The organism is Pseudoalteromonas xiamenensis (assembly GCF_030994125.1).
GTDB classification, from domain to species: Bacteria; Pseudomonadota; Gammaproteobacteria; order Enterobacterales; family Alteromonadaceae; genus Pseudoalteromonas; species Pseudoalteromonas xiamenensis_B.
This window is the reverse complement of record NZ_CP099917.1, coordinates 3,479,045-3,536,715: the sequence shown is the minus strand read 5'-3', so window position 1 is coordinate 3,536,715 and position 57,671 is coordinate 3,479,045. Positions and strand designations below refer to the sequence as shown.

General features: G+C 42.8%; 47 protein-coding genes, 2 tRNA genes and 1 pseudogene (2 of these 50 running past the window's edge). 21 read left to right on the top strand and 29 right to left on the bottom strand.

The features are described from left to right. The 3 genes in view from NI389_RS16510 to NI389_RS21150 are tightly spaced (at most 2 nt apart) and all read right to left on the bottom strand, a layout consistent with a single transcriptional unit that may run on beyond the window. Positions 1-3,278, bottom strand: partial view of a translocation/assembly module TamB domain-containing protein gene (locus NI389_RS16510; RefSeq protein WP_308360919.1) — the 5' portion only. Its footprint begins 418 nt before the window's first position; 3,278 of the gene's 3,696 nt are visible here — the first part of the coding sequence; it begins with the start codon at positions 3,276-3,278; its stop codon lies beyond the left edge, outside the window. Positions 3,279-3,280: 2 nt separating this feature from the next. Further along, positions 3,281-4,102, bottom strand: coding sequence for an autotransporter assembly complex protein TamA (locus tag NI389_RS16505; RefSeq protein WP_372588606.1), 822 nt, complete (start codon positions 4,100-4,102; stop codon positions 3,281-3,283). After that, positions 4,000-4,998, bottom strand: a complete 999-nt coding sequence (locus NI389_RS21150; protein ID WP_372588605.1) for an autotransporter assembly complex protein TamA — start codon at positions 4,996-4,998, stop codon at positions 4,000-4,002. Before NI389_RS21150 ends, NI389_RS16505 begins: the two co-directional genes overlap by 103 nt. A gap of 147 nt (positions 4,999-5,145) precedes the next feature. Between NI389_RS21150 and NI389_RS16495 the strand changes: the two genes are divergently transcribed. Continuing rightward, entirely contained in the window at positions 5,146-5,472 is a 327-nt protein-coding gene (locus tag NI389_RS16495) for a ribonuclease E inhibitor RraB (RefSeq protein ID WP_208843009.1), read from the top strand. Here the strand turns inward: NI389_RS16495 and NI389_RS16490 are convergent. The 3 genes from NI389_RS16490 to pyrC form a co-directional block, all read right to left on the bottom strand. Next, positions 5,469-7,211, bottom strand: a complete 1,743-nt coding sequence (locus tag NI389_RS16490; RefSeq protein WP_308360918.1) for a DEAD/DEAH box helicase — start codon at positions 7,209-7,211, stop codon at positions 5,469-5,471. The two genes, NI389_RS16495 and NI389_RS16490, sit on opposite strands and share 4 nt — an antisense overlap. A 59-nt stretch (positions 7,212-7,270) precedes the next feature. Beyond that, entirely contained in the window at positions 7,271-7,576 is a 306-nt protein-coding gene (locus tag NI389_RS16485) for an H-NS histone family protein (RefSeq protein ID WP_308360917.1), read from the bottom strand. 340 nt (positions 7,577-7,916) lie between these two features. Beyond that, the gene (gene pyrC, locus NI389_RS16480; protein ID WP_308360916.1) at positions 7,917-8,957 is read right to left on the bottom strand and encodes a dihydroorotase; all 1,041 of its coding nucleotides are present in this window, start codon (positions 8,955-8,957) and stop codon (positions 7,917-7,919) included. 186 nt (positions 8,958-9,143) lie between these two features. Here pyrC and NI389_RS16475 point away from each other — a divergent pair. Next, positions 9,144-11,583: pseudogene (locus NI389_RS16475) on the top strand (bifunctional diguanylate cyclase/phosphodiesterase). Between the two features lie 88 nt (positions 11,584-11,671). On the opposite strand, the gene metE reads toward NI389_RS16475, so the two are convergent. Further along, a complete protein-coding gene (gene metE / locus NI389_RS16470) occupies positions 11,672-13,957 on the bottom strand; it encodes a 5-methyltetrahydropteroyltriglutamate--homocysteine S-methyltransferase (protein WP_308360915.1) in 2,286 nt (761 codons plus the stop codon). 290 nt (positions 13,958-14,247) lie between these two features. Here metE and NI389_RS16465 point away from each other — a divergent pair, with 290 nt between their 5' ends. The 3 genes from NI389_RS16465 to NI389_RS16455 all read left to right on the top strand — a co-directional run bounded on the left by NI389_RS16465 (position 14,248) and on the right by NI389_RS16455 (position 16,468). Then, the gene (locus tag NI389_RS16465; RefSeq protein WP_308360914.1) at positions 14,248-15,135 is read left to right on the top strand and encodes a LysR substrate-binding domain-containing protein; all 888 of its coding nucleotides are present in this window, start codon (positions 14,248-14,250) and stop codon (positions 15,133-15,135) included. 52 nt (positions 15,136-15,187) lie between these two features. After that, a complete protein-coding gene (locus NI389_RS16460) occupies positions 15,188-15,952 on the top strand; it encodes a YdcF family protein (RefSeq protein ID WP_308360913.1) in 765 nt (254 codons plus the stop codon). Between the two features lie 147 nt (positions 15,953-16,099). Continuing rightward, the gene (locus tag NI389_RS16455; protein ID WP_308360912.1) at positions 16,100-16,468 is read left to right on the top strand and encodes a hypothetical protein; all 369 of its coding nucleotides are present in this window, start codon (positions 16,100-16,102) and stop codon (positions 16,466-16,468) included. A gap of 125 nt (positions 16,469-16,593) precedes the next feature. Here the strand turns inward: NI389_RS16455 and NI389_RS16450 are convergent, their stop codons facing one another. Continuing rightward, entirely contained in the window at positions 16,594-19,773 is a 3,180-nt protein-coding gene (locus NI389_RS16450; RefSeq protein WP_308360911.1) for an amidohydrolase family protein, read from the bottom strand. A gap of 91 nt (positions 19,774-19,864) precedes the next feature. Continuing rightward, positions 19,865-20,704: a M90 family metallopeptidase gene (locus tag NI389_RS16445; RefSeq protein ID WP_308360910.1), complete on the bottom strand. Its 840-nt coding sequence runs from the start codon at positions 20,702-20,704 to the stop codon at positions 19,865-19,867. Between the two features lie 150 nt (positions 20,705-20,854). On the opposite strand from NI389_RS16445, the gene NI389_RS16440 reads away from it, so the two are divergent. Then, positions 20,855-23,185 (top strand): DEAD/DEAH box helicase, encoded by a 2,331-nt coding sequence (locus NI389_RS16440; RefSeq protein WP_308360909.1) that lies wholly within the window; start codon positions 20,855-20,857, stop codon positions 23,183-23,185. Positions 23,186-23,246: 61 nt separating this feature from the next. On the opposite strand, the gene NI389_RS16435 is transcribed toward NI389_RS16440, so the two are convergent. Both NI389_RS16435 and bamC read right to left on the bottom strand, forming a co-directional pair. Further along, the gene (locus NI389_RS16435) at positions 23,247-24,614 is read right to left on the bottom strand and encodes a YjiH family protein (RefSeq protein WP_308360908.1); all 1,368 of its coding nucleotides are present in this window, start codon (positions 24,612-24,614) and stop codon (positions 23,247-23,249) included. A gap of 71 nt (positions 24,615-24,685) precedes the next feature. Beyond that, positions 24,686-25,747 (bottom strand): outer membrane protein assembly factor BamC, encoded by a 1,062-nt coding sequence (gene bamC, locus NI389_RS16430; protein WP_308360907.1) that lies wholly within the window; start codon positions 25,745-25,747, stop codon positions 24,686-24,688. Positions 25,748-26,086: 339 nt separating this feature from the next. Between bamC and NI389_RS16425 the strand changes: the two genes are divergently transcribed. Both NI389_RS16425 and bcp read left to right on the top strand, forming a co-directional pair. Next, positions 26,087-26,620 (top strand): glycine cleavage system protein R, encoded by a 534-nt coding sequence (locus NI389_RS16425; protein WP_208843000.1) that lies wholly within the window; start codon positions 26,087-26,089, stop codon positions 26,618-26,620. A gap of 9 nt (positions 26,621-26,629) precedes the next feature. Continuing rightward, a complete protein-coding gene (gene bcp, locus NI389_RS16420) occupies positions 26,630-27,097 on the top strand; it encodes a thioredoxin-dependent thiol peroxidase (protein WP_308360906.1) in 468 nt (155 codons plus the stop codon). 31 nt (positions 27,098-27,128) lie between these two features. On the opposite strand, the gene queE is transcribed toward bcp, so the two are convergent. Beyond that, on the bottom strand, positions 27,129-27,794 hold the full coding sequence (gene queE, locus NI389_RS16415; RefSeq protein WP_308360905.1) for a 7-carboxy-7-deazaguanine synthase QueE: 666 nt from the start codon (positions 27,792-27,794) through the stop codon (positions 27,129-27,131). A gap of 126 nt (positions 27,795-27,920) precedes the next feature. Here queE and queC point away from each other — a divergent pair, with 126 nt between their 5' ends. Both queC and NI389_RS16405 read left to right on the top strand, forming a co-directional pair. Continuing rightward, the gene (queC, locus tag NI389_RS16410) at positions 27,921-28,583 is read left to right on the top strand and encodes a 7-cyano-7-deazaguanine synthase QueC (RefSeq protein ID WP_308360904.1); all 663 of its coding nucleotides are present in this window, start codon (positions 27,921-27,923) and stop codon (positions 28,581-28,583) included. A gap of 204 nt (positions 28,584-28,787) precedes the next feature. Beyond that, positions 28,788-29,018: a hypothetical protein gene (locus tag NI389_RS16405; protein ID WP_308360903.1), complete on the top strand. Its 231-nt coding sequence runs from the start codon at positions 28,788-28,790 to the stop codon at positions 29,016-29,018. A gap of 13 nt (positions 29,019-29,031) precedes the next feature. Here the strand turns inward: NI389_RS16405 and NI389_RS16400 are convergent, their stop codons facing one another. From NI389_RS16400 to rlmE, 11 genes are all read right to left on the bottom strand, one after another. Beyond that, entirely contained in the window at positions 29,032-29,979 is a 948-nt protein-coding gene (locus NI389_RS16400; protein ID WP_308360902.1) for an ATP-grasp domain-containing protein, read from the bottom strand. Positions 29,980-30,251: 272 nt separating this feature from the next. Beyond that, a complete protein-coding gene (locus tag NI389_RS16395; RefSeq protein WP_308360901.1) occupies positions 30,252-32,105 on the bottom strand; it encodes a UvrD-helicase domain-containing protein in 1,854 nt (617 codons plus the stop codon). Positions 32,106-32,380: 275 nt separating this feature from the next. Continuing rightward, entirely contained in the window at positions 32,381-34,618 is a 2,238-nt protein-coding gene (locus tag NI389_RS16390; RefSeq protein ID WP_308360900.1) for a TonB-dependent receptor, read from the bottom strand. A gap of 234 nt (positions 34,619-34,852) precedes the next feature. Beyond that, positions 34,853-34,937, bottom strand: a tRNA-Leu gene (locus tag NI389_RS16385). Between the two features lie 19 nt (positions 34,938-34,956). Continuing rightward, positions 34,957-35,041, bottom strand: a tRNA-Leu gene (locus NI389_RS16380). A 30-nt stretch (positions 35,042-35,071) separates the two neighbouring features. Beyond that, positions 35,072-35,419: a preprotein translocase subunit SecG gene (gene secG / locus NI389_RS16375; protein WP_308360899.1), complete on the bottom strand. Its 348-nt coding sequence runs from the start codon at positions 35,417-35,419 to the stop codon at positions 35,072-35,074. Beyond that, positions 35,420-36,169 carry a triose-phosphate isomerase gene (gene tpiA / locus NI389_RS16370; protein ID WP_308360898.1) on the bottom strand — a complete coding sequence of 250 codons (750 nt, stop codon included), beginning with the start codon at positions 36,167-36,169 and terminating at the stop codon, positions 35,420-35,422. 78 nt (positions 36,170-36,247) lie between these two features. Further along, positions 36,248-37,588 (bottom strand): phosphoglucosamine mutase, encoded by a 1,341-nt coding sequence (glmM, locus tag NI389_RS16365; protein ID WP_308360897.1) that lies wholly within the window; start codon positions 37,586-37,588, stop codon positions 36,248-36,250. Next, positions 37,581-38,429 (bottom strand): dihydropteroate synthase, encoded by an 849-nt coding sequence (folP, locus tag NI389_RS16360; RefSeq protein WP_308360896.1) that lies wholly within the window; start codon positions 38,427-38,429, stop codon positions 37,581-37,583. Before folP ends, glmM begins: the two co-directional genes overlap by 8 nt. Positions 38,430-38,688: 259 nt before the next feature. Further along, the gene (ftsH, locus tag NI389_RS16355) at positions 38,689-40,602 is read right to left on the bottom strand and encodes an ATP-dependent zinc metalloprotease FtsH (protein ID WP_308360895.1); all 1,914 of its coding nucleotides are present in this window, start codon (positions 40,600-40,602) and stop codon (positions 38,689-38,691) included. Between the two features lie 68 nt (positions 40,603-40,670). After that, positions 40,671-41,300, bottom strand: coding sequence for a 23S rRNA (uridine(2552)-2'-O)-methyltransferase RlmE (rlmE, locus tag NI389_RS16350; protein ID WP_308360894.1), 630 nt, complete (start codon positions 41,298-41,300; stop codon positions 40,671-40,673). 87 nt (positions 41,301-41,387) lie between these two features. Here rlmE and yhbY point away from each other — a divergent pair, with 87 nt between their 5' ends. Further along, entirely contained in the window at positions 41,388-41,681 is a 294-nt protein-coding gene (gene yhbY, locus NI389_RS16345) for a ribosome assembly RNA-binding protein YhbY (RefSeq protein ID WP_208842988.1), read from the top strand. Here the strand turns inward: yhbY and NI389_RS16340 are convergent. Further along, on the bottom strand, positions 41,678-42,847 hold the full coding sequence (locus NI389_RS16340) for a serine hydrolase domain-containing protein (RefSeq protein WP_308360893.1): 1,170 nt from the start codon (positions 42,845-42,847) through the stop codon (positions 41,678-41,680). The genes yhbY and NI389_RS16340 overlap by 4 nt on opposite strands. A 95-nt stretch (positions 42,848-42,942) precedes the next feature. Here NI389_RS16340 and NI389_RS16335 point away from each other — a divergent pair, with 95 nt between their 5' ends. From NI389_RS16335 to NI389_RS16310, 6 genes are all read left to right on the top strand, one after another. Further along, positions 42,943-43,746 carry a hypothetical protein gene (locus NI389_RS16335; RefSeq protein ID WP_308360892.1) on the top strand — a complete coding sequence of 268 codons (804 nt, stop codon included), beginning with the start codon at positions 42,943-42,945 and terminating at the stop codon, positions 43,744-43,746. A gap of 217 nt (positions 43,747-43,963) precedes the next feature. Further along, a complete protein-coding gene (locus NI389_RS16330) occupies positions 43,964-44,761 on the top strand; it encodes a MipA/OmpV family protein (protein ID WP_308360891.1) in 798 nt (265 codons plus the stop codon). Continuing rightward, on the top strand, positions 44,751-45,158 hold the full coding sequence (locus NI389_RS16325) for a DUF3019 domain-containing protein (protein ID WP_308360890.1): 408 nt from the start codon (positions 44,751-44,753) through the stop codon (positions 45,156-45,158). Before NI389_RS16330 ends, NI389_RS16325 begins: the two co-directional genes overlap by 11 nt. Further along, the gene (locus tag NI389_RS16320) at positions 45,158-45,862 is read left to right on the top strand and encodes a response regulator (RefSeq protein WP_308362579.1); all 705 of its coding nucleotides are present in this window, start codon (positions 45,158-45,160) and stop codon (positions 45,860-45,862) included. Before NI389_RS16325 ends, NI389_RS16320 begins: the two co-directional genes overlap by 1 nt. A 17-nt stretch (positions 45,863-45,879) precedes the next feature. Next, positions 45,880-47,181, top strand: a complete 1,302-nt coding sequence (locus NI389_RS16315; RefSeq protein WP_308360889.1) for an ATP-binding protein — start codon at positions 45,880-45,882, stop codon at positions 47,179-47,181. 205 nt (positions 47,182-47,386) lie between these two features. Beyond that, the gene (locus tag NI389_RS16310) at positions 47,387-48,727 is read left to right on the top strand and encodes a sodium-dependent transporter (RefSeq protein ID WP_308360888.1); all 1,341 of its coding nucleotides are present in this window, start codon (positions 47,387-47,389) and stop codon (positions 48,725-48,727) included. Here NI389_RS16310 and NI389_RS16305 read toward each other — a convergent pair. Beyond that, positions 48,714-49,163 carry a GNAT family N-acetyltransferase gene (locus NI389_RS16305; protein ID WP_308360887.1) on the bottom strand — a complete coding sequence of 150 codons (450 nt, stop codon included), beginning with the start codon at positions 49,161-49,163 and terminating at the stop codon, positions 48,714-48,716. The two genes, NI389_RS16310 and NI389_RS16305, sit on opposite strands and share 14 nt — an antisense overlap. 44 nt (positions 49,164-49,207) lie before the next feature. Next, on the bottom strand, positions 49,208-49,951 hold the full coding sequence (locus tag NI389_RS16300; RefSeq protein WP_308360886.1) for a sporulation protein: 744 nt from the start codon (positions 49,949-49,951) through the stop codon (positions 49,208-49,210). Between the two features lie 193 nt (positions 49,952-50,144). On the opposite strand from NI389_RS16300, the gene NI389_RS16295 reads away from it, so the two are divergent. Further along, entirely contained in the window at positions 50,145-51,716 is a 1,572-nt protein-coding gene (locus NI389_RS16295) for a cation:proton antiporter domain-containing protein (RefSeq protein ID WP_308360885.1), read from the top strand. 284 nt (positions 51,717-52,000) lie between these two features. Continuing rightward, positions 52,001-52,285, top strand: coding sequence for a hypothetical protein (locus tag NI389_RS16290; RefSeq protein ID WP_208842978.1), 285 nt, complete (start codon positions 52,001-52,003; stop codon positions 52,283-52,285). Between the two features lie 28 nt (positions 52,286-52,313). On the opposite strand, the gene NI389_RS16285 is transcribed toward NI389_RS16290, so the two are convergent. The 3 genes from NI389_RS16285 to ilvY form a co-directional block, all read right to left on the bottom strand. Further along, the gene (locus NI389_RS16285; RefSeq protein WP_308360884.1) at positions 52,314-52,493 is read right to left on the bottom strand and encodes a hypothetical protein; all 180 of its coding nucleotides are present in this window, start codon (positions 52,491-52,493) and stop codon (positions 52,314-52,316) included. 108 nt (positions 52,494-52,601) lie between these two features. After that, entirely contained in the window at positions 52,602-53,285 is a 684-nt protein-coding gene (locus NI389_RS16280; RefSeq protein ID WP_308360883.1) for a response regulator transcription factor, read from the bottom strand. Positions 53,286-53,345: 60 nt separating this feature from the next. Further along, positions 53,346-54,230: an HTH-type transcriptional activator IlvY gene (ilvY, locus tag NI389_RS16275; protein WP_308360882.1), complete on the bottom strand. Its 885-nt coding sequence runs from the start codon at positions 54,228-54,230 to the stop codon at positions 53,346-53,348. A 114-nt stretch (positions 54,231-54,344) separates the two neighbouring features. Here ilvY and ilvC point away from each other — a divergent pair, with 114 nt between their 5' ends. Next, the gene (ilvC, locus tag NI389_RS16270; protein ID WP_308360881.1) at positions 54,345-55,817 is read left to right on the top strand and encodes a ketol-acid reductoisomerase; all 1,473 of its coding nucleotides are present in this window, start codon (positions 54,345-54,347) and stop codon (positions 55,815-55,817) included. Positions 55,818-55,965: 148 nt separating this feature from the next. Beyond that, positions 55,966-57,671 carry the 5' portion of a methyl-accepting chemotaxis protein gene (locus tag NI389_RS16265; RefSeq protein WP_308360880.1) on the top strand. The gene runs 202 nt beyond the window's last position, so the window shows 1,706 of its 1,908 coding nt (coding positions 1-1,706); the start codon lies at positions 55,966-55,968; the stop codon falls past the right edge of the window.

The window sequence follows — 57,671 nt, the reverse complement described above, 5'->3', positions numbered from 1 at the left end:
CCTGTTAACTGTACGCCCGCGATAACACCATCTTGGGTAGTTTGTGGATTACGTATGGCATTTACGTGAAGGAAAGGTTTATCTAATGCGCCACTAAACCCAACTTGGCCTTTGCTGATAATTAAGTCTTGTCCAAACGCACGAAATTGACCTTGCACCAAAGACAACTCTCCACTCCCCACCAGAGGTGTGTCGTTTTGTTTATTGATTAACAAACTCCCATTTAAGTAACTTTTTAGACCAAAAGAATCGATTTTCACATCATCCACGACGGCTACTTGCAGTGAAATATCATATTTCACTGGTAGAGATTCGGTTTCCAATTCGGCTTCATCTACGAAGACTTGATCCGATGAAACGGCAATCGCGTCTTCTGGTAACGACTTTATGGCAATTCGCCCGTAGGGGACTGTCACGTTGCCCTGCAGGGTCGCTTGATCGCCAGTCCAATCTAGACGAACATCCGTATCCACTTTAAATTCGACTCCTTCTTGTGGACGTAACCAAAAAGACTTGCCGTTTACCCGCATGGCCAGGTTCAATGTATCCTGCCAATTCACATCACCATCGAGATTAAGCGTTCCAGCTTCCAAATCTTTAAGTGCACCATGCACTTGCATCGATTGCCCATTAAGATTAATTGCAAGTTCTGAGTCATTTAGTTTTACAGGGCTTCGCTCATTTTGTGCAGCAAGGCCAGTAACACGCAAATCACCAAAGAACTGTGGAGACTCCATCTCTCCTTGTACTTTTACATCACCCGATAAATCACCTTGTAATTTAAATTCACGATTTAGAAGCTGGGTAAGCATTGGGTCTAGGTAGCCTAAATTGATGCCGTTAAGTACAAGCTCCGCATTAAGCGATGGTTTAGTTTGCCCAAGCTGGGTTTCAATATTTGCGAAAACATGACCTAAAGGACTCAGCTTATTTTGCAGTTGCACATTTATTTTCGCGCCGCTGCCTTTTACATCTAAATCAATCGTACCGAAATCAACCGCATTTAAAATGCCTTCTTGTGACACCAATACCGTTGTGTTCTCACTCGTTAAAGTAGCTAACAATGACGTTTCTTGATTGCCTTTCGCCTGATAGCTTGCCTTGCCCGACAAATGCCCCAGGATATTAATATCCTTAGGCATGAAGTCCTTCACTATGGCTAAATTGATGTCATCCAACTTTACATTTGCATTAAACAACTGTGCTGCACTGTCGCGCTTTGAATCCAAGCAGAAAGTATCTTTCTCTGATTTAAAGCACAGAGGTGATACGGTGAAATCCCCTTCTTTTGCAACCATCAGATTCGCCGTTTCGCTCTGAATAAAATTGTGCCCATTTAGTTTTAATACGGATTGACTCAGTTTGGCACTCCAACGATTTGATAGGTATTTACCTGCGATACTTGAATTAAGCCCGCCCAACTCAGTTTGCACCTTAATATCAATGTTATGTTCCTTTAAGGTGCCTAGTGCATGAGCTGTGACTGAATCAATCTTAATGTCTTGAACCACGCCATTATGTGTTTCAAATCGCACATTCAACGCCTCTTTGCCTTTCTCATTAAAATCAACAAAGGCAACAACATCATTGAGTTCAAAATCAGGTGAAGACATCTGTGTAAAGGTGGCGTCTAGAAAAAGACGAGGTAAAACACGTGTCCCATTTACTTTTAATGACCCTTTTCCTATCAACGTATAAGGCAGAGCGGTAGTCGGGCTTAAATCGATATCCCAATCACCCTTAATGTCTAATTTATCCGCCACTAAACCAGATAAAGCTACTTTGCTCTGACCCAATGTTGCATCTAGCGAGCGAATATTAACATCGAAGTTTTCGTTTACTGACGCACTCAACTTCGCATCCAATGGCAACCCTTCCGCATTACCTTCTGTCGAAAAATCGTTGACATTAATTGAGTAACCTTTGTCAGAGGTAATAAGTTGAAACGCCATATGTCCCGACAAATCAGTTTGATAGGGCACAAATTTAGCAACTCTTAGGTTTTGCCATTGTATACCGCCCTCAAGACTTAGGCCTTTATCGACCCCCAAACTAAAGTTAACCTTTGCATTCACGAAATCACTTACAATCACCGTTTCGGCTGACGAGAACTGAGTAAGTGAACCTGAAAAAGCCGTTTGCAAAGACAAATCACCGAGCTTTTCATGCACCGCTGACAAATTTGCATTGCCTTGATAGCCGTCAACTTTGCCTTCCAATTCGACCGTTCCCGTTAGCGAACTCAGCTCTGGCAGCGTGATAAAAGGCAGATCCTGCCAAGTACCAAAGTTTAGCTTCGCTTGAAATGGCCAATTGTCTTCAAGCGGGTTAACACGGGCATGCAGCATTCCCTGATGGTTTGCTTCGCTGGTTAAAGATAGATTTACGGCGTTCCAAGGGCCCTGAAGGTCAGCTGTAAGGGTGTGACCGTTTCCTTTTATCTGTGTATGGAAGTCCACCATAGATAATGAACCAGATCCACTCATCGAGATTGAGGCATCATCAATACTCAACGAGGCATTTTTGACACTCGCAACGTTGTCCTTAAGTGCAATATTCGCCTTTACAGAACGGATAACGAGCGGAGAGACTTCGCCATTTTCACTGTTCGACGTTACACGGATCTGTTCGACAGAGGCTGTGGATAAGAAAACATCAAATGCAATAGGCAGCGATGAGGGTAGCTCTAATTTAGGCACTTTTATGAACCTTGTTTGTTCAGGCTCGTCGGGCTTTTTATTTTGTTGTAGTGCAATGTCCGCAATGTTAATACGTTTAATATTTACTTCTGATTGCTTTATGCTTGCTTCAAACTCGGTGTGCTTGATCTGCAACTCGTTGTTTTGGTCAGCATAATTGAACTTTTCCACCAAAACATTCAAATCGAGAAAAACATTTGGCAATGTAATGACCGATGCAGATTCGTTTAGGCTATTTTCACTTGATTGAGCTGCTTGGCTGTTGCGAATAGTTACGCTGCCTTCACCTAACTTAGCTCGGATTTTCCAGTTAACTATTCCACGTGGTGAAAGATCGATAGCAAGATCCGTAAGTTCAAGATCTAGCTCTTCGCTGTGATAGGAAAGAGCAAAAGGTTCATCGTCATAGAAACGGCTTTCTAATTGAGAAATTGTGATGCCAGATACGGTGTGATTGACGACCCAAGCTATTGCTTTGTTGCCAGGAATTGTAAATACAATACAAAATAAGATTGTCGCTATTGCGACGAAACTATACCCAAATAAAGTAAATAACTTTTTTAACTGCCTATTTTTCATAGTTATATTTCAGGCCCTAAAACAATGCTAATCCGAGGACTGCTTTTATCACTATTAAGTGGCCATGCTAAATCGAATCGAACAGGGCCTATTGGCGTCAAATAACGTACCCCAAATCCTGCGCCAACAGATACTTCTTCACTAAAATCATTCGTTGCAGTCCCGGCATCCACAAAAAGCGCCGCTCGCCATTTTTCTGCGAATTGATATTGGTACTCCATTGCCCCTGTCACCATGTAGCGACCACCGGTTTTAACATCGTCTTCAGTGGGCGATATGGTTTGATAATCGAACCCGCGGATACTTTGATCGCCCCCTGCGTAAAAACGCAAAGAATATGGGATATCTGTAATGTCTGGGCTAATAATGGCCCCTAAATCAATCCGAGTATAAAGATAGTGTCGTTCATAGCTGCGCAGCCACGCATTTTTCCATTGCACTCGAAACATGTTACTGGAAGAGGCCAATTTTTGACTCGCGCCTTCAATTGCAACCAATCGCTCTTCGCCCCACGTAGGTAACGTGCCACCACGTTTTTGCTTCTTCGCCCAGCTAATACCAGGAATTGTCATGTGCGTCGTTCGAGACACGCCTTCCAAACGATAGTTTTCTTTTTCACGGCGAACAAATGCGGTTCTGACCCAATTAGATGAAGTCAACCACTGACGTTGTAGCTGGACCGTAAGAACCTCACTGAAATTGTCCTCAACCAGCTCATCTTCTAGTTTATAACCGGTGTTAATACGCCACACATCTGCAACTGGGTCATCCACAGGTATTGTATAACTTGCTGTAACATCTCGTTGTTTTTGAGAAACAGACAAATTGGTATCAACATAATGTCCGTCATCAGAGATCCACGGCTTACTCCACTTGAATCGTATTTTTGCACCAAGATCTGTACTGAATCCCCCCCAATTTCATAGCTATTAGCAGGTTTATCTACGACTTCTACTTGAACATCTATTTTGCCATTTTTACGATTGTTTAAAAGTGGGTATACCCTGACGGAATTGAAATAGGGTGTTTGATTAAGTGACAAGCTGTATTGCGATAACTTAGCTGAAAGGTACGGCTGCCCAATGGAAAAAGGAGCTAAACTCAACACAAATGTCTCTGCTTGAGTCGATTTAGAGACAATAACTTGGCCAAATTGATAACGTTCACCAGTCTCCACGTGCAACACAGCCGATGCCTTAGCTTCCTTTTTAGAAACTCTTAATTGACTCTTTACCCATCTAAAATCAAAAAAGCCCATTTCAAGCAAGGCATCTTCTATCTGTTTTTTACTTGCATCAAACGTTTGATGTGATACTGCTTCACCTTGTTTTAACGGCAGACTCTCAAGAAGCTTATTCAACAGTGGATCCTGTTTGCCTGCCCCTGACAGAGTTATCGATACTTTGCTCCAATGGAGCTGCTTATTCAGAGATACTTGAACTATCAAAGCCGTACCTTCATTTGCCCACTGTAATTGCACATCCGGTTCATAATAGCCAAACACACTTAACGCGAGTTCTGCTTGAGAGATGACATAATCAGCACTAATTTGCTCAATGCCTTTGTTTAAAAGCGGGTTGAGATACATGCGAATGTTTTTAGTGATTGGGTCAGGAAGGTTTGGTACTTCGATGGATTTTAGACTGACAACTTCATTTGCACGCAAAGGAGAAACAAAAACGACGCACAGTAGCGAAAGCAAAATGAAAAACGAGCGCAAAAGACCATTCCGTTGAGTGAGTTTTGTGCATACTAACATATTTAAAATTAACGCCACATAGACGTATAACTTAAATTTCAAGCTTACCCTTTTTATTTATCTGTAAATCACGGACAATAGCGACAATTCGAACACAGAGTTATACAAATGCAATATCCTAATGACGAAAATGGTCAGTTACTCGCCGAAATGGCTGAAGCTGGCATTGATTTGACGACACTTTTACCAGTCGATTTCTTTATCTTATTCGAGCAGAAGCCAAGCGCTGAGTCGTTTATTAAAGCAATGAATGAAGACGAACTGGCGCCAAAAATGGAATTGCAAAAATGCCCTGATACGGGAGTTTGGGAAGTAAAAACAACGGTAACAATGGTACCTGAACATCAACTACTTAGCCAAACAGAACAATACTTGGAAAGCATTGCAGATCAGCACGATGGCTATGGTGATGGTTGGGGAATTCTTGCCGACTAAAGTGAGTTGGCCCTTCTATAACGACCTTGGTAGTCAAACAGCTTATCTGTCACCTGCCAACCAAAACGTTTGTGCTTGTGTGCAATCACAAAATCCGGAGCGACAAGTAGTCGCTCTGCTGTAATTACGTCCTCTACGCTTTCTAACACACTATCTGGTTTTTTCGTTTGTAAACGCTTCAAATAGTCGAGCTGAAAACACAGCTTACTCGCCGATTTAGAAAAGTCATAACGTTCAGTGAGCTCAGCGCCTTCTTCATCGTGATAAATGACTTTAAACCGCTGCCCACTTTCTTTCTCGATTGAAAGACCCTGACAACGTATCACCATCGCATTTTTTAAATTCAATGCTTCGCGCAGTTTGTCATCCGGATCAACCAATACCAAGGCACATTGGTGGCAGCGCTTCGCGGCAATGTCATTTTCTGCACCACAACCATTACACGTTTTGAATCGAAATCGGAAATCACATTGCACTGAAGTTTCATCATCTTCTAGCAATCCCTGGCAACGACGTCCAAAATGTTCCGTTACTTTACCATCAGCACCTACCCTACCCCAGAACGTGTTTGCAAACCCACATCCCGGACAAAGTACTTGCACAGGCTCAGTGTCTGGAGCTGGCTTTGGTGACCCAACTTCAGGATAAAAAAGGTTAAATCGATTCCCTGCATAGTCAATCAATAAGCAATCCTGTTTATCTGGAAATAAACGAAGTCCCCTCCCCGCTATTTGTTGATATAGGCTTATCGATTCCGTCGGTCGTAAAATAGCAATAACGTCCACGTGTGGAGCGTCAAATCCGGTTGTTAATACAGAAACATTTACTAAATATTTAATTTTTTGCGTTTTAAATGCATCGATGAAACTTGCTCTTTCAATCTTAGCTGTCTCTCCAGTGATAAGTGCCGTTTGCTCGCTCGGTAAATAACCCGTAATTTCTCTAGCGTGCTCTACTGTTGCGGCAAATATCATTACACCTCGCCGCATTTCGCTTAATTGAACGATATCCTGAACAATAGAAAATGTGGCTCGTGTTTGCTGCTCCAATAAACGGTTCAACTCAACATCACTATAACTGCCTTGAGGACTTGGTTGAATTGATGAAAAATCATAATGTTCTATAGCGGGGTTAATGGATTCTGGTGGGCACAAATAGCCTGACTTGATCATATAATTGAGCGGTAGTTCAAATATACATTTACTAAATACTGCATTTTTTTCACCACGCACAAACCCATGGTAATGCTCGTAGTAAATCCAACCTGTGCCTAGGCGATACGGGGTTGCGGTTAGTCCCAAAATCTTCAAATTTGCGTTATTTTTTTGCAGTTGCTTGATCACTTGCCAATACTGACTTGTGTCATTTTCACTAATGCGGTGGCATTCATCTACTATAATTAGTGAATAATATTCGTTTAATTGCGCTAGATTACGCGCCAAAGATTGAATACTTGCAAATGTTACTTGTTCCGATAACGACTTTTCGCCAAGTCCTGCTGAAAATATACTGGCTTTTAATCCGAAACTTTCGTATTTGTCTGCATTTTGTTCAACAAGCTCTTTGACGTGAGCGAGTACTAAGATTTTATGTTTCGCTAGTCTTGCGAGTTCTGCGATAACAAGACTTTTCCCGGCCCCAGTTGGCAGCACGATGACGGCAGGATTAGAGGTCTTGCGAAAATGTTGAAGGGTTCGTTCAACCGCTTCCTGTTGATAAGGACGAAGAGAATACTGCATAAACAAAAATAAAAAAGCGCATGCTAATTAGATTAGCATGCGCTTTTTTAAAACTTAAATTAAATTAGATGTTCTTCTAATTTTACGCCTTGGAAAGCTTTAGGTGTTTTACCGCGTCCAGTCCACTCATGAACTTGACCGTCAACTTCTATACGGTATTTAGGTTCAACTTTTGAGCGTTTGTCTTGAGCGACTGAGCCAACTAGGTCATCTAACGTTAGTCCTTTTTCTTTTAACATTGCCAAAACTTCCTCTTTGGCTTTTTCTTGTTCGCGTTGTGAGTCGATAGCTTCACTGATCAACTCTAAAGCTTTATTTAAATCTGCGAAACTTGCTGATTTGATAAAGGATTTAATTTCACGCATTTGCATCTCTCTTTGTTAAAAACAGGACCTTATATAGGCACTAATAAATTACTCTACTAAATATAAATAAAATTCTGTTTATACGCAAATTATTTAAAGAAAATGGTAAATTAATAGAGAATCAATTTTAAAAATGAATGTATTTCATATTTCTCGATTGTCAAAGTGAGGATACTGAATTTCTAAACACCGTAAGATTTCCCGTATGTAATATTAACGCATAAAAGTCACATTCATTGAGAAAATGTGATTATTGTTTCCATACCAAATGTGACGTGAACCAGAATTCAAATGCCTTTCCTAATTATAAAAAAATAAAGCACCCGAAGGTGCTTTTATTCTATTTTACCGTCCAATGTATTTGGTCACCGGCTTTAATCGGTACGACATTGCTATCCCCCAGAGGATAAGACTCTGGTACATCCCAGCTCTCACGTTCCAACGTGATAAAATCTGAATTTCTTGGTAAACCATAGAAATCCGGACCGAAGAAACTAGCAAACCCTTCAAGCTTGTCTAACGCGTTTGCTTCCTCAAACGCTTCAGCATACAGTTCGATAGCCGCATGAGCTGTATAAGCGCCTGCGCAACCACATGCCGCTTCTTTCTTATCTTTAGCATGCGGAGCCGAATCGGTACCCAAGAAAAACTTTTTATTACCGCTTGTCGCCGCTGCAATAAGCGCTTGCTGATGAAGATTGCGTTTTAAAATCGGTAAACAATAAAAGTGTGGGCGAATGCCACCAGCCAACATATGGTTTCGATTGTACAACAGGTGGTGTGCCGTAATTGTAGCCGCCACGTTATCTGACGCAGCTTCGACAAACTCGACGGCATCTTTGGTTGTGATGTGTTCCAATACAATCTTTAAAGTAGGGAATGCATGGACTACTTTTGCCAATTTCGTTTCCAAAAACACTTTTTCTCTATCAAAAATGTCTATGCTGGAATCCGTTACTTCGCCATGCACTAAAAGTAGCATGCCTACTTCTTGCATCGCTTCCAAAACAGGATAAATGTTTTCAATATCAGTAACGCCAGAATCTGAATTGGTTGTTGCACCTGCTGGATACAATTTGGCAGCGACGATATGTCCAGTTGCTTTCGCTTTTTTAATTTCTTCTGGAGATGTTTTGTCCGTTAGATAAAGTACCATGAGAGGGTCAAATGAACCGGTTTCTCTCGCGGCTATAATACGTTCACGGTACGCCAACGCCGTAGCAGTATCTGTTGCTGGAGGGACAAGATTGGGCATGATAATCGCACGGCCCATATAACGACCGGCATCTCGTACTGTGTCTTTTAACACCGCGCCATCGCGCAAGTGAATATGCCAATCATCCGGTCTGGTAATCGTAATTCGCTCTGTTTTATTCGTCATTGCCTTTTTCCAACGGTGAGTTTGCACGATCATAGGCAGTTGCCACTGAGGTGTAAAGCCCAACACGGGGAAATGACAACGCTAGCATGAAATTTACACATTTTTTTACGTGGAAAACTAGAGAATATTTGTCATTTTAGTGACAAGTAAGTTAACTTATCGTCTCACTCTATCTTCGGTGTTGTTATGTTTTCTGAAAAAAAAATAAAACTAGAATCGAAAACGGAACAGCTTGCTATCATCAATCAGTTTTCATCGAGTTTATTGCACATCACGCAACTGGATGAACTCTTTGATTACGTTACACGCGAAGTCGTTAGCAAACTCGGTTTCGTTGACTGCGTTATTTACTTAACCGATAAATCGGGCTCTATGCTGCAGGAAGTCGCGTCGATGGGCGTTGGATATACCATGCCAAACGACACATCGATGCATTTAAGCGATAACGATGCGACACGTGCACTTAGCGATACACCCTATCAAATCGAAGTGACTCAAATCCCAATTTCTGAAGGGATAACAGGGTTTGTTGCGACTAGCCAACAACCTTTTGTCAGCGGTGATGTGTCTCAAGAAGCCCGCTATGTCGCAGATTCTCGCCCGGCGCTTTCGGGAACTATGTGTCCCTCTCGTTTACGAATCAGAAACCCTAGGAGTAATCGATTGCGAACACCCTGAGCGAGACTATTTTACCGAAGCACACATTCAAATTTTATCGACCGTCGCGCACTTACTCAGCGCTAAAATCTATCAACTGCGTACCTTTGCAAACCTTCAAGCAACGGTAAAGCAGCTAAACGAAGCGCAATTAATAGAACAGTCTCTATTGAAAATTGCCAATGTTACCTATGGCTCGCGTAAGCTCGACCAATTCTATGATGATATTTATCAAGTAATAAGCGCGTTACTGCCCGCCGATAACTTTTTTATCGGCCTATACGACACCACGCAAGATGCCTTAGAAATCGATTTTCTTGTCGAAGCTGGCATCAAATGCGACGCACATCACCGAGTGTCTAAGGATCAACTAAAAAACACAGCGTCGTATTATTTGTTAACAAAGGGGCAATCCCTGCTTTGCAGCGAGGCACAATTTCATGCACACATCGAAGCTGGTGACTTTACACTCGTTGGACGAGCGCCCAAGTCGTGGCTTGGTGTCCCTTTTCAGGTTAATGATAATGTTAAAGGTGTCATCGTTATACAGAGTTATCACAGTGAATCGACCTATGACGAACATCATCAAAGCATACTGACCTACATCAGCCGACAAGTCGCGATGGCAATTGACCGTCAGCTCTCTAGACGCGCTTTGGAGCATCGAGCATTGCATGATGAACTCACCGGGCTTGCCAATCGTTATCTACTAATCGAGCACATGAAACACGCTATTTTATGTCTCGACAGGAAAGCATCTGAGCAACTTCATGCATTACTTTATCTGGATTTTGATCGCTTTAAGAGTATCAATGACTCTTTGGGTCATGATGTCGGCGATCGTTTTTTAGTCGCGATATGTGGCTTAATTAAGTCGTGCATTCGTAAAACCGATACCTTTGCGCGCCTTGGTGGTGATGAATTTGCGATTTTTATGGAAAACGTAAACAGTAAACAACAAGTGGCCATCGCGATTGAACGGATAATATTGGCGCTTTCTAAACCAATACAAATTGAGAGTCATGTGTTGCAGGCGTCCACGAGCATTGGTGTTGCGTTTACGAATAATGTCGATGACAAAGCCCTCGAGTTACTGCAACAAGCTGACGCTGCAATGTACGAAGCAAAAAGTAGTGGTCGAGGCCAAATTCGTTACTTCAATAACGCCATGCGTAAGAAGCTCAAACGTCAAGCGGACATTGAAAATGACCTTCAAACAGGCATTAAAAATCAAGAGTTTGAATTATATTACCAACCAATTTTCAGCCTCAACAATCCTAAAGTAATGAGTTTTGAAGCCCTCGTACGTTGGCATCATCCAAGAAATGGACTTGTGTCACCGATGGAATTTATTCCTGTGGCAGAACAAACTGGTCAGATCATGGAGCTTGATTTGCATCTTTTGCGCCTAGCCGCCAAGCAGCTTTACGCATGGCAATGTGAAGGCATGCTGACTCGAGTAACGGTAAATGTCTCATCTCGTCACTTTGCCAGTCTCGACTTTGTAAAATACATTCACCAACTTTACGAAGATTACGACTTGAAAGCGGGCAGCCTTAGTTTAGAGATCACCGAGTCTGGCCTTATTGAAAACCTGAGTTTAGCCACGAAAATTATCAAAGGTTTAGAACCTATGGGGGTGAAGCTTTACCTCGACGATTTTGGTACAGGTTATTCAGCGCTTGGGTATTTACACCAGTTACCGATCCACGTTATTAAAATCGATAAGAGCTTTGTCGACCAATTAACCAATCGAGCAAATCCGTTGGTCGATGCGATTCTATCGCTTGCACGATCACTTGATTTAGACGTGGTAGCGGAAGGTATCGAAAATCCGAAACAGTGGGCGCTGTTAAAGCGTAAAGGCTGCCAATTTGGTCAAGGTTACCTCGTCTCAAAGCCGCTACCAAAAGAAGACGCGTATCGTTTTTATCAAGAGTACGAACATCAAGAAGAGGCACACCTTTAGTATTTGTTCCAAGCTCGCAATACTAGGCTACTTGTCACACTGTCCCCATTCGTGCAGTGTGGCTGTTCACAACGTCTTATGCGCTTTGCTAACGTGGCGTCTTACTAAACTCCTCGCGCAATGCCTTCGCTGCGTTAACCATATTCCTGAGAGCTTCGCGGGTTTCGTGCCACGCTCGCGTTTTTAAACCGCAATCCGGATTCACCCATAAACGCTCTACAGGTATTTTTTGAGCCGCTTTTTTCAGTAGTGATTTAATCCATTCAACTTCTGGAATATTGGGAGAATGAATGTCATAAACACCGGGACCAATGTCGTTTGGATAGTCAAATGATTCAAATGCGCTAAGTAACTCCATATTTGAACGAGATGTCTCTATAGTAATCACATCCGCGTCCATATCAGCAATTGCTTCTATAACGTCATTAAATTCCGCATAGCACATATGGGTATGGATTTGAGTTTGGTCTTTAACCCCACTCGCACTTACTCTAAAAGCATATGCAGCCCAGTCTAAATAATGTGACCATTGTGATCGTTTTAGTGGCATACCTTCTCGAAATGCAGGTTCATCAATTTGGATAATATCAATACCCGCATTTTCCAAATCCAACACTTCCTCTCTTATCGCCAAACCAATTTGCTTCGCTATCGTAGATTTATCTAGGTCTTCTCGGGCAAATGACCAGAATAAAATGGTCACAGGTCCTGTCAGCATGCCTTTCATTTTCTTAGCGGTAAGCGACTGAGCGTAGGTTGTCCATCCAATCGTCATTGGATTTGGTCTAGACACATCGCCCCAAATAATTGGCGGTTTTACACATCGAGATCCATAGCTTTGCACCCAGCCAAACTGCGTAAATGCAAAGCCATCAAGTTGTTCGCCAAAGTATTCAACCATGTCGTTACGCTCAGCTTCGCCATGAACTAAAACGTCAATATCAAGTGCCTCCTGCTCTTCTACGACATAACGGATCTCCGCCTCCATTTGTGTTCGATATTCAATATCATCCAAACGCCCAGCTTTAAGATCGCGACGAGCCTGTCGTATCGATAACGTTTGGGGAAACGAACCAATTGTAGTAGTTGGCAATAGTGGTAAGCGTAAATGCTTGTTTTGTTTGACGATCCGTTGCTCAAATGGCGATAAACGTCTTCCGTCGTCAACCGTTAAGGCCGCCACTCTTGCCTGAACCTCTGCATTATTAACTGCATTCGACGTTGCTCTCTCTTTCACCGGTGATGAATACGCCTTGAGAGTGGTTTTGTCCCCAGATAAAAGTGCCTCTTTTAGTAACGCGAGTTCTTGTCCTTTTTGTTTCGCAAAGGCGAGCCAAGACTTAATGTCCTCACTCAGCGTTTCTTCTTGATCTAAGTCGACAGGCGAATGGAGTAAAGAACACGATGGCGCTAACCACAGATTGTCTCCTCTAAGTCGTGCGACTTCAGCTACTTGCTCATACACCACTTCTAAATCGGCACGCCATACATTTCGCCCATTTATCACACCAAGCGACAGTACCTGATCTTCACGAATGAGCGCGTGCAGCCCATTGGCGTCTACGTCGCTATTTACAAGGTCAAAATGCACACCTTGAACAGGGTACGATCTAATGTCTTCAAAATACGCTGACACGTTATCAAAATACGTTGCAAGAAGAAGCTTTATATTCAACTTTCCCAACGCATTAAAACTATTTTTCAACGCTTGCCGATAATCTTCACTAAGCTCCAACGCTAATATCGGCTCATCAATTTGCACCCATTCAACTCCTTGCTCTGTAAGCTTGGATAAAACCAATTGGTAAATGGCAAGAATAGCGTCTAAATGTTTTAGTTTATCAAACTCAGCATTAGCACATTTTGCAAGATACAAAAAGGTCACGGGCCCCAGAAGTACAGGCTTAATTTGATGCCCTAGCGCTTGCGCTTCCCGGACGTGTTCAAAAAGCTCTGTCCAGGCAGGTGAAAAACGTTGCGGCTCCTCTAACTCAGGCACAATATAGTGGTAATTTGTGTTAAACCATTTCGTCATTTCACTTGCTGTGCAAGCACATCCCGTAGGCGCTTGACCTCGTCCAATCCTAAATAGTGTATCGATATCTACGTCATCGACTCCTTGCCTATGTCGACTAGGAATAACACCTAACATTAACGACGTATTTAAAACATGGTCATACCATGCAAAATCACCAACAGGTAATAGTTCTATACCACTGTGTGCTTGCAACGCCCAATTTTCTTTACGGATTTCACACCCTTTTGCCAGCAACGCTTGCTGAGAGATTTTTCCTTCCCAATACGCCTCAATTGCAAACTTCAATTCTCTCCGTTTACCAATTCGAGGAAAGCCCAAATTGTGAATCAATGCCATGTCAATGCTCCTTTTTAGATGTTTAGACGTCCAAAAAATACGACTATTGATTGAATTCAACAATTGATGCTTTCTCAGTAACAACTTGAATAAAACTAATTTGGGTAAATTACAAAAAAATTAAAATATTTAATGACAACGCTGTCATTATTGATGTTATAGTAGAAATGTGAAAACAAGGTAAATTTAGCCTCTTTTTTTAGACGTCTAGACATTGAAACGTAAGTTTTAAGCGCGTAGACTGTGTTTAACCTGAGCTGAGCTCACTATTTTTATGAGATTTATTAAAGATGATTGATGTAAAGCACCTTAAGACAATTTCAACACTCAAAGAAACGGGTTCTTTGGTTAACACCGCGCGCGAATTGTACTTAACGCAATCCGCCCTCTCTCATCAAATAAAAGACCTCGAAAACAAGTTGGACTGCCAACTGTTCGAACGGAAAACTCAGCCAGTCCGATTTACGCCGCAGGGTATGCTTTTACTTGAGCTAGCGAATGAGATTTTGCCAAAGATAGAGGCAACCAAATGTCGCTTGAAAGAAAGTCTCAATCAACCAATTTCTCAATTGAGATTAAGTGTGGAGTGCCACGCCTGTTTCCACTGGCTATTGCCCACCATTCGCGAGTTCAATAATTTTTGGCCTGATATTAAAGTCGATTATGAGCGAGGCTTCAGCTATGACGCTATACCAGAGCTCATGAACGATGAACTTGATTTAGTCTTAACCTCTGACATGCGCGAACCGGAGCATCTAGAATATGCTCATTTATTTGATTTCAAACTCAAATTGATTGTAGCGCCGGACCATGAGTTAGCGAAGAAAGCGTACGTTACGGCCTTGGACTTGAAAGATGAAACCATTATTTCATACCCGATCCCAAGAGAGCGCCAAGATATTTTTAAACATTTCATTCAGAATGCGCGTTTTGATGGAACGTTGAAAACGGTTGACCAAGGTCTACTTATATTCCAATTGGTCAGTGCAGGTATGGGTGTTGCTGCTTTACCAGATTGGTTAGTCACCCCCTATGAAAGCCAAGGGTTAATTAAATCAATTCCTCTTGGCGCGCTAGGTCTTTCTCGTCCAATGTATCTTGCAATGAAAAAGTCAATGAAAGATAACCCTGTTTATCGTCATTTTTTAACCACTTGCAAACAAACCAATAGCAGATAAAGACTCAAAACGTTAGACTCTTCAATCAAAGGATACTTGTAACTAGACGTCTATGTTTGAATTAAAGAAAATCATTGGCAGCTCGCTTATGCCGCTGCCCTTTTTACTCATCACCCTGTTCATATTGCTGTTGTTGAGCAACAAAACGCGAAAAGTGCTTTGGTCTATGTCACTCTTATGCGTGATTTCACTTTGGTTGATTAGCTCACCTTGGTTTGCCCAATTTATAGTGGCACCGCTTGAAGGACACTATGTTGCTTTCAACAATAAAAAGCACCCTGAGATCGATCAAATCGTCGTCCTTGGTTGTGATGTCCGTTCAAATCCTAAAGTACCGCCAAATAGCCAATTGGGTGGCTGTGCATTAAGTCGAATCGTTGAAGGGATCCGCATCTTAAATCTTTACCCTGATGCGAAGCTGATAGTCAGTGGTGCCGGTATTGGAAAAGTGACAAACAGTAGTTTGATGACCAAGGTTGCTGTATCAATGGGTGTATCGAAATCACGTATTTCGCAAAACCCATTGGCCAAAGATACAGCCGAAGAAGCAAAACTATTGGCGCCGAAACTCGTTGACCGCCATGTTGTGCTTGTAACAAGCGTAAGTCATATGAAAAGAGCACAAGACTTATTTGCTAAACAAGGCGTGGAAACGATCGCCGCCCCTACCGAATTCGCCAGCCTATCTATGTGGGCTGACTACAAAATGTTCATCGCCAATGCGGAAGTGCTGAAGATTGTTACAACGCACATTCATGAGTGGATAGGACTTACATGGCTCGGAATCGTTCGATTTGTGGATCCGGAAGCGATGTAATATTGTGTAAAACTCGACGTTTTACGAACCATTTTCTACGCTAATTGAGTAATATTACGCAAAAAATTGAAAATTGGTGTAAAACTAGGTATAAATAGTGTTTATTCTCAATCCCGCGATTTCGCGTACAGAAGACTAGGAACTAGCATGAGTAAACTAGACAAAACTGAAGTGTTGAGCGCTTTCGAAGCGGCTTATGAAGCAAAAAACGGCAAAAAGCCAGATATCGTTGCTAAGTCAGGCTGGTTCAGTGTTGATGGTGGCAAAAATATTCGTTTAGCTGAAGTTGCGGCTCTTACTGAAGAATTAACTTCTGGTTCAGCACCTGCTGCAGAAAAGAAAGCTGCCCCTGCTAAGAAAACGAAAACAACGAAAAAAGCAGAAGCTAAACCAGCTAAAAAAGGTTCTTTCACCGTAATTAAAGCAAACGAAGATGGCGATAAAGCTGAAGAGTTATGGATTGCTATCCTTGCTCGTAAAGACCACGATTGTCGTTTGCCACGTGGTGTTGTATAAGATAGTAATCTCATTAAAAAAGCCGCTTTAATCGCGGCTTTTTTAATGTCTGAACGACATGTCATAAAAGAATAGCGTGTTTTCAACCACCCTATTCTTTCATTTAAATCATCAAACTGACTGGTTTATTCCGTCTCGAAATACAATTTTTCGCGCACTGGTTTGCCGACTTCATTCATTGTTGCGGCATCAAACAAGCGTCCATTTAGCATGGTATACTCGACTTTGTCCGTATCTCGAATATTGGACAGAGGATCACCATCAATAACAATCAAATCTGCCAGCTTTCCAGCCTCAAGCGACCCAATGTGCTTATCAAGTCCGATATATTTTGCGGGGTCAATCGTCGCTGCTCGGATTGCTTCAAGCGGTGTCATACCGCCTTGTGCGAACATCCAGATTTCCCAATGTGCCGCTAACCCTTCACGCTGACCATGTGCACCTAAATTCACTGTTACACCTAAATCTTGGAGCTCTGCCGCAATGCGCGCACTGTTAAAGTGATTGTAGTGGTGTTCAGGCGCTTTAACTCGACGCATAGATCTTGGTAACAACTGGCTTTTTGGCACAAATTTACTTAAGCGCGGATGATTCCAAACATCCGTTTTGTCGTACCAATAGTTTTCACCCCAAATACCCCCATAAGCGACACCAAGCGTTGGTGTATAACCTACATCGGATTGAGACCACAACTGACGAATATCATCATAAATTTTTGCCGGTGGAATGGAGTGTTCAATTCCCGTATGGCCATCAACAATCATGGTTAAATTGTGCTGAAGAAGAGAACCTCCTTCCGGTACAACCATCATGCCAAGTTCGCGGCCAGCTTCAACGATCTGCTGGCGTTGTTCACGGCGCGGTTGATTGTATGATTTTACACTAAATGCACCGACTTTTTGTAAACGTTCAATGTGGAACATCGCGTCTTCAAGTGAATCAACTTGAGAAGTATACCCGGCTAAATTCGCGCCGTACAAAATGGTCCCTGTCGAAAAAATTCGAGGCCCAACAATCGACCCTGATTTTTGCATTTCACTTGCGGTAAAGACTTCACTTGTGTCGTTTGATGGGTCGTGTATCGTCGTCACACCAAGCGCAAGTCCAGCCAAGTTTTTCCAATTTTGCTCGGGGATGATTTCATCACTGCCTTGGTCACCGTGAGCATGCGCATCAACAATACCAGGCATAATTGTTTTACCCTTAACATCAATGACTTTGGCGTCTTTTGGTATGTTAACGTCAGTCACACTTCCAACCGACTTGATGTGCTTTCCATCGGTTATAATGACACCTTGTTCGATGACTTCCTCACCGTTCATCGTGATGATTTTCGCGCCAACCAACGCAATCATTCCTTTGGGTTCATCCATCTTCTGCTTGAACCCAATGTTCGTTCCGTTGGCTACTTTAAAGTCGGTTTTGTCGTCGGCTTTAATATCAAAGATATTTTTCAAATCAGCATGATACAGTTCCGGTCCTAACGTCCAGTAGAGTTGATTCGATGAAGCAGTCCAGCTCAGGCTCTCTCCTGCTCGAACAGAGAGTTGCTCGACAGGAATTTGCTTGTCATCAGGACCAATTTCAATGGGACTACCACGCTCAACCAATGGCGTTACAAAGACTTTAAATCGTTCTGCAAACGCAAGGTACTTACCATCTGGAGAAACCCTAAATTCCGTTGCATGTTTAGATTTATACAGCGTATGTGTTGTTTTTTCTTTTAAATCAACCACGTTTAATTGGGGCGTGGGTGAACTGTCCATCAAGTATAATTTATCATTGCTAGCACCAAATTGAGGCTGAACGCCCTCTTTGGTGACAAGAGTAGATTCCCCTCCTTTGATAGACACTTGATAGATCCCTTCATGCAATGACCAATCTTTTGGCAAAATAGAAGAGCCTCTTACTTTACGGTAAACCACGCTATTGCCATCTGGGCTAAAGGTGGTTTCAACGTATTTACCAGGTTCTCTGGTCAACACGGTACTTTTGCCACCTTTTGCAGAGATAACGCGAACAGTCCCTTGGTTTTTATCATCCCAAGTTACATAGACAATCTTTTTACCATCACGAGAAAACTGAGGGAACAATTCAAAATGTTCGCTTTGCTTAGTCAACCGATTTGCTTTCCCAGATTTTAAGTCACGTACATATAAGTAACCCAACGCTTCAAACACCGCCGTTTTACCATCTGGCGCAATTTGTACGTTGCGCAGCATTTTTACATCGAAATCAGCTGTATCGATATTTTGGGCAAATCGCAGTGCTTTTTGTACTTTCTTTGTCGTTTCAACATTAAACTCGATGGTATCGACTTTTTTGTCTTCAACACTTAGCGTGTGGATCTTGCCGCCCGCCCAAAAAACAAGCTTTTTATTATCCTGACTCCACGCAATTGTCGGGTAGACGCCATGAATTGCCCAGGTTTCTTGCATGTCTCGATCGAGTTTGTCATAAAGTTTTGTTTCTTTACCCGAATGCAGATCATACAAATACAATGTAGACTGGAAATCATCACGCTTTATGTAAACCAGCGATTTTCCATCCGGTGAGGGTGTTGGTCTGATAGCACCACCCGGACCGGATAATATCGTTTCAATTTCACCCGTTTCTCGGTCAAGGCGCTTAATTTTGTAGATACCAGCCGTAGAGTCTTTGGAATAGTGGAATGTTTTTCCTGGTGTATCGTCTTGAGAGAAATAGACATAACGTCCATCAGGTGAAAATACGGGTTCACCTAAATCCTTTTGATCATTCGGTCGTTTTGTAAGTTGAACACCACTGCCACCAGACTTGTGATACATCCAAACTTCGCCAGCTCCTAATGAGCGGGTCGCCGTATAATGTTTACGTGCAACAATAAACTCACCATCTGGACTCCACGATGGGCTATTCAAAAGACGGAAAGTTTCCTTTGTAACGGGGCGTTGATTTGAACCATCTACATCCATTACCCAGATATTATCGCCACCACCTTGATCTGAGGTAAATGCGATGGTTTTACCATCTGGGCTGAATTTTGGCTGCATTTGCCAGCCAATGTCTGAGGTCAGCAATGTAGCCTTCCCGCCACTGATTGGCATGATATAAATATCACCAAGTAAATCAAACGCGATTGTTTTTCCATCTGGACTTAAATCCACGTTCATCCACGTTCCTTGACTCACGTTGATTTTCGCGTCGTGAAAATCACCTTTCGGCGAGTCAACTTGCCACTTCTCTGCGTCCTCTTTTGCATAACTAAAAGAACTGAGCGCAAGGGCAATACTTGTTGCAACAACGGTATGCAGCATTTTTTTCATTCTTCTTACCTTTCAAGTGTGCTTTTCCCTATAAAAGCAAATTAGGCGAAGAATAACTAGAAAAATGCTACGGATACCCGTTTAACAGGGTCTAAAAGGTTGCTGTTGGATGCCAGTTTTCTGGGTCAAAGCGGAAATATTCAACCATGAGATGATAAAGTTCAGGCTCTTCATGCTTAAACTGTCTTGGTTTCTCAATAAAGGTTTCTGTTGCAACGGCGAAAAATTCTGCCTCATTCGTCGCGCCATAGGGGTGGAAAGTATGTGGCATATGATACGCAATCTGTGTTTTCAAGCGTTGATAAGCACGTGTAAACACTGTTCCCCATCGACCGTAAGTAATGCTTTTTGGTAACAGAGGCGTACCATTCGTCTGTCCCGTTTGCTGATCTAATTGATGCGCAAATTCGTGAAATACCAAGTTGTGACCATCTTGCGGAAGGCGATTACCTTCAAGCACATCATGCCAGCTTAGAACGAGCGTTCCTCCAGGCCAAGATTCTCCTTGTCGAATGGTCGTGTGATAACTCACTAAACCGGCACCATCACGACTACTTTCCGGAACGTAGTAACTGCTCGGATAAAGTAAGACTTCTTTAACATTTGGGTATAAAGGCCAAGACTGATTTATCACAAGTAAGCACGCATCAGCTGCCACAATTAACCCCATCGGACGGTTAACCGTCAGACCATCCCTACCCAATATCCGTTTTTCACCAAGAAACCAGACGATATGTGATTCCAATCGAGACTGTTCTTCCTTGGAAAGTTGACGGTAAATAGGCATATATCGACGCAGAATTTCTTTATCTTGGGTAGACAGACGGTGTTGCTGATATTTATGCTGCCAAAAAAAACGTTGAATGTCGTTAATTCGCCAATAGGCGACGACAAATAGAATTAATAAGAAGATCAGAATGACATTGACCATGATTAAACTCTCTGCTGTGTTCAATTTTAACATCCAGCCAAGAGTGCACTTTTTCGCCAAGGCCATGATATTGTCATTAATGGTTATCCTTTTCTTGGTTTTCAAGGATTCTTTGTTAGGATCAGTGAAAAAGAATTGTATCGTCTGAAAATGCAGTTACCCATAGACACATTAAAAACCCCTTTTTTAAACGCGCTTGAGCAAGGCAATGTAGTCGTCAGCGCGGCAACCGGTTCAGGTAAATCAACTCGATTGCCAATTTGGGCGAGATCTAAGGGCTCAGTCCTTGTTGTCCAACCTCGTCGTATTGCCTGCACCGCATTGGCTGAATATTTAGCAGAACAATCAGGGACACCTCTAGGTCATCACATTGGCTATGCCATTCGATTTGAGCAGGCGATAGAAGAAAACTGCAATATTGTTTTTGCCACGCCCGGTGTCGCATTACGCTGGTATTTCGAAGATAGGCTAGAGAAATATACAACGGTGATTTTGGATGAATTTCATGAGCGTCGCTGGGACATGGACTTACTCCTCGCTATATTGCAAAAACGTGCTCAGCACCGTCTTGTATTAACCTCCGCGACATTGCAAGGTGAATTATTTGCACAGAAACTAAACGCCACCCTGCTAAATTCTGAGGGTTCGCTCTTCCCTGTTGAGGAACACTTCATAGCAAGCGACATGCGTGCAATGCCAACTAAAGAGTATTTGGCTGAGCGAGCAAAACAGGCGTGTGAAATTGCACTTGAAGACACAACTGGAGATATCTTGGTGTTTTTACCTGGAAAGGGTGAAATCCAGTTCGTTAAAACGGCACTTTCATCACTTAACACCGAGGTGATCCCTCTCTTCAGTGGCTGTGATAAGCGATTCCAAGAAAATGCCCTAAAAGTCCAAACTCATCGACGCATAATACTCGCGACTAATGTTGCGGAAACCTCTCTGACCATCCCCAACGTCACGTGCGTAATTGACAGTGGGCTTGAACGACGAACTCATCTTCGGCAAGGGCGCACCGTATTAGGGCTTGAAGCAATCGCGAGAGATTCCGCAAAACAGCGAAAAGGCCGAGCCGGCCGTACCCAATCTGGATTGTGTATTCGGCTTTATGGGCAACATGCGCCGCTCATCGAAAAAACACCCCCTGAAATCCATCGTGAATCACTCACTGAATTAGTACTCGCCGCGGCCTGTTTGGACGACGGTGTTGATGGTTTACCGTTTTTTGAGCCTTTACCCGAGAGTGCAAAACAACTGGCGATAAATACATTACAAAACTTAGGTGCCATAGCATCGAGTTCTGGTCAGGCAACTGAGCTCGGAAAAAGTCTCTATCCACTTCCTTTAGACGTCGAGCTTGGGCAGCTTATTATTTCCATGCCCTCTTCAACGCTCAGACAGGCCATTATTGATTTAGTGTCGGTTATTGCAGTTCCAGCAACCGTGTATACGTTACCGACAAGCGTGGATGCAATTAACGCATTGAATAAGCAGTTTCCGGACGCCTGCGACATTACGTTATCTATTGCGGTTCTGCGAGGACTCATCCCTGATATGGCTGTTGACGCAGAAGCGATAAAAGAAGCTAGGCAGTATAGTGAAATGCTCAGAGCACACTTCTCGTTGCCTGAACTGTCAAAAGCGTCTAGTTATGATAAAAGTGCATTATTGACTGCCATTATTCAGGCCCAACCTGAACGATTATTCATTAAACGAAATAACCGCCGAGACACATTTGCCAACGGTAAGATTGAAGTCAGTTTGGCAAAGCAATCCTGCGTGCAAACCACTGCTCAAAGTCTTCTTGTCATGAGTACTTTTACGCTTGCAGGTCGAGGCACAAAAAACGCCATTACATTGGCGACAATTGCCAGTCCCATTGTTGTGAATCGCATATCTGAATTCATTCCTACTCAAGAATCGATAGTCAGTGTTCAATTCATCGACGGTCAGTTAAGTGTTACCATTGAAAAACGTTATGCCGATGTCGTGCTTGCACAGTATCACCGCGCACCTTCGACTGAAGAATTGCCCAGAGTTTTAGCCAAAGCTTTTGAGCTGCAATTGCTAATGCCTCGCCTCTTTGAACAAGTGAAGATGGACATCCACTATCATCAAATTTCAAATCAATTGAAAAAAGATCCGAATCAAGTACCTGAACCTATCGATTACCTAACTCAACAAGTCACTAAGTTAGGTATAGCGTCTTTCGACGACCTTGAACTCGTGACCGAAGCGGATTTTCAATATGATGGCATCGAAGCTTGGGAAATAGAGTCTCTAAAAGAAAAATTTCCACTTAAGTTAGTGCTTGCAAACCAAAACCTGAATGTTCGCTATGCTCTACAAGGCAAAAAGGTGACGATTGAATATGAAAGCGGTAGCAGAAAGGAAGCTCCAAAACGATGGGAGCTTCCCGCATGGAGCGGCTTATCAATTACTTATCAACGGGCTAGCAAGGTCGTTCCTATCAAATAACAATTTCTGACGCCCTGTGCATACAAAAAAAGCCCCGTTTAAAACGAGGCTTTTTCAAATTTTATGCGACAAGCCAATGCGCCATTAAGGTAATGACGGGTAACGTAACAATGGTACGTAAAATGAAGATGAGGAATAACTCCCAAAGATTCACTGGGATTTTACTGCCAAGCAGTAACGCGCCCACTTCTGACATGTAAATCAACTGCGTTACACTCATCGCAGCTACGATAAATCGTGTGACATCACTTTCAATGCTGCTCGCAGCAAGTATCGATGGAATAAACATGTCTGCAAAACCAACAACGATGGTTTCCGCCGCTTTCTCTGCTTCAGGAATTTGCAGCAATTCTAAGAATGGAATAAACGGCTTGCCCAAGTATTGGAAAATCGGTGTGTATTCAGCGATGATGAGTGCGGTTGTACCTACCGCCATAACTACAGGCAATACAGCAAAAACCATATCTAAAGCGTTATGAGTACCTTCTTGCAACGTACCTTTCACGCCGGGAGCTTTTTGTGCTTTCAATAACGCGACATCTAGCGCGTGTTTAAACAAGGTTTTACCCTCAGGCACCGCTTCTGCGTTTTCATCTGCGGGCGAACCATCAATGTAAACTTGCTTTTTGAAGCGAAGAGGTGGAAGACGTGGAACAATAAACGCAGCAACAAAACCGGCTAAACAGACGGTTAGATAAAATGGCGCAAATAAGTATTCTAACTTTACCTGCCCTATTACCACTAGACAGAATGTGATAGACACCGCTGAAAACGTTGTACCTATAATCGCCGCTTCGCGCTCAGTGTAAAATTTTTCTTCATATTGGCGCGCAGTCATCAAAATACCTACACTCCCATCACCTAGCCAGGAGGCAACACAGTTCACCGCACTGCGACCTGGTACGCCAAATAATGGACGCATCACTTTAGTAAAGAGCGTACCAACGAGTTCGAGCAAACCGAAGTTAAGCAGCAAAGGTAACAATAAACCTGCCAAAATAAATACTGAAAAGAGCACCGGTAGCAGATCATGTAGCACTAACGTCCCAGTATTGTCTGAATGAATAGCATGTGGACCGACTTTAAAATAGGTCATCAGAATAAACACCATGCCAGCCAAGCGAGTCACCAGCCAAACAGGGCTCACTTTGAACAGATGCTGGATGATATGTACATTACGAAACAGTTTTACATTAAAAACCGATACCGCAATGCTCATAAGCCCCGTTATACAAACGATAGCGACGATCAGAGGATGAATAAAAGGAGCAACAAATTGTTGAACATTTTTTGCCATTACAGCAATTGGAATAGTAACTACATCGCCAACTGGCACTGGAGTCATAAACAAGAAAACCCCAATCAATGAGGGGACGGTGAACGCAAACAGCGTACGCCAGAAGTCTGGCGAGGTGCGACTGATAGCCATAAAATTTTCCACTTAAGTAAAACGAAGAAAAGAGCTTACGCTCTTTTCTCTACCCTATATTTCTAATTATTTTAGAGTCTTACGTCCTTTTGACGCACAGCATTTAGAAGGCCTTGTTGCAGCGCCTGAATTGCTTGAGCATCGAGTACTTGGTCATTTCCATTTTGCCAAGTTAACACACTTCCACCTTCTTTATTGGAGGAAATCTTAATGGTGTACTTGCCATTTTCCAGAGGTAGTGATGGTACAGAATCACCCCAAATTGAATTCCAAATGCTGTCTTCTGGCTTCTCGTAGGTCACAGCAATCGTTGACTCATCAACGTTCACTTTGTCGACAGTGAAACTTAGTCCTTCCAGTAATCCAGATACTTTATCGAAAACATGTTCAAATGCCGTAGACAAAACGAGTGCCGCATTACCTTCGTCATCAGACCCAATTTCAATGGCTAACTGGCCTTCAGCTTGTCTCATTTCCGCTAATAAACGACGATATTGGTAATCGTATTCTGTAACCACTTCGTTTAACGCACGCACTTCAAGTTGTTGCTTCAACAAGTCAGTTAAGGGAATATCATCACTACGGTAGTCAATTAATTCGACAATTAAACTCGCAGTACGTTTGTGCTCTTGTTGTTCGATGTGAAATTTGAAGCGCTGCTGAGAAGGTAACTTAGCGTCCTCCCAAAACCAGCCATCTTTTGGCTTAATGAGCGTGAACCAGCCACTTTCGATTGTGCCTGTCACTTTATCTGAACGTTCTGCAGCGACGTTATTTGAACTCAGCGCACCTTGAGTAGCCATCCAAATCGAATCCGCTAAATCTTTAATGCCATCATTTTTGTCAAAATAAACGCGAGAAACTTTATCACCCTCTTCTATCCATGTGCCTTGCGCGACAGTTAATACTTGCTGTGGCGGACGAAACCCTTTGGGCTCTTCTTGGCTCTCATATTGAGCGATATCCATTTTAAAATCAGGATCGATTTCTGGAGCTTTTAATGTACTTGGAACTTTGACAGGCGCATTTGCTCGGTAATTACGAGGATGGTGCGCGTCATTGGTAAAAATACTACAACCAGATAGTGTTAATAGAACACCGCAAGCCAATGACGTTTTAACCCAATACTGCACTAAATTTCTCCTTAGCAAACCCTTTATTGTCGTTCTCGTATATGAGTGGGTAATGCCGAAATGGTTCATTTACTTTGATAAATTTTTTACCGCTAACCTGCGGTATTCGCCAATTTACAACGGCGATTAGTAAAATTGAGCCTTATGTTACTTTCAGCCGCATACAAACACAAGTAACTATGCCAATGACGACCGTAAATAGAAAATTTGCTCTAACGCGGCAAAGTTTAGAGATGGCGATAAAGAAAGCATCTATGTTATTCTCGGACGCTTGCCATCTAGAGGGTGGTAAAAATAGCAATTTATAACTAGGCTCTGTCGCAACACTAGGTATTTTTCATGGCAACTTTTGCAAATCAACAATTAGTTTTGACAGCAATTGGCGAGGATCGCCCTGGAATAGTCAGTGAATTAACAAAATTAGTGAGTGACTGTCACTGCAACATCATTGACAGTCGCATTGCAATTTTGGGAAATGAATTCACCTTTATCATGCTTTTATCTGGGGATATGGCGGCATTGTGCCGTGTAGAGCATTTGCTGCCCCTAAAAGGTATGGAAATGGGTTTATTGACGATGATGAAGCGTACTTCTCAGCATATTCCAGGAGAATATAGTGCAGGTTATACGCTCGAATATCACGGTGTGGACACACCGGGTACACTCAGTAAATTCACCGGATTTTTTGCCGAGCAAAACATCAGTATTTGTTCTTTAAAATCGGACACGTATGAAGAAAACGAGCAATTAATGATGCGTTGTGAAATCGAAGTAAATATTCCTGTTGAAGTCGACAGTGACGAATTCAAAATGAAATTTGAAGATCTTTCTCGCAAGCTAAACGTAGATTATATTTTCAGACGCATTCGCTAAGGATATCCAATGAATAGACTTCAAGCGGGCGACAAAGCCCCTCTTTTTACACTACTAGATCAAAACGGTCATGAGGTCAGCCTTGCTGAACTTTTAAAAGACCAACAAGTACTCGTCTATTTTTACCCCAAAGCACTTACCCCAGGTTGTACTGTTCAGGCGGAAAACTTAAGAGATCAGAAAGATGCTTTGGCACAGTTAAACACGATCGCGGTTGGTATTAGCCCCGATGCGGTTAAAAAGCTAAAAAACTTTGAAGATAAAAAAGAACTAAACTTCACCCTTCTTTCAGATGAAGACCACGCAATTGCTGATGCATTCGGTGTATGGGGACCAAAGAAATTTATGGGTAAAGAATACGATGGGATCCACCGAATTTCCTTTCTAATCGGTCAAGATGGCCTTGTGAAACACGTATTCGATAAGTTCAAGACAAAAGACCATCACCAAGTCGTGATTGATTTCTTGTCAGCGTAAACCAGTAAAAAGCCCGCAGATGCGGGCTTTTTTAATTGATACCTAAATACTTGTGTACTTGCACGGAAAGACGCCAATTTTTCGCTTTACATACTTCAATCGCGAGTTTTGTTGCTTTAGCTTTTTGGCTAATGGGCTGCAGATATACAAGCGCTGGACGCGTAGCTGTACGCTCAAATAACGCCTCTAATTCTTCAACGTGCTTGTTCATGGCAATTGGGTGCTTAATTTCGTTTGCTCGCTGCATAGCTGAAGTGAGTACTTCGTACCCACCACGCATATTTATTTTCGGTGATACCGTTACCCACGTTTTCTCTGGGGCAAGTATTTCAAATGTGCCGCTTGTTTCAATTTGAGTGGTATAGCCATGTTCATGTAGCAAATTACATAGCGGATTTAAGTCGTACATACACGGCTCCCCGCCTGTGATTACAACGTGTTTTGCCTGGTAATTACGTTGTTGAAATAACTCAAATATTTGTAGCGCTGATGCATTCGCCCAAAGATCGGAATCTGCTTTTTTTTCTACGGTTTGTTCAAGACTAACTAAATACGTGTCATTCACTTCCCAAGTTTGTTTCGTATCACACCACGCGCATCCAACTGGACAGCCTTGTAGACGAACAAAAATAGAGGGCGTGCCGGTGTAACTCGCTTCTCCTTGGATAGTTTCGAATATTTCGTTAATTTTATACAAAGCAAATCTCTTCTTTACGACTCAATCAGTTTCTTAATGTGCACAGGTAAATTTGTCATTTCTCGTGCGGCCGTGTAGTATATCGCGCCCTGACTTAAACCTCTATCAAAATCGAGGCATTTATCTATGAGTGAAAAAGTTGTCGTAATCTATTCTGGTGGTATGGATTCATTCACCGTATTAAATAAAGCCGTACAGCAAGGATACGAGGTTTACGCGCTGTCGTTTAATTATGGCCAGCGACATGTAAAAGAATTGAATGTTGCGGAAGATGTTTGTCGAAACCTAGGTGTTAATCACAAAATCGTTGATATTTCAGCTATTAATCAACTAATTGGCGGTTCGTCACTGACAGATAATATCGACGTGCCTGAAGGCCACTACGAAGAAGAAAGCATGAAAAGTACGGTTGTTCCAAACCGAAACATGATCTTACTTTCTCTTGCTGTGGGGTACGCCGTTTCGTTAAAAGCGAACAAAGTTTACTACGGTGCGCACTCAGGTGACCACGCTATTTACCCTGATTGTCGCCCTGAATTCGTGAAAAAAATGGATGACGTTTGCCGTATCGCAAACTACGAAGAAATCGAAATTGTGTGTCCATACCTAAATGAAAGCAAAATTGAAATCTTAGCTGATGGGTTAAAAATGGGTCTCGATTACGGTCAAACATGGACATGTTATAACGGTCGCGAAAAAGCGTGTGGCAAATGTGGTGCCTGCCAAGAGCGCCTTGAGGCGTTTGAGATTAATCAAGCTCAAGACCCACTTCCATACGAAGTTCAATAATCGGTTTTTATGAGAATAGCGCAACCTGAGTGCTGTTCTCATCGCCCTGACTGTTGATAGCACCTGCATTCATAGGCGTTAATTGCCTTGCAAATAAATGGTCCTAAAAATCACCAAGAAGTCGAATTGTAACAAATGACTTCTGTCACTATTTCTATAAAGCGTTTCAACCTATACTACTGTTCAAAACAGAAGGAGAAACGTATGGCTTCAACAACAATGGCTTTTCTAATCGCGACCATTGCTATTGTTTTTAGCGTGATAAGCAAAATATTTACTCGGTATTTTGACTATAAGAAAAACTCAGCAAAGAACGCGGAAGACAATGCCCAACTCTCGAATGAAATTATCGCGCTTAAAAAGCGTATTGAAGTACTTGAACAAATCGTGACGGAAGATGGTTACCAGGTAAAGCAACAGTTTAAGAGCTTATAAAAATAAAGCGGTTTTAAACCGCTTTATTGCCTTCCGTATTCAGGTTTTTCGTTTTGTCGAATATCCCTAAGCGAATACGGATAAAATGCAAGATTTCACGCGCAACATCAATATCAAGCGCGTTTTCTAGTCCTTCAAATCCCGGACTTGAATTTGCTTCGCATATTTTGAAATGCTCATCATCAAAGAGTAAGTCTATACCTGCCACATCTAGATTCAGAATATTTGCAGTTTGTGTTGCCAACCACTCTATTTCTGGCGTGATTGGATGTGGTGAGCCCTGTGCACCAGCGCTAATATTGGCTTTGAAATTCTTGCCACCTGAATTTCTTTCCATGCATGCCACCGCACGACCTCCGATGGTAAATACACGTAAATCGCGCCCATGACTGGATTTAACAAACTGCTGTAAGATAATGTTTGCTTTTGGGTTAGTCGCTTCAATGAGTTGCATTAAATCATCAAATTCGCTGCGCGTTTTTGATAAAAACACACCACTCCCCTGAGAACCAGACAACGTCTTAATCACAACAGGAAAGCCAATCTGTGATTCAACTAAATCAATGTTCACGGGAAACTTGACCAACATCGTCGTTGGCGTAGGCAAATTTTGCTGCGCAAGGATTTGCTGTGCATAAAGCTTATCTTTTACCACTTCGATAGAATGCGAACTGTTAAAACAATGCACGCCTAATCGTTCTAAATGACGAATAATAGCTAGCGCAAAGTATGTTGTTCCAGCCCCCATTCGAGGTAATACGAAATCAGGAAGCTCCACTGGCGTGCCATCGATAAGTACGCTCTTCTCGTCTTCTCTGGTAACCATCAAATCAAATTGATCGGGTGAATAGACTTTCAGATCGATGTTTTCTTCTTTGGCTACTTGCATCAATCTATCAATTTCATAGGTCTCTTGTTTGATTAGATTGGCAACATCTTTATAGATTATCCATCCACGCATGTCATGCTCACTTAAATTTGATGTGTATACTGGAATAAACTTATTGTTCGCATTAAGAAAGTAGCTTTTTTTAAAAATCAAGCTACTAAATGCACAAATTTGAGTTTATCTAGCATAAATTTTTGCAAAGACGCGAATTATCTGAGTAATTTGACACCCTGTACAACAAAAATATTTTATCTTTTCGATATATCAATCAAATCAGAATGGTCACACATATAAGCTGAAATCACACTCTCGCTCAGCAAGTATAGCGCGAGGTCGAGTACCAGTTATGACAATTCGGCGATAAAATCACTTGGATTTGATTTATCGTAAATAAGAAATACCTGCTTTTTGGCACGCGTTAATGCCACATAGAATAGTCGCCGTTCTTCAGCATCAAGAAATGGATCCTGCGGTGGTAATAGTTTATCGAGCAAGCTGGGTAATTTTCGTCTACTCGGAAAGCCATCAGAACCATTTCGGAGCCCTAGCACTATCGTGTAGTCGGCCTCTTTACCCTTTGCAGCGTGAACCGTCATAGAGGTGATAGACGTATTTGGAAAGTGTACTCGCAGTGTTGTCAGCATTTCCTGAGATGGTAAATCTTTTGAAAAGCGCGCGAGTACAAGCAGTGAGTTTTCTGTATTAGGTTGGTCTTTTGCTATTTGCTCAAGGGTTGCGTGGATCAATGCAGCCAAATCGTTCAATTCACGATCCTGTGGGATTAAGCTAAATGGCGCATGCAGTGATGTGTCGAACGCACTCAGCGCTTTAACACATTGATTCGGGTTTCGGCAGATGAAATCACTCGATACTGATAGTAAGTTCTTATGGAATCGGAAGGTTTTATCTAACGCTTGTACTGTCGATGGGGAGAAGTAGGCTGAGAAATTAGTGGTTAAACGAATGTCCGAACCGCTAAAACGGTATATTGCTTGCCAATCATCGCCAACCGCAAACAGTTGAACGTGTCGACCACGTTGCTGAATGACTTGCAGCAGCTTGGCGCGACTTCTTGAAATATCTTGAAATTCATCGACTAAAATGTGTGTCCACGAAGGAACAAATTGCCCTTTTTGAACGTAGCCAATGGCTTTCGCAATCATGTCTGAGAAATCAATTTCGTTTCTAGACTTTAAGTGCATCGTGTACTCAGAGAGTAATTTGAGCACGACATCTAATTCATCCGAATGGTTAACGCGCAATGCATCCAACGATTCCGTGATTTGATATTCTTTAAAGGCCTGTAACAAGTCAGTTAGGAGTTTAATGGTCCGCTTACCCGCGAGAGTGCCTAAAAACACTTTTAGATCCGCAAATTGTTCTTGTTGAATTGGGTTAAGAAAGTCACTATTCAGCTCAACAAATTTCATAAACTGAAGCTTAAACGCATTTTCATCAAGCAAGGTAAGTAATGTGCGGTACACAAATTGATGAAATGCATTAAGGTCTGTGGCGAGCACACTTAATCTCGGCGTTTCACCTTCAACTTTTCTGAGGATGGACAAACCTAAGCCGTGAAAAGTTTGTGCCTTGACACCGTCTGCTGATGACGTTTTAGATAGACGCTCTTGCATTTCTTTTGCCGCATCGTTGCCGTAAGCGAGCAGGAGTATTTGCGATGGCAAAGCATATCCCGCTTTAACTAAATACCCTGAACGGGCCACCATGACACTGGTTTTTCCACTTCCCGCGGCTGCAAGCAACAATTGATTCTGTTCTTGCCGAATACAGGCTAATCGCTGTTTTTCCGTTAATGGATTACGCTCGATGGTATCGAAGTAAGACTGATATTTTTCAAGATAATAAGCTTCAAAAGACGCTTTAAACTCCTCGGCGTCTTGAAGGGACCACTGTGCAATTTCTTCTAATGTGCAAAGTGCTTGAGTGAGTTCACTTTCAAGTTTTGCTGTTTTCCACCAGTGTTGCCAAGGCTTAAGTGTGGCTTTTGCCTTCGTTTGAATTTCGTTCAAAATCGCCTCGGACAAATAGCGACGAGAAAGGAATGATTCCAGCTTAGCGACTTGCATTTTGACTCTAGATCCATGTGCTTGAGCCCACAACGTTTGACAAGACAGGATGAACGGTTTGCTGTTATTCGCCAAACCTGAAATTCGACTTTCATGAGTTTGCTCTGACAAACCTAATGTACACCAAGGAAAGCGTCGAGCTAGACTGGGAGGCGTTTTAATTTGTGTCCATGAATAGGATTCGCTGCTTGTAAGGCGAGTTATTACTAGACCCTCGTCGGTTGCAACAAGGCGTTTCCATCGGACAAACGGGCGAAAAATACGACTGGGGAACTGAGAAAAAGCGGCCAAAGCGACAGTCCATTGAAACTTTGTGCCATGATAGCAGATTCAAAAAAGGGAGCAAACGAGAACGTTGCTCCCTATCGTCTTAGGCTAGTGTGAAATTACAGTTCAAATTCTTTCTTGAATTTGATACCAAATTCGCTGCGATCATTACTGCGCATTACGCCAACAAAACCACTTTGTTGTAAACGACCAACGTCATACACTTCATTAAAGATATTCTCACCGTATAATGTGACTTCCATATCGCCATATGGGTTTGTGTACGACAAGTTGAAGCCGAATAACTCACGCGATTTAATTTTCTCGCTAGGGCGAGATACTGACTGACCTTGCATATCACTGCGATACGAGTAGTTTGCGTTAAACGCAATCGTTGCGCCGCTATCCAAATCATAGAAATAAGATGGGGCAATCATCACTGTCCAACGAGGCGTTAACGCTGGTGAATCACCTTTGCCAATACCAAGAACACCGTCGTCTACTTTTGTGATTTCAGAATCTAAGTAGCCTACCGCTGAGCGAATTGAAAAATCATCTGTAATTGCGACGGTAGTCTCAAGTTCAATACCTTGAGCTTTTGATTCACCTGCGTTTTCCACGATTGTAACAAAACCACCACCCGCTGTTGGGTCATTAAATGGCAGTGCCAAATCGGTGTAATCAGTAACAAACATCGCCAACATCATTGAAACACGCTCGTGTACTTGACCTTTGAAACCAACTTCGTAGTTAATTGCTTTCGTTTCTTCAAACGACACGAATTGAGCTGGGCCACCAAATGGACGTGGTGGGAAGCCACCACTTTGATAACCTTTTTGGACTTGAGCATACACGTTCATATCATTATTTAGTTGATACGACGCGTTCATGTCCCACGTAACTTCATTGAAGTTAGCCGTTTCGTATTTGCGTGCAGGAAAACTCGGGAACAATGCGTTCGCCGCTTTTTTGTCTTCCGAATAGCGAAGACCACCACCGACTTTAAGTGCATCACTTAAGCTATAACTTACGTTAACGTACGCCGCATAAGCATCAGTTTCTTGATTTACGTCGAAATAGCCATAGTCACCAAACGAGGCTGTTGTACCATCGTTTAGTAGGCCGTTAGGCGTGTTCCATGGGCTGAATACGAATGGACCAGATTTAGTAAATCCGTCTTCGTTAAAGTAATAAAGACCAGATACAAAATCCATGTTATCGAAAGAACCGTTAAGTTGAAGTTCAAACGAGTATTGGTCTGCGCCACCCTCTTCTGGAAATTCAGATAGATTTAATGCAACGGCATCATCATCCAAACCACCTGTGTAATCAGACGTACGGTAGCTGGTAATAAATTTCGCGGTGTAATTATCATCTAGCTGCCACTCTGCAGTAATCGCAGAACCCCAGCCAGAAAAATCTGTACTTTCGATACCCGCAACGGTTGTAGCTAGGTCGTCTGGGTTACTTGGTAGCATATCCGGTGTTAGTAGCGGGAAATCACCATTAAACGGGTCATTTGCATCAAGTGGAGCCGTAAATTCGATTGTGTATGGAGATTGGCCTGACTCATTGTTTACCGCATCAAACGAAGCAGTCAAAGAGAAATCTGAGGTTGGTTGCCATTTGAATGCAACACGTCCGCTCACTTCTTGCTCTTCACCAATTTCTTTTTCAGGATTCGCTAGATTGATAGCTGTACCAACGCCATCACGTTGTTTGTAAGACAAGCTACCAGAGAAGCTAAGCTCATCATTTAAACGCGTGTTTGCGTACAAGTCCGTTGCAAGACGGCCACGTGAACCAACTTTTGCTTGTACGGTTGCAATGTCTTCATCACCAGGTTGTTTTGTGATGACATTTACCGCACCACCTAGCGTATTACGGCCATACAGTGTGCCCTGTGGACCACGTAGTACTTCTACACGCGCAATGTTAGGTAATGAAAGGTTAGAACCCATCTGACGACCTAAGTAAACGCCGTCTACGTATACACCAACGCCTGGATCCGTCGTGATGATGTGGTCCTGAAGACCAATACCACGGATGAATACAGATGCGTGCGCCGCATTACCCACACCGTAACGTGTAATATTTAGATTTGGAACATACTTGCCAATGTCATCAAGATTACCGATATTGGCTTTCTCAATGGTGTTTTCACTGATTGAAGTAATGGCTGTTGGGGTTTCGAACAGGCTTTCTGTACGTTTACGCGCGGTAACTTCGATTTTTTCGAATACGTTATTTTTTGCTTCTGCGTTGTCAGCAGCAAGTACTGAAGCAGGCATAGTAAGCGCGGTTAAAATGGCAGCCGAAATGGCAGTTAGGCCTCGACGAGGGAAAACTGAATTCATACTATCTCCAAAGGAAAAATCACCGTGTGTTCATGCAAAAGCATGTTGAAACAAATTGCACTTTGTTTCAGGCATAAAAAAAGATGCTGACGCATCTTTCCTCTGGAAGGGTATTATAATCATCTTTTCTACAAATTTGAATAAATAAATTATAATTTCCCATTTTGTCGACTAATCGTTTCAATTCACGAGACAAAAACAAAAAAGCCAGCAATTAGCTGGCCTTTTTTTAATTGGTGCGAATGGAGGGACTTGAACCCTCACGCCCGAAAGCACTACCCCCTCAAGATAGCGTGTCTACCAATTCCACCACATTCGCAAATCTCAATAAAACAACTTGGTGCAGATGGAGGGACTTGAACCCTCACGCCCGAAAGCACTACCCCCTCAAGATAGCGTGTCTACCAATTCCACCACATCTGCGTAATTAGTTGTTTTTTAACGTTCTCTTTCTTAGTTAGGAACGTCTGTAGCTGGTTTCTCTTCGCTAACCGGTACGTCAGAAGCTGGCGCTGCCTGCTCTGTCGAAACTGGTGCTTGTAGGTTTTCCCACTCGTCAGTCTTTTTAATTTGACCGGCAGTTAGGTTACCAAGAACAATGCTAAGTACGAAAAACACTGTCGCTAAAATCGTTGTTGTTTTCGTCATGAAGTTGCCAGCACCTGATGAACCGAACACGGTTGCTGAAGCGCCCGCGCCGAATGACGAACCCATGTCTGCGCCTTTACCTTGCTGAATTAACACCATTCCGATCAGGGCTAAAGCAACAATTAAATAGACGACTAATAATACTTCGTACATCTACACATTCCCTACTGCACTTTCACAGATACGTTTGAAAGCCTCTGGTTTTAGGCTTGCGCCACCAATTAGGCCACCATCAATATCTGGTTGTGCGAATAATAAATCACAATTTTCGTCGTTTACACTACCACCATAAAGTAGCGGTAGTTTAGCCGCGAGAGACGCATCAGATTGCGCAATCAACTCACGAATAAATTTATGCACTTGTTGTGCTTGCTCAGGCGTGGCAGTTTTACCTGTCCCAATAGCCCAAACGGGCTCGTATGCTACCACAGAGTTTTCGAGCGACGCTACACCTAATTGGTTTATTACCGCATTTAGCTGCACAGCAATGACCTCTTCGGTCAAACCTGCTTCGCGCTCTGACTCTGTTTCACCAACACACAAAACGGGTGTTAATCCAGCTTCCTGTGCTTTGGCAAATTTTGCCACGAGTACTTCATTTGATTCTTTGTATAACGTTCTGCGCTCAGAGTGACCAACAAGACAGTACTCACCGCCAAGCTCTGCGACTAACTTCGCTTCGACTTCACCAGTGTAGGCTCCAGCATCATGTTCTGAAACAGTCTGACTGCCTGTTTTAAGTCCTTTCGCTGCTACGTTCAATAGCAGTGGAAATGGAGGAAAAACAACAACTTCTACACCTGGAAATTCTTTTGGTTGAATTGTGCTAGAAAATGTCTCTATTAGGCTTAAATTGCCATTCATTTTCCAATTACCAGCGACAATTCGCTTTCTCTGCGTCATAGTTAGCTCCGCACGTTAAGCGGACGAGATACTAGCTAAACTCGTCCTAAGTTACAAGAAGATTTTTATAGTTTTCAATTAGCTGCTCACAGATTCAACAACTTTAGCAATTTCCGTTGCAAAATCGATCACCTGTTTCTCTTGAAGCGCTTCAACCATTACTCGGACCACCGGTTCAGTCCCCGATTTACGCAGTAATACACGCCCTTTTCCGGCCAACTTTTGCTCCACATTTGCCACTGCGGCAAGAACTGCTTCGTGTGTTGTCGGATCCGTTCCTTGAGGGTAACGAACATTAATCATTTTCATTGGGTATTTAGTAAAGCCGTCACGAAGATCATGAAGTGTCTTGTTTTGTGCGACCATTGCAGCGAGTACTTGCAAGCTTGATACAATACCGTCACCTGTAGCAATCAAATCCAAATTCAGTACGTGACCTGAACTCTCGCCACCGATTTTCCATCCTTTTTCTTTTAACAGTTCAAGAACATAGCGATCACCCACTTTTGAACGAGCAAACTCAATACCGCGCTCTTTCAACGCATTTTCAAGACCCATGTTCGACATCACGGTACCGACCACACCACCACCTAGTTGGCCAGTCTCGTTGGCTTGATTTGCGATAATGTAAACAATGTCATCACCGTCAAATACGCGACCTTGATGATCAACCATCATCACACGGTCACCGTCACCGTCATACGCAATACCAACATCAGCATTGTGTTCTAGTACCTTGCGTTTCAGCGAATCTACGTGAGTCGCGCCGCATTCTAAATTGATGTTTACGCCATCAGGAGTACAAGCATGACAAATTACTTCTGCTCCCAACTCACGCATAACAGCAGGTGCGATGTGATACGTCGCGCCGTTCGCGCAGTCTAAAACAATTTTTAAACCTTCTAGCGACAGCTCTTTGGGAAATTGGCCTTTACAGAATTCGATATAGCGGCCATCAGCATTTTCTAATCGACGCGCTTTGCCCAATTTGTCTGAAGCTACGCATGTCATAGTCTGTTCAATCATAGCCTCAATTTGCAGCTCAACTTCATCAGGTAATTTAGTCCCTTTACCGCTAAAAAATTTTATCCCGTTGTCATGATAAGGATTATGAGAGGCACTAATAACAATGCCTGCTTCGGCGCGGAAAGTTTGGGTTAAATAGGCAACGGCAGGCGTCGGCATAGGGCCTAACAAGACAACGTCTATACCTGCAGCAATGAGCCCAGCTTCTAACGACGTTTCTAGCAAGTAACCCGAAATACGCGTGTCTTTTCCAATAATGACCTTTTTGGTACCTTGTTTTGAAAGTACTTTTCCTGCAGCCCAACCTAATTTGAGGGCAAATTCAGGGGTAATTGGGAATTCCCCAACAAGGCCACGAACACCGTCCGTACCAAAATATTTTCTATTACTCATGCTCTACTCCGTTGCACGCGGCATGTAATACATCTAAAACATCAACTGTTTCTTTCACATCATGGACTCGAATGATGTGCGCGCCTTTCTGGGCACACAACATGGCGCCAGCAAGGCTTGCTGCCAATCGCTCATTCGCGTCACGATTTAATAATTGGCCAAACATTGACTTGCGAGACAATCCCGCCAATAAAGGGAGTTTGTGACGCTCGAAAGCATCAAATTCACCAAGCAGACCAAAGTTATGGGTAAGGGTTTTGCCAAAGCCAAAACCAGGGTCAAGAATAATTCGCTCTCGTTGAATACCAGCTGAAATACAGGCTTCTATTCGCACTTCCAAGAATGCATGGATCTCAGCCAATAAATTGTCGTAATGAGGAGCGGCTTGCATCGTTCTTGGAGCTCCTTTCATATGCATCAAGCAAACTGGTACATCAGGATACCTAGCCAACACCGCTAAAGCGCCTACTTCTTGGAGTGCACGAACATCATTAATGATATCAGCGCCAGCTTCAATTGCCTGCTCCATGACTTCAGGTTTACTCGTGTCTATTGAGATAACACAATCTGAAACCGCTCTAATTGCGTTGACAACTGGAATGACACGTTGCAATTCATCTTGTAAGGAAACATCAGGTGCACCTGGTCGCGTACTTTCGCCACCAATGTCAATAATCTGTGCCCCTTCCTCGAGCAAAGTAAGTGCCTGTTTGACAGCGTTGTCGATTTGATTGAACTTGCCACCGTCTGAGAACGAATCAGGAGTCACATTCAGTATGCCCATCACAATAGGGCGTGCGAGGCTAAGTGTTCTACCTCTGGGTAATTGCAAAGTAAACATAATCACCTAAAAATCTAAAGTGTAAACATCCTGTTTAGGTACCTATCAAAAACTCGGCACTGTCGCCACTTGACGAAGACACTGTCGCTAAGTAATAGAATAAGAATATGCAACATCTTACCTCTTTGTTTAATGTCGCTCTCTTCGTTTACTCGATTTCACTGTGTCAATGAAAAATGACCTAACTCATTCCATTAAACGCTTTGCTATAAAAAAGCCCCTGAGCGGGGCTTTTGAAGATTGCTTATTCTAACGCTTGTTACAGGTTATCATCAAGCTTGGTTTCCGTATTTTCTGAAACAGGCTTTGCATTTTCGCTGCTTGACGAAGGCTTATTTGTCGTGCGTTTATCGTGGGCGTCACGAGGCTCGCGGACTTCAACTCGCGCCATTAAGTCATCAATTTGAGCCGCATCGATCGTTTCATATTTCATCAATGCGTCTTTCATTGCGTGCAGAATATCCATGTTGTCTTTTAGAATTTGCTCTGCGCGTGAATAGTTACGATCAATAACTGATTTGATTTCTTCATCAATAAGTTTAGCCGTTTCATCTGACATCGCCGAAGCTCTTGAAGAACCACCGCCCATGTACATTTCACCGCTTTCTTCGATGTAAAGCTGTGGACCTAACTTCGTGCTTAAACCCCACTGAGTGACCATCTTACGGGCAATTTCTGTCGCACGTTCGATGTCATTGCTCGCACCCGTCGTCACTTTGTCTTCACCGTAAATAATCGCTTCAGCTAAACGGCCACCATAAAGACTTGAAATCATTGACTCTAAGTGTTGTTTAGAGTGACTTACGCGGTCTTGTTCTGGCAAATACATAGTGACACCAAGTGCACGGCCTCGAGGAATAATTGACACTTTATAAACAGGATCGTGCTCAGGAACCAAACGACCAACAATAGCGTGACCTGCTTCGTGGTAGGCTGTCATTTCTTTTTCTTGCTCGCTCATTACCATTGAACGACGCTCTGCACCCATCATTATTTTGTCTTTTGCCGCATCAAACTCTGCCATGCTGACGAGTCGCTTGTTGCCACGAGCAGCAAACAATGCAGCTTCGTTAACTAGGTTTGCAAGGTCTGCACCTGAGAACCCAGGTGTACCGCGTGCAATCGTTGCCGCATCAACATTTTCGTTCAACGGCACTTTACGCATATGCACTTTCAGAATTTGCTCACGACCACGGACATCCGGTAGACCAACAACGACCTGACGGTCAAAACGACCTGGACGTAATAATGCTGGGTCAAGTACATCAGGGCGGTTTGTCGCAGCAATAACGATAATGCCTTCATTACCTTCGAAACCATCCATTTCTACAAGCATCTGGTTGAGCGTTTGTTCACGCTCATCGTGACCGCCACCCATGCCAGCACCACGTTTGCGGCCTACTGCATCAATCTCATCGATAAAGATGATACATGGAGCAGCTTTCTTAGCTTGCTCGAACATATCACGAACACGTGATGCGCCAACACCAACGAACATTTCAACGAAGTCAGAACCTGAAATCGTAAAAAATGGGACTTTTGCTTCGCCTGCAACCGCTTTCGCAAGTAATGTTTTACCCGTACCAGGTGGACCCACCATCAACACGCCTTTCGGAATTTTACCGCCAAGCTTTTGGAACTTTGATGGGTCACGAAGGAAGTCAACTAGCTCCGTAACGTCTTCCTTCGCTTCATCACAACCAGCAACATCAGCAAAAGTCGTTTTGACTTGGTCTTCACTCATTAGACGCGCTTTACTCTTACCGAAAGACATCGCGCCTTTACCACCGCCGCCTTGCATTTGACGCATGAAGAAAATCCATACACCAATAAGCAGTAACATTGGGAACCATGAAATGAAGATATTCGCGAGTAGCGATTGTTCTTCAGGTTGAACACCTTTGACGTTAACGTCATTACGTAACAGATCGTTAAGCAGATCTGGATCATACATTGGCATTGTTGTTTGGAAACGTTCGCCGTTGCTCTTTACACCGGTAACACTTAACGTACCACGGTCAATGACCACTTCACGGATTGCCCCGCTGCGTGCTTCTTTGACAAATTGAGTGTAACTAGTTTGACGATCGATTTGATCGCCACCGTTAAAACTCTGAAACACTGACATTAGCACGACCGCTATTACCAGCCAGAGTATGAGATTTTTCGCCATATCGCTCAAGGAGTTAACCTCTTTAATCCAATTATAATGAAATCTGCTTGAAACTCTTGTTCACTGTACTACAGTTTATAGCCCGTCGCCACTATATACACCTCACGTGAACGTGGTCTTGACGCTTTTGGCTTGCGGATTTTTACTGTTTTAAAACAATCGCGCACACTTTGTACAAATTGGTCAAAACCTTCACCTTGGAAAACTTTAACCGCAAATGCACCCTCTTTTTTCAAAACTTGGTGACACATGTCGAGCGCCAGTTCGACCAAATACATGCTACCCGCTTGATCTATTGACATGTTTCCACTCATATTCGGTGCCATATCTGAAAACACCACATCAATGTTTTTGCCATCGATGCGTTTTAAAAGCGCATTAAGCACGGCTTCTTCACGGAAATCACCTTGTAAAAATGCAACTCCGGCGAGTGGATCCATTGGCAATATATCGCAGGCGATGACTTCACCTCGCTCACCAATTTGCTCTGCCAAGTACTGTGACCAACTTCCCGGTGCAGCACCAAGGTCAACCACATTCATACCTGATTTAATTAGTTTGTCTTTGATTTGAATTTCTTCAAGCTTAAAAACCGCTCTAGAACGGTAGCCTCTACGCTGCGCTTCGTGTACGTAAGGATCATCAAAATGCTCTTTTAACCAACGTTTCGAGCTTGCAGAGTGCTTTTTATTAGCCATATTTACGTTTAACTCATTAGTAATATTGTTTAGATGGCGGTAGAATAACGATTATTCAAGCCTATTTATAAAGTAAATTGTACCAATATGACATTATCAAATAAACAAAAGCAGTTCCTTAAAGGGTTAGCACACGATCTTAAACCTGTGGTATTGCTCGGTGCGAATGGACTCACTGAAGGTGTACTAGCTGAAATTGACAGCGCTTTAGACATTCACGAACTGGTAAAAGTAAAAGTACCAAGCGAAGATCGCGAAATGAAAAAACTCGTTATCGAAGCGATTGTACGTGAATCAAAAGCCGTGAAAATTCAGACTATCGGCCACATTGTAGTACTTTTCCGCCAAACACCAGATAAGAAAATTCAGCTACCACGCTAATCTTCTTCTGCTACGAGTTGAGCCGAATTTCGGTTCAACTCTTGTTCTCGTTTGAGCACCTGCTCAACAAAATCTGTCGTCAACTCGTTCAGCACAGCAGCTTCTGCATTCAGCAATAAGCTAAACCCAATCTGTAAACGTGGCATAATCACCACATCCGTACGGTATCCTTGAACCCATCCGCTGTGATAATAAATAGTTTCTTGGTCAAAATCATAAATCCGCCACCCCAAACCATAATGTGCGTCATTCACATAGTTTCGCCATGTACGACGTCGTAATTCTCGTTTAGTCAACGTATACGGACGACGTTGATTGACCAGGCCATCAAGTGGTAACACCGCTGGTTGTAACCCTAACTGCGCTTCAAGCCATTTTTCCATATCGGCAGCACTTGCATTGACCCCTGCGGCAGGTAACACCTTGTAGTAGTTCGCTTTGAGTTTAGCCGTATGCCATCGCTTGCGACCCTTAACATGAGGGAGCGCATAATTTCCATCTCGTACCATGTTATCGTAACCAATCCCTCCATCTTTCATGGATAAGGGGGCAAAAATGAAATCTCGGATCCATGTTTCATAACTAATGCCCGTTGCTGCAGCAATCACATCTCCAACAAGGCTAAACATCACATTTTGATAGCCATAACATTTGCCCGGCTCACAAATGGCCTCAACATTTAACAATCGCGCCTTAATGTCTTCATAAGGCATTCTAGACTCAATTAAATTGTCATAAGCATTCGGGACTAACCCGCTTGAATGGCTAAGTAAATGGTAAACACGCAAGGTTTGATAATTGGAACCATGAAAGTATGGCAAATAGTCGGATACTAAAGCATCAAGTTTCAATTTTCCTTCCGCCGCAAGTTTTGCTGAAAGCGAGCCGGCAAAGGTTTTAGAGACGGAAGCAAGACGAAATCGAGTGTGAATATCAACTTTCGAACCGTTTTTAATTTGTGTAACGCCTATCCCTTTCACTAAGTTTTGATTGCTCACACTCACGATTGTCAAAGCAGCCCCAGGCACCGATTTTGCTTTAAGTTTGCTCTCGACCTGCTTAGAATAGTCGCTTAGAAATTGTTTCCAACTGGTCGCAGGCGCTATATTCGTTGCTGCGAAGAGTGGAGTCGAGAATAGTAAAGTTATAAAAATCAGATACTTCATGTTCGGATACAGTAAACAAATCGACACAATAGTAACATGAACTTTGCTCACTTCTCACGTACAATGACATTTTTTCAACTCATAGGCGGACGTGCATGACCTTTCGGTTTAGTTTAATTTTAGCGATGCTTTTGCTTTCTGGCTGTCAATTAACTCAAAAGCCGGCTCCATTAATGGCTATTCCAAAAAAACCGCCTTTGGCTAAGCGCGTATACGAAGTCGCTTACAACACTCCCGTTGAAAGTGCGCGCGTAAAATCCGTACAATTGCCTGCACACCCTATTGCGCGTGGTGATACCGTTAGTTTAAGTGCAAGTAAAGTCAGCTTAACGGATACATTAAAGGACTTTATCGTTTCAAACTTAACCGCCAAAGGGTTGAAAATCGTTGATGGTAACCAAGGCCATTACGTGCTCACAATTCATCAACTTGATTTGGAGTTTGCAAAAGACCGCCTGTATCAGTTGCAAGTTTCGGGTAACGCTGAGCGCTTAGAAGTATTAAGCTCCATACCACAACAAAAGGAATGTAAGTCTATTCTGGCGTCTGTTAGCATGCGCTTAACACACCAAACATCTTCGGATGTCGTTTGGTTTGCAAAAGCATCCATTGACTCGGCAAGCTTCCAAGCCCAACCCTTACGCTTCCAAATTAGTAAAGAACAACAAGTATCGAACGAGCAACAAGTTATTGAATTTGTTGAGTCGCAAAATACAGAAGAAGCCCGCAAGTCGAGAAGCTCAACTCAAGTAAAAGTACCAAAGTATGTAGTTAAAGAAATCATTTCACCACTTCAAAAGCAAAGTGGCGCGTGTAATGAAACAGAAGTGAGTGCTCTCACTGCGGATATGCAAAAGCAGCTCTCAAAATTACTTATTGATAAAATCAACGTTAAGTAACCTCGATGCATAAAAGAGGAGAAGGTCATTCTCCTCTTTAAAATTGCATCTCTCGTTTAAACGTCTACTTAAATCTTTGTTCACTTACCGAGTGACACGACCTCTTACATTTTTTTACAACCCAAAAACAAGACATTGTTTACAATGGACAAGTCAAATCGCTCGACCTATAGGCCAGTTCATTTTGCTCCGTTTTTTTAGTCTTTTAATGCTACTCATGGCATTCACTAGCCAAGCTTCCAATCGCTTGTACGCCGACAATAATTTAGACTCTAGCGATGGCTTTTTGTGGGACTGGACGTTTGGCGCAGAGTACTACCACGAAGCTCCATTTCTCGTTGGTTTGAATAGCGACAACAATGGTCTTGAATTTAACGTCAACCTAGCCCTTTCTTATAACGATTTCTATCTCGATTTTGATCAAAGCCAACTGACTGGCGGCGCGGTATTGGGCTACAAACTATTGGACTCAGAGCCATGGTCTTTGGACATTATTGCGGTGCAATTGCAGTCCGGTTTTGATGAATACGGTGGTGCAATTTATTCTGGACCACTGATTAAAGAATTAGAGGGGATAACGCCACGACAAGCCGATTACGACGCAGGCCTTCGCCTTACTCGGACGAATGGAGATACTCAACTTAACCTTGAAATATTGCACGACATTGCGGGTGCGCATCAAAGTTTAATTGTTTCAACGTTTATAAGTCACATTAGACCATGGAAAAACTGGGAGTTTCGAAGTGGTGTAGGTCTGAGTTACTACCCTAAAACGTATACAAATTACTATTTTGGTGTCACTCCAGAAGAAGCTCGGGCGTTTCGTCCCGTCTTTGAAGCATCAAATGCCTTTGCGATGCAATTTGAGTTTCACGCAGAGTATCCGATCAGTCGACATTGGGTCTTTTTAGGCGGCTGGCTTACAACTTGGTTTTCAAGTGGGATTGGAGACAGTCCGCTTGTAGAACAACCTTATCAGCATAAAGCCAAGGTAGGCATCCGATATGTCTTTTAAGTGGATCCCGACAAAAATTTGGGTCTTGTCCCTGTTTATTCTTCCACAAACAAAAGCGGATAATACTTCGTTGCCTGATTCCGATCCGCTTTTCGAAGTACAACCAAACATCTGCGTTGCACTTCGCGAAGGACGGCCATGCTACACTGAGGTGACATTCCAATGGCAATCGCCAGAAGCAAGCTCATACTGTATTCGTAACACAGAAACGGAACAACTCATTGGCTGTTGGGAAAATCAATTAAAAACACTGATTTGGTTTGAATTTAATGAAACTGAAACGCAATCCTATGAACTCATAAATCAACAGTCTGGTCACACTGTCGCAACTGCAGAAATTCAGGTACAGTGGGTTTATACGAACCGACAAAAGAAACGTCGATGGAGACTTTTTTAATGGAAAACTACGGCACGATTTTACTTGTAGAAGACGACGCTTCGCTCGCTCAGTGGGTTGCTGAGTATCTCACCAATCAAGGCTATCAGACCTTTTGTTGCCCAAGAGGTGACCTTGCAGTCGAAGAAGTGAAGAAACTAAATCCAGATATTGTACTGCTTGATGTCATGTTGCCAGGTCAAGATGGAATTAGTGTGTGCCGTTCACTGCGTCAGTTTTATCACAAACCAATATTAATGATGACCGCTAAAGACGAAGAAATGGACGAAGTAATCGGCCTTGAAGTGGGTGCCAGTGATTACATTATCAAACCTGTAAGACCTCGAGCTTTGCTCGCCCGAATTAAATCGTCTATGCGTCCAGCAGCTGAAAATGAACCACTTAAAAGCAACAATAAAACCATTGCCATTGGCGGGCTTATTATTGATACTGAGGCTCGTAAGGTGCTTTTAAAAGGTGAGGAAATCAATATTTCCACGTCAGAATACCTACTCCTTTCATTTTTAGCCTCTAATGCAGGTGAAGTACTTTCTCGTGATGCGGTGTTCAAAGCCACTAAAGGTCGAGAATACGATGGTCTGGATCGAAGCGTTGATGTTCTTATTTCAGCACTGCGCAAAAAGTTTAATGACGACCCGCAAAACCCCGAAAAAATTAAAACCATTTGGGGTAAGGGCTATTTGTTTGTTCCGAGTGCATGGTAACGGTGTGGAGCAGTTGATTGCGTAAGCTCTATCTTTATTTGCTTGCTAGCGCGATATTGTCGCTCGTGATTTTAGGCTGGCTTATCGACAGTTTTAGCCAGACTACATTAGAAGTTGAAGACCGTTTCGCTTGGGAAAGCAAAATTGCGGCAGGTGTTGCCGCGCATGTTTCCACTCTTCCAAATACGCTTCGTGCGAAAACAGCAGCAACCTTAGCGAATGAATTCGACATAGACATACGTTTGAAAGAAGGTACAACTCTCGCGCTACCTAAAGAGCTCAAAACGGCAATGCTCGACCCTGAAGGACTTATCCTTGAAGATCAAGCTGGTTTCTACCTATTGAAAAGTACACCAGATTTATTACCCGATTACCTTGAATTTCGTTTGGATAAAGTAGAAGACACAAGTGAACGCAGCGACATGGCACTCACCCTCCTGTTCTACTCAGGTGTCTGCCTGTTTATGTGGTTTATCCTCTCACCACTTGCTAAGCGACTCACGGCTTTGACCAACGTAGCCAAACGATTTGCATCTGGTGACCTCTCTGCACGTATCGAAGTAAACCATTTTACGTACATTAAGGATGTTGAACTCACATTCAATCGCATGGCAAATCAAATCGAAAAACTTCTGGCGGAAAACAAGTTGATGGCATCTAGTCTCTCTCATGACATCCGCACTCCCGTTGCTTGTTTACGTTTTGGTGTCGATGCGGCGCAAGACGCGGAAAGTTTAGACGAGGCACAATCGTATCTAACACGAATGGAGAACGATTTAGACCAAATGGAAGCAATGCTAAAAAGTTACCTTTCATTCGCAACACTTGAACAAAAGGCACAAGCATTAAATTTCGAAGAAACGGCGCTCCGCCCCTACCTTACTTCATTGGCAGACCAGCTCATGCCAAAAGCGAAAGACCGCAACGTACAAATAAAAGTGAGCTGTCCGGTCAACTTTCCTATTGTCGCAGATTTACATTGGCTTGCTCGAGCAATTGGTAACTTAATCAGTAACGCTTGTGATTTCGCCAAAGAGCATATTTTGCTTAGCGCTTTTATTAAAGATAACCAGATTTTTATTACCGTTGAAGATGACGGACAAGGGATCGCGAAAGAAAATTGGGCGCAAGTATTTAAGCCGTTTTATCGAGAACAAACTCATCGAAATCGCGAGGGACAAAGTTATGGCCTTGGCCTTGCCATCGTCGCCAAGGTCGCAGATTGGCATCATGGCGATGTGTCGGTAGGACAAAGCGATGAATTACTCGGAGCTAAGTTTGTTTTTTCATTTCCATTGAAGCCTGTTCGAAAACTGTAAAATTCGCAATACACGCATACAATCGACACTAACGTAATGATTTTTAAAAGTTAAAATATACATTGAGTCAAATTGGCGTTAAAGCTTGCTTTACAGTGATTTTTTGTATGTCGCGTTGCTTTAGATCAAACAAAATAAGCCTTTTTATTTGCGTTTTTTTCCAGTAGATTGTGGGCGCAGTTAGGAATTTGAGAAATATAATAATATGAGTAGTGTACGCGGAGAGTTCAGCTCTCGCTTTGGGTTTATTATGGCAGCAGCGGGGTCCGCTGTTGGTCTTGGCAATATTTGGGGCTTCCCAACGCAAACAGCGAGTAACGGTGGTGCTGCGTTTGTTTTGGTGTATCTCGTCCTTGCATTCTGTCTTGCCTATCCCGCTTTAATGGCAGAGTTAGTAATTGGTCGTCATGGACAGGCTAATGCAGTATCATCTTTGAAAAAAATCGCGCCAAATCAACCTAAAGCCGCTTTTGTTGTCGGCTTCGGCGGTATCATTTGTGCAGGCTTGATTTTAAGTTTTTATGCGATTGTTGCAGGCTGGATGTTGTCTGCCACACTTTCCCCAATTGCCGAAATTTCACAATTATCAGCGACTGCAACGTGGCTAAATACCCAATCTTTAGGTCGTGACCTCATTTTCACTGCAATCTTTATCATGATGACCATCGCCATTATCAGTAAAGGTGTTGAAAACGGTATTGAAAAATGGTCTAAGCGCTTGATGCCGGCACTCCTCGGTATTTTGGCCGCACTCATCGCTTACGTGCTTACACAAGATGGTGCAGAGGCGGGCCTTAAAGCGTATTTGGTGCCAGACTTTTCGCAAATTTTGAATCCGGATCTACTCGTAAGCGCATTAGGGCAAGCGTTTTTCTCACTGTCGCTTGGTACGTCAGTGATGATCATTTATGGTTCATATATTTCAAAGCAAGAAAACCTCGTTTCACTTGGTGCCTATGTCACCTTAATCGATGTGTTAATTGCTTTTGTTGCAGGTTTGCTTATTATTCCTGCGATGTATGTTGCCCAAGAGCAAGGCGTGCAAATCTTCTCAGAAACTGGCGCGTTGCTTTCAGAAGATACGCTTGTTTTCCAAGTATTGCCTGCCCTTTTCAATAGCATGGGCGATATCGGCTACCTCGTGGCATTGGCATTCTTTGCCTTGATGAGCATCGCAGCCCTCACGTCATCGATTTCCATGTTAGAAGCACCTGTGAGCTATACGGTTGAAAACTTTGGTATGAATAGACTGCAAGCCACTTGGATTATTGGTGGCCTCATCTCCATTATCAGCTTTGTCATTGTTTTTAACTTCAGTGCGTTATTTGGTTTTGTCATTTCGCTTACGACACAATTCGGTCAGCCGTTAATTGGCATGCTGTGCTGTATATTTGTTGGTTGGATGTGGAGCCGCCATAAACTCCTGACTGAAATCCAAATGGGCTATGGCGATGTTGAACACAGTGTGTTTTGGAAAATATGGCCATGGTACATTAAGTTTGTATGTCCAATTGCCATTGCGTTGGTGTTTTTCAACTCACTGTAAGTGACATGTCTTGGTGAGGAATACCATCCTCTAAGTATTCCTCGCCAACTTCCATAAATCCATACGATGCATAAAATCCCTTTAAATACACCTGCGCACTTAAATAGCAGCGAGTAACACCCTGTTGGTTTTTGCTCACTGATAACGCCTCATCCATAATCTTTTGAGCGAATCCTCGTCCACGAGCTTCAACGGCAACAACAACTCTGCCTATAGCAAAGGTGTTGTCTTTTTTACGATAGCAGCGCGCATATGCACAAAGCTTGCTATTTTCCCATATCATTACATGTTGAGTTTCTGTCTCTCTATCTACAGAGTCGAGCTCAGGATATGGGCAGTTTTGTTCGACAACAAAAACATCCACGCGCAGCTTTAACACTTCATAGAGTTCATCGAGTGATAGTTCACAAAAGGATTTCGTTATTATAGTTTGCATGTCAACTCCAAGAAGAAGCCCAGCTAATGCTGGGCTTGAAGATATTAGGCGAAAAGCCGTTCTAGCTGGTCACATAACTGCGACAAATTGACCTGATCATGTTCTATGGTGAGATCAACATATCCATCGCCACGAAATGCTCTATCCAGTTCAATCAGAACATGGGTTTGATGTGTTTCGGGAACAAATGATAATTCCACTTCTTGAATCCCAAACATTGAGCGCGTTTGAGGCCTAAACTCAAGTTCTTGATAACAACCTGAGACAGAGTGAAAGTTACTAGCGTTAAGAAAACCTTTTTCAACGTCGGCTTTTACCAAGGCAAAACCCAACTTCTCCATTGCCATTAAACACGTTTTGACCGCATCATTTGGATAAATATGAAGGTAGTCTCTATCTGATGGGTCCATTGCCAAATCAATATCAAGTCCGGTTTCTAACCATACATGCGTTTGGTTAAAACCCGTGGGTAATTCAGTAATAGGTGTTTCTGAGTGTAAACGAGCTTCGAATGGGACAATTTTCGTTTCACCAGGTGCAATCGTAAATTGTTCTGCAATGCGCCATTTATCAATGACGTGGTTTATAAAATAACTGCCATCATCGCCCTCTACTTTCACTTTTGTCATCAGGGCTAACTGTAGACCGGAAATATCTTGTGCTACGTTTCCACCAATGATGTGGATTTTCGCTTGAAACTTTTGACCTGGGTGTAAATGTTCCGTTTCTAATATCGTATCTACTTTCGCCGCACCGATACCAACTGATGCGAGTACTTTTCTAAACATCGTCTCTCCTATCGAGAATGTTCCTTTCTCTGCATCTTAACCACATTTTTTCTGGCTTGTCAGCGAAAATTTGCTGTTCATGACATCAAAGTAAATATTCTGAACAAATGCTCATCAATTAAGACGAGAATATAATTTATATATCAAATAGTTTTGGTACACTGACCCTAGGAATATTTACTTTGGAAGGCTTATGGAACTCTTGTTCTTCGCTGTCGCGTTCCTCTGCGGCTTCTCAGTTTACCAGCTAAAACTACCCCCTCTTATCGGGTTTCTTATCGCCGGTTTTTTATTAAACGGCTTAGGGTATAGCTCAACCCCTCTGCTGTCGCAACTCGCTGACCTTGGCGTCACGTTGCTGTTATTCAGTATCGGCCTCAAATTGAAGGTCGGCACCTTGACCAAATTACAAGTCTGGGCACCTGCGACATTGCACATTATCGTGAGTACCGTCCTGTTCACGAGCCTCAGCTTAATGCTCGCGTCTTTGAGTTTGCCTTTATTTACTGAATTGAGCTGGCAAAGTGCAGCATTGATCGGGTTCGCATTTAGTTTTTCTAGCACCGTGTTTGCCGTAAAGGTTTTAGAAGAACGTGGTGAAATGAATAGTTTCCACGGCAAAATTGCAATTGGTATTCTTGTTATGCAGGATATTTTTGCGGTGATTTTCCTTGCTGTAAGTACCGGTAAAACCCCCAATATTTGGGCTCTCGCGCTTTTGATCGGATTGCCACTCGTACGCCCAATCATGTTTTGGATCTTAAATCGCTCAAAGCACGGTGAATTACTTCCGCTTTTCGGCTTCTTCTTTGCGCTTGTACTTGGTTACCATGCCTTCGAATTTGCCGGACTCAAAGGCGATTTAGGTGCGCTCATTATTGGTATGATATTCGCTCCGCATAAGAAAGCGGGTGAACTCTCAAAATCTTTACTCAATGTAAAAGATATTTTACTTGTGGGCTTTTTCTTAAACATTGGTTTGAATGCCCACATGAGTTGGGAAGCGCTGATGGTAGCCGTGTTGTTAGTCCTTGTATTACCAATCAAAGTCGCGATTTATTATGGCTTCATGAATATCTTTAATCTTCGTGCTCGTACTTCTCTACTCAGTTCATTTTCGCTTGCCAATTACTCTGAATTCGGACTCATTGTGTGCGCCGTAGCGGCAACTGGAAATCTGATTACAAGCGAGTGGCTTGCCGTTGTTGCAATCGCCGTCTCCATTACTTTTATTATTGCTTCTCCGCTAAACAAACGTTCCAACGATATATATGTCAAAATTGAAAACTGGTTACTTAAGTTTGAGTCAGACTCTCGATTAGAAGAAGAAATGAACGTTAGTTTACCAAAAGCAAAGGTACTGATTTTCGGTATGGGTCGTGTGGGCACTGGTGCGTACGAAACCATAGAGCAAAGCCATCCCGGCCTGATAACGGGCGTAGACATAAGTGCAGAAGTCGTAAGTAAACATGCCGAGCGTGGTCGCCGCGTTATCGTAGCCGATGCAACGGATCCTGACTTTTGGCAACGAATTAATCACTCAAGTGTAGAAATGGTCATGTTGGCTATGCCCAAACATAACCAGAACTTGTTTGCCCTAGAACAGCTCAAAGCGTCAGGGTTTGCAGGTCAAGTAACCGCTATCGCAAACTATCCAGATCAACAAAAAGAGCTTGAAGATTTGGGCGTTGATTCGACTTACAACTTCTACCTAGAAGCAGGTAGTGGTTTCGCCGAACACGTTAAACAAAAACTTTTTAGTTAACGTAAACAATTGTTCTCAGACCCACCATGGGTACTGAGAACAATTTTCATTTCATGCTCAACACGTTACATCTGCCCGCCTAAAAAAGCAGCGTTTCTAAAACAGAAAATGATTGCAAGTTGATTTACAAACCTTTACATCGAAATTGGCAATTCTCAGACTAAACAGAGTAAACTAAACTTATTGAAGGCATGTAAGTCTCGATTTTTAAAACAGAAATCAATTTTTTCTTATCGGAACTCATTCCTACGTATTCAGTCGAATTCACATGTAAGGGGGCAGCAATGTTTAAAAGTAAATCAACTTTATCATTGACCGCAGTTGTAGATGATGTAAAAGCAAGTCCGTTCACGGATATTCAAAAGCAGCTAGACCTTCTTCAGGATAATGGAATGACAGCGTTAGACATCCGTAACGTGTTATTCCACAAAATGCTCGACTTACATGCGGTTCCGAAAGACCACTTTTTAAGAGACGCTGATACGCCAGAAAGGTTGGATGATCCTGCGATTCTTACAACGCTAAACGAACTTGGTTTTCATCGTAAAGCACGTTACCCAGTTCACTAGTTTTTAAAATTGGGAGCCTACTCTCCCTTTATAGGCTGGCAATGCCCGTCGCCAGCCTATTTCCTCCTCCAAATCCAAATTTTTTCCAGCGTGCTCTTGCATAATCTTGATCTCTTTGCCCGAAATCGTTAAAAATTGTAAAAAAGGCGCGAGATGCGACTCGGTGTGTTTGCGACCAAAGCAAAGCGTTCTTTTCTCTACTTTCCATTTATTCTTTTTAAGAATTTAAAGTGACTTTTGCACAACAATGACAGGTAGTCAGAGAGAGGAAAGGAACCTCTTGAGCGCTGTTCCTTTTGCGATTGAATAATAACGACTAGAAAGCGTCTGGGATCAGACAATAGCCTTGTTTCCAAACCGTTTTAATCATTTCAGGACTGGCTTCATTGTCCCCTAATTTTTTACGCAGCTTCGACACTCGAACGTCAATACTGCGGCCAAGTCCATCATATGGACGACCTAAGATCTGTTCAAACAGTGTATTTCTATCAACGACACGTCCTGCGTTTTGAGCAAGCATCACGAGCAATTCAAATTCGTGACTGGTGAGCCCCACTCGCAATCCATTTAGCTCTACTTTGCGGCTGATTTTATTGACGACTAGACCACCAATATGGATAGTTTCATTGCTCGAGTCGATGGTTGTTTCAGAAGATTTTATGCGACGTAAGAGCGCGTTCAATTTTGCAGCCACCATACGCGGCTTAGCACTGCGAGCGACAACGTCATCGGCCCCCAGTTCTAGACTAATTATTTGCGTTGCATCGTCACTTTCTTTTGTTGATACAACAATCACGCCTTGGTAATGACCACGTATTTCTGGCAAACATTTAGTGAGATCTTTAATTTCACCGTCGATGATTACAATAGATGCGTTGGAGTATTGCTGCCAATCTTGCAGGTCCACAAGCTGAGATGTTTCAAACCCATAACGTGCTAAATACGCACTGTATTGATTAAACACATCAGTGTTGTTTTCATTAAACAAAATTTTGGTCATAACGCACACTCATTTGAATTATTTTCAACTCAGTGTACTTTCGTTGACTGAATACTGGCTTTATGAACCAAATATTTCCTCGCTACAGGACCAAAATGCCGCCATGATGGATTCGTTCACTCGTCGCTTCTGTGCAACCAAGCCAATATCAATGTGCTCTAAATCCTCAACCGGCAAAATGCTCACTTTCTCTTTGAAAGGGCTTTGCTCCAACACAACTTCCGGCACAACGGCCAGTCCAAACCCTAAACTGACGAGTGACACCAGCGCTTCATGACCGGCGACGTACGCGTAAACAGTGGGAACAAATTGACGCTTTTTAGCCCATGCCTCGAACCGCGTTTTAAGCACGCCTTGTTCGGAAACAATAAATGCTAATTCATTGACCGGCGCACCTTCTTCAAGTCGTTGTTGTACAGGACAACTCACCTTTGGCGCTATTAGCCTAAGTGGAGAGCGACCTAGACTTTGAAAACTTAAATTTTCGGCTAACGTGGCAGGCTTGACCGCTACCGCGATATCCGTCTTGTCTTCTTGAACTCGTGTTATCGATTGTGCCGGGTCTCCTGTTGTTAGATGCAACTCAACTTCGGTGTGTTTAGCTCTAAACTTAGAAACGAGTTCATAAACGAAACTGTAGGTCGCCGTTACCGAGCAGAACAAATGGAGTTCACCAGTCAAAGGGGCTGACTCGTCCAAACATTCATTCTTAAAGTGTTGCCAATTTGAAAGTGTCGATTTTGCGTACCCAACAAATGCTTTACCCATCGCGGTAAGCTTTACGCTTCGGTTATCACGATAGAAAAGCGCCCCGCCCACCTCTTCTTCGAGCTGTTTTATCTGTCGACTTAAAGTTGGTGCACTGACAAAACAACGCTCACTCGCTCGTCCAAAGTGAAGGGTTTCAGCTAACACCAGGAAGTTCTGTAAATGCTTATGATCCATCGCTACGTTTCACAAAATGTAATATTATATTTTAAATATATCATTTTACGTAAGAAAAGAAGACTTATATGCTCAGAGTCGTTCAAATTCTTCTTTTGTGAAATAGGATCTAACATGGCGAACTACTTTAATTCTCTACCTTTGCGCGAACAGTTAGCGCAATTGCAGCAGTGCGAATTTATGGACCCACAAGAATTTAATAACGGCGTAGAGGCGTTGCTTGGTAAAAAACTTGTGATTGTGGGTTGTGGCGCTCAAGGCCTTAACCAAGGCCTAAATCTGCGTGATTCTGGTTTAGATGTTAGCTATGCGCTACGTCAATCTGCGATTGATGAAAAGCGTCAATCTTATCTTAATGCTTCTGAAAATGGTTTTACCGTTGGAACGTATGAAGAACTCATTCCATCGGCAGATCTTGTCCTTAATCTAACGCCGGACAAACAACATACTTCTGTGGTGAGCGCTATCATGCCACTGATGAAACAAGGTGCAACGCTTGCCTATTCTCATGGCTTCAACATTGTTGAAGAAGGCATGCAAGTGCGTCCTGATCTTACCGTAATTATGGTTGCGCCAAAGTGTCCAGGTACCGAAGTACGTGAGGAATACAAACGCGGTTTTGGCGTACCTACGCTTATTGCTGTTCACCCTGAAAATGACCCAGAAGGGAAAGGCCTTGAACAAGCTAAAGCGTATGCCGCAGGCACTGGTGGCCACCGCGCAGGTGTACTTAAATCGTCTTTTATCGCGGAAGTAAAATCTGACCTGATGGGCGAGCAAACCATTCTATGTGGTATGTTACAAACAGGTTCTATTCTTTGTTTTGACAAAATGGTCGAAGAAGGGATTGATGCAGGCTACGCGTCAAAATTTATTCAATATGGCTGGGAAGTGATCACTGAAGCACTGAAGCATGGTGGCATTACTCACATGTTAGACCGCCTAGATAATCCTTCTAAAATTAAAGCGTTTGACTTAAGTGAAGAACTTAAGGGCATTATGCGTCCTTTGTATAACAAACACATGGATGACATCATCAGTGGTGATTTTTCTGAAGGTATGATGGCCGATTGGGCTGAAGGCGATGCAAAACTCCTCGCTTGGCGCGCTGAAACGGCGGAAACTGCCTTCGAAAAGCAAGAAAATGCTACAGTGGCTATTACTGAACAAGAGTTTTTCGACAAAGGTATCTTGATGGTGGCAATGGTTAAAGCGGGTGTAGAACTGGCCTTTGAAACCATGACAGCAGCAGGTATCGTTGAAGAGTCTGCATACTACGAATCGCTGCACGAAACGCCACTGATTGCCAACACGATTGCGCGTAAAAAGCTGTATGAAATGAACCGTACTATTTCGGATACTGCGGAATACGGCTGTTACTTATACAACCATGCGTGTTTACCTTTACTTAAGCCGTTTATGGCAACTATCAAATCAGACGTCATTGGTAAAGGCTTAGAAAATTCAACGAATCAAGTTGATAACCAAAAATTAATTCGCGTAAACCTAGCGCTTCGCAGTCACCCTGTGGAAGTAATTGGTACAACGCTTAGAGGCTATATGTCAGCAATGAAAAGCATTGTTTAACATTCGGTTCGCTTGTTAGAAACCAAGCCCACTTGCTTTATGCAGTGGGCTTTTTTTTACAATTTGGTGACAAATGGGATTGACGAGATGCGCAACAATCCGACACTATGCTAGAATGAAATTTCCAGAAGTAACTATATAGACGCCAATGCTAATCACGCGTTTTACGATAACACAAAAAATTACCCTTTTAGGGAGCCTCATTGCATTATCTGTTTCAATCTTAATCGGAGCGACTGCACTTTATCGCTCAGAAAATATGATTGCGCAGCGAATGATGCAGTCTGAATTGCCAAGCAAAGTTGAAAATATCAATCGAGCACTGGGCGAGCAAATTAATGAACTGAAGAATGCTGCAGAGCAACTGTCGAGCAATGAACTTATTTTGGCGGCTGCGCGAAATAATACGTTGGACGAATCGGTGCTTATATCCGAGTTGACACGTTTAACTAAGCAATACGACCTAGTTACAGCATCTTGGGCAAACAGAAAAACAGCACAATATTGGAACCAAAAAGGCTTTTTACGTGTGCTAAACCAAAACCAAGACGGTTGGTTTTTTGGTTTTACCCAATCTTCAGAACCTTTTTCCATCAGTATCTACCAAGAGTCGCCTGGCGACGTGAAGATGTTTGTTAATCATCAACAAACCAATGGCATTGGACTTGCTGGGCTTGCCAAAAGCATCGATGACATGCAAGCAATGTTGTCTAAAATGACAATTGAGAAAACCGGCTTTGTCTTCGTTGTTGATAGCCGAGGGCAAGTACAATTGCATCGTGACGCGAGTAAAGTGGCTAAAGCAACCCTTAGCGACTTTTACGGTGCTTCTGCTTCACGATTACTGAATGGCCAAACCTTTACCGTTGAAGAAATTAAACTCAATGGCGAACAAACCATCGTTGCATCAAGCCCAATTAAAGGCACCGCACTTTACGTTATTGCTCAAGTGCCAAGTAAAGAAGTATTCGCAGGGATCACCACGCTGCAATGGCAGATTGTTAGCTTTTCAATCGTAATTGCTGTGATAGCCTCGCTATTAAGTTTTTTCCTTGCAAGAACCTTAAGCGCCCCACTGTCCACGATGGCGAATACGTTTAGTCGTTTAGGCAGCGGTGAAGCGAAACTGAATTACCGCGTGCCAGAGTCCCCTCAACCGGAGCTGCAAGCGCTTGCAACCGGGTTCAACCAATTTATCTCGAAGATAGAACAAGCGATTGCTCAAGTTGCTTGTGAAAGCAGTGATATTCGCCAAGCCAGTGAAGAAGTATTCAAGCAGAGTAAACGAAATTCACAGCAATTGGATGAACAGAAATCACAAACCATTTCTGTCGCCGCTGCTATCAATGAAATGGGAGCCACTGTTCAAGAAATAGCTGGTAGTGCAAATAACACAGCCAAACTTACTGAAGACAGTAAACTCAAGTCAAACCAAACTCATGAGCATGTTCTGTCGAGCCAAAAAACCTTATTAGTGCTTGCAACCGACATTGAGGCAATGGCTGAACAAGTAGGCATGCTGGCGACGAAAACACAGGCAATAGCGAATATTGTCGATGTTATCCGCGGAATTTCAGAGCAAACCAACCTGCTTGCGTTGAACGCTGCAATTGAGTCTGCTCGTGCAGGTGAACATGGTCGTGGTTTCGCAGTGGTTGCTGATGAAGTTCGCGCACTTGCAAGTCGCACATCGAAGTCAACAGATGAAATTCAGTCGATGATTTCAGAATTAACGTTGGCCTCCGATTCAATTGTTGCACGCATTGAGCAAGGTAAACGCCAAGCAGATAACAGTGTTTCAACTATGCAAACGTCTGTTGAACTGATTAAAATTATTAGTGATACCGCCGATCA

Coding starts and splice junctions, on each gene's coding strand:
- NI389_RS16495 (WP_208843009.1), top strand. CDS start 5,146: ATGCAATATCCTAATGACGAAAATGGTCAGTTACTCGCCGAAATGGCT.
- NI389_RS16490 (WP_308360918.1), bottom strand. CDS start 7,211: ATGCAGTATTCTCTTCGTCCTTATCAACAGGAAGCGGTTGAACGAACC.
- NI389_RS16485 (WP_308360917.1), bottom strand. CDS start 7,576: ATGCGTGAAATTAAATCCTTTATCAAATCAGCAAGTTTCGCAGATTTA.
- pyrC (WP_308360916.1), bottom strand. CDS start 8,957: ATGACGAATAAAACAGAGCGAATTACGATTACCAGACCGGATGATTGG.
- metE (WP_308360915.1), bottom strand. CDS start 13,957: ATGGCATTGATTCACAATTTGGGCTTTCCTCGAATTGGTAAACGGAGA.
- NI389_RS16465 (WP_308360914.1), top strand. CDS start 14,248: ATGATTGATGTAAAGCACCTTAAGACAATTTCAACACTCAAAGAAACG.
- NI389_RS16460 (WP_308360913.1), top strand. CDS start 15,188: ATGTTTGAATTAAAGAAAATCATTGGCAGCTCGCTTATGCCGCTGCCC.
- NI389_RS16455 (WP_308360912.1), top strand. CDS start 16,100: ATGAGTAAACTAGACAAAACTGAAGTGTTGAGCGCTTTCGAAGCGGCT.
- NI389_RS16450 (WP_308360911.1), bottom strand. CDS start 19,773: ATGAAAAAAATGCTGCATACCGTTGTTGCAACAAGTATTGCCCTTGCG.
- NI389_RS16445 (WP_308360910.1), bottom strand. CDS start 20,704: ATGGTCAATGTCATTCTGATCTTCTTATTAATTCTATTTGTCGTCGCC.
- NI389_RS16440 (WP_308360909.1), top strand. CDS start 20,855: ATGCAGTTACCCATAGACACATTAAAAACCCCTTTTTTAAACGCGCTT.
- NI389_RS16435 (WP_308360908.1), bottom strand. CDS start 24,614: ATGGCTATCAGTCGCACCTCGCCAGACTTCTGGCGTACGCTGTTTGCG.
- NI389_RS16425 (WP_208843000.1), top strand. CDS start 26,087: ATGGCAACTTTTGCAAATCAACAATTAGTTTTGACAGCAATTGGCGAG.
- bcp (WP_308360906.1), top strand. CDS start 26,630: ATGAATAGACTTCAAGCGGGCGACAAAGCCCCTCTTTTTACACTACTA.
- queC (WP_308360904.1), top strand. CDS start 27,921: ATGAGTGAAAAAGTTGTCGTAATCTATTCTGGTGGTATGGATTCATTC.
- NI389_RS16405 (WP_308360903.1), top strand. CDS start 28,788: ATGGCTTCAACAACAATGGCTTTTCTAATCGCGACCATTGCTATTGTT.
- NI389_RS16400 (WP_308360902.1), bottom strand. CDS start 29,979: ATGCGTGGATGGATAATCTATAAAGATGTTGCCAATCTAATCAAACAA.
- NI389_RS16390 (WP_308360900.1), bottom strand. CDS start 34,618: ATGAATTCAGTTTTCCCTCGTCGAGGCCTAACTGCCATTTCGGCTGCC.
- secG (WP_308360899.1), bottom strand. CDS start 35,419: ATGTACGAAGTATTATTAGTCGTCTATTTAATTGTTGCTTTAGCCCTG.
- tpiA (WP_308360898.1), bottom strand. CDS start 36,169: ATGACGCAGAGAAAGCGAATTGTCGCTGGTAATTGGAAAATGAATGGC.
- glmM (WP_308360897.1), bottom strand. CDS start 37,588: ATGAGTAATAGAAAATATTTTGGTACGGACGGTGTTCGTGGCCTTGTT.
- folP (WP_308360896.1), bottom strand. CDS start 38,429: ATGTTTACTTTGCAATTACCCAGAGGTAGAACACTTAGCCTCGCACGC.
- ftsH (WP_308360895.1), bottom strand. CDS start 40,602: ATGGCGAAAAATCTCATACTCTGGCTGGTAATAGCGGTCGTGCTAATG.
- rlmE (WP_308360894.1), bottom strand. CDS start 41,300: ATGGCTAATAAAAAGCACTCTGCAAGCTCGAAACGTTGGTTAAAAGAG.
- yhbY (WP_208842988.1), top strand. CDS start 41,388: ATGACATTATCAAATAAACAAAAGCAGTTCCTTAAAGGGTTAGCACAC.
- NI389_RS16340 (WP_308360893.1), bottom strand. CDS start 42,847: ATGAAGTATCTGATTTTTATAACTTTACTATTCTCGACTCCACTCTTC.
- NI389_RS16335 (WP_308360892.1), top strand. CDS start 42,943: ATGACCTTTCGGTTTAGTTTAATTTTAGCGATGCTTTTGCTTTCTGGC.
- NI389_RS16330 (WP_308360891.1), top strand. CDS start 43,964: ATGGCATTCACTAGCCAAGCTTCCAATCGCTTGTACGCCGACAATAAT.
- NI389_RS16325 (WP_308360890.1), top strand. CDS start 44,751: ATGTCTTTTAAGTGGATCCCGACAAAAATTTGGGTCTTGTCCCTGTTT.
- NI389_RS16320 (WP_308362579.1), top strand. CDS start 45,158: ATGGAAAACTACGGCACGATTTTACTTGTAGAAGACGACGCTTCGCTC.
- NI389_RS16310 (WP_308360888.1), top strand. CDS start 47,387: ATGAGTAGTGTACGCGGAGAGTTCAGCTCTCGCTTTGGGTTTATTATG.
- NI389_RS16305 (WP_308360887.1), bottom strand. CDS start 49,163: ATGCAAACTATAATAACGAAATCCTTTTGTGAACTATCACTCGATGAA.
- NI389_RS16300 (WP_308360886.1), bottom strand. CDS start 49,951: ATGTTTAGAAAAGTACTCGCATCAGTTGGTATCGGTGCGGCGAAAGTA.
- NI389_RS16295 (WP_308360885.1), top strand. CDS start 50,145: ATGGAACTCTTGTTCTTCGCTGTCGCGTTCCTCTGCGGCTTCTCAGTT.
- NI389_RS16290 (WP_208842978.1), top strand. CDS start 52,001: ATGTTTAAAAGTAAATCAACTTTATCATTGACCGCAGTTGTAGATGAT.
- NI389_RS16285 (WP_308360884.1), bottom strand. CDS start 52,493: ATGGAAAGTAGAGAAAAGAACGCTTTGCTTTGGTCGCAAACACACCGA.
- NI389_RS16280 (WP_308360883.1), bottom strand. CDS start 53,285: ATGACCAAAATTTTGTTTAATGAAAACAACACTGATGTGTTTAATCAA.
- ilvY (WP_308360882.1), bottom strand. CDS start 54,230: ATGGATCATAAGCATTTACAGAACTTCCTGGTGTTAGCTGAAACCCTT.
- ilvC (WP_308360881.1), top strand. CDS start 54,345: ATGGCGAACTACTTTAATTCTCTACCTTTGCGCGAACAGTTAGCGCAA.